Source organism: Kitasatospora sp. NPDC008115 (assembly GCF_042957205.1).
GTDB lineage: Bacteria > Actinomycetota > Actinomycetes > Streptomycetales > Streptomycetaceae > Kitasatospora.
This window is the reverse complement of the sequence record NZ_JBIBHU010000010.1, coordinates 173,015-229,865: the sequence shown is the minus strand read 5'-3', so window position 1 is coordinate 229,865 and position 56,851 is coordinate 173,015. Positions and strand designations below refer to the sequence as shown.

Below are 56,851 nucleotides of genomic sequence, written 5' to 3'. Positions count from 1 at the left end.
GCGTTGCCGGTCGAGCCGCCGATCGTACGGAAGGACGCCGTCCGCTCGCGGGTTCGACCCCTCGCCGCCGAAAACCACCCGGATCCGTTGCGGCGAAACAGGGTTGAGCCTCTCCGGATCGGTCATAAGCTCCTCCCATGGGGGCTCTTGACGCGAGCCCGGGTGGCCCCGGGCCGATCGACTTCTTCATCAGCTACTCGCCGGCCGACGAACGCTGGGCGGCCTGGATCGCCTGGATCCTGGAGGAAGCGGGCTACCGCGCCTTCCTCCAGGCCTGGGACTTCGTGCCCGGCACCAACTTCGTCGACTTCATGGACCGCGGCGTGACCGAGTCCGCCGCCGTCATCGCGCTGCTCTCGCGCAACTACGAGCGCTCGCGCTACGGCCGGATGGAGTGGCAGGCCGCGCTGCGCGCCGACCCGGACGCGCCTGAGCGGCGGCTGGTCACCGTCCGCATCGAGGACATCCCGGTGGATGGCCTGCTCGCCACCCTCACCTACATCGACCTCGTCGGCGTCACCGAGCCCGCCCGCGCCCGCGAACTGCTCCTCACCAGGGTCGCCCAGGCGATGGACGGCCGGGCCCGCCCCGACCTGGTCCCCGGCTACCCCGGCAACGGCGGCTCCGGCGGCTCCGGCGGACCGCTCCGGACCCAGGACCCCGCCCAGAGCCACGTCCCCGCCCCCCGCCAGGTCGGCGGCACCGGCCGGGCCGGCCGCCGCCGCCCCTCCGTACAGCCCGAGTACCCGCAGGCCGCCGGCCGCCCCGGCGCACGCGAGGCCGTCACCGTCCTCCACCTCGCCGGACCCGCCTTCGGCAGCGGCCACGACCCCGTCGACCTCCAGGCCGCCATCTGGGGCGACCTCGTCGAACTCGCCGACACCGGCGCCCCCACCCCCGAACTCGTCGTCGTCACCGGAGACCTCACCGCCTCCGGAAGCCCCCGCGAATGCGAACAGGCGCTCTCCTTCCTCACCGGCATCCGCGCCCTGCTCGGCCTCGAACCCCACCGCGTCGCCGTCCTGCCCGGCGGCCAGGACGTCAACCAGGCCGCCTCCCGCGCCTACTTCGCCACCTGCGAGGCCGACGAACTGCGGCCCGCCCCGCCCTACTGGCCCAAATGGCGGCACTACGCCCGCCTGTTCCAGGAGTTCTACCAGGGCCTCGACGTCGTCTTCGATAGCGCCCAGCCCTGGACCCTCTTCCCGGTCCCCGAACTCGGCACCGTCGTCGCCGGCCTCAACTCCTCCATGGCCTGGACCCACCGCCCCGAGGACCGCTACGGCTGGCTCGGCCCCGAACAGGCCGCCTGGTTCGCCCAGGCCCTGCGCCCCTACGAGAACGACGGCTGGCTGCGGATCGGCGCCCTGCGCCACCCCGTCGCCGCCACCGCCCCCGGCGCCCGCTCCGGCAACCTCGCCCCCGCCGTCCGCCCGCCCCGCGGCGCGGACGCCGAACCGCTGCGCGACGGCGACCGCTTCACCCGGCTCACCGCACCCCGCCTCCACCTGCTGCTGCACGGCCCCGGCGACGGCCGCACCGCCCCCCGCACCCTCACCACCTCCGCCGGCACCCTGCCCGTCCTCGGCGCGGCCGCCCCCGGCGCCCACCAACTGCTCCAGCTCACCCGCGAGGGCCTCAGCCGCTGGCCCGCCCCCGCCGGCGAACGCCAACGCCTCAACCAGCCCTGGCGCCGGGCCGAACGCGCCTTCCCGCCCCCAGAACCGGCCCCCGACGCCGGCCCCCCGCAACTGGAGGAGGTCCGCGAACCCGCCGACACCGACCACGAGACCCGCGCACTCGCCACCCCCGAGGAAGCACTGCTGGCCCGGGTCGCCGAAGTCTGCCGCACCCGCCACCCCGGCGCCCAGATCCGCCCCGTCGCCGGCGGCACCGGCCAACTCTTCGTCACCTGGGCCGAATCCGGGATGGTCCGCCAGCAGCGGGTCGCCGCCTGCGTCGGCACCCCCACCGAGGAAGAAGTCGAACGCTTCGCCGAATCCGTCCACGCCGACGGCACCGCCCTCGACGCCGAACTCGTCCACGACGGCCCCCCGCCCACCCGCGAACTGCGCGACCGCGCCCGCCGGCGCGGCGTGAGGCTGCGCAGCTTCCTGGAGTTCCAGGGCCTGCTCGACCTGCGCGGCTACGTCGCCGCCCAGACCGAACGGCTCGCCACCGACAGCCAGTACCACCCCGGCCTCTACCTGCCCCAGCGCTACCGCGACGCCGAACGCCCCGCCGCCGACGAACGCGACGGCCTGGTCGACGAACTGCTGCGCCTGCTCGAATCCGACCACGGCCGCTTCGTCCTGCTGCTCGGCGACTTCGGCCGCGGCAAGACCTTCGCCCTGCGCGAGCTCGCCCGCCGCCTGCCCGGCGAACTCCCGCACCTGGCACCGCTGTTCATCGAGCTCAGCGCACTCGACAAGGCCCACTCGCTGGACGGCCTGGTCGCCGCCCACCTCACCGAGCACGGCATCGACACCCTCGACCTGCGCGCCTTCCGCTACATGCTCCGCCAAGGCCGCGTCGTCCTGCTCTTCGACGGCTTCGACGAACTCGTCAACCGGGTCAGCTACGAACGCGCCGCCGACCACCTCCAGGTCCTGCTCGACGCCGCCGTCGACAACGCCAAGATCGTCGTCACCAGCCGCACCCAGCACTTCAGCTCCCACGAACAGGTCCTCACCGCACTCGGCGAACGCGTCGGCCTGCTCCCGCAACGCCGCCTCATCGCCGTCCAGGACTTCACCCCCCACCAGATCCGCGGCTACCTCGGCAACCGCTACGGCGACCAGGAGGCCGCCGCCCGCCGGATGCGCCTGCTGGAAGGCATCCCCGACCTGCTCGCCCTGTGCCGCAACCCCCGCCTGCTCAGCTTCGTCGCCGACCTCGACCACGACCGGCTGCGCGCCGTCGCCGGCGCCGGCCGCGCACTCAGCGCCGCCGGCCTCTACCAGGAGGTCTTCACCGCCTGGCTGCGGTTCGAGGAACAACGCGGCCACGGCGGCCCCGGCGCCGCCCCCGGCCTCCACCTCGACCAGCTCTGGCAGGCCGTCACCCTGCTCGCCCTGCGCCTGTGGGAGAGCGGCCGCAGTTCCATCCCCCTCGACGAGATTGTCGACATCGCCGGCGTGCTCAGCGGCCTCGCCGAGAACCGCATGCCCACCCCGCAGGTCGCCCACGCCGTCGGCTCCGGCAGCCTGCTGGTCCGCTCCGACGAGGGCATGTTCCACTTCATCCACGGCTCCGTGGTCGAATGGCTCGTCGCCCGCGCCGCCGCCGAGGCACTCCGGCGCGGCGACACCACCCTGCTCGCCCGCGGCCCGCTCAGCCGCCTCGCCGTCGAATTCCTCTGCGACCTCGCCGACCACCAGGTCTGCCAGCGCTGGGCCCGCTCCGTCCTGGACGCCGCCGACACCACCCCCGAGACCGCCCGGCTCAACGCCGTCAAGGTCCTCGACCGCCTGCGCGTGCCCGCCCACACCGACCTGCGCGGCGCCACCCTCGCCGGCGAGGACCTCTCGCACCGCGACCTCTCCGGCGTCGACCTCTTCGGCGCCGACCTGCGCGGCGCCCGGCTGCTCGGCGCCAACCTCGCCAGCGCCGACCTGCGCGGCGCCCGCCTCGCCGGCGCCCGCCTGGACTCCGCCGACCTCAGCGGCGCCGACCTGCGCTTCGCCGACCTCCACGGCGCCCGGCTCATCCGCACCGACCTGCGCGGCGCCCGGCTGCGCGGCAGCCGCTGGCAGCGGGCCGCCCTCATCTCCGCCGTCACCGACGACGAAGTGCTCGCCGCCCCCGAACTGCGCGCCGCCGCCATCGCCCCCGGACTGCCCGTCGAAGCCGGCTTCAGCCCCTCCGAGGTCGGCGTCCCCTACGGCTTCGACGTACGCTCCACCCGACTGCCCGAACCCGTCGCCTTCAGCCGCGACGGCCACCTGCTCGCCGTCGGCTCCGAGGACGGCAGCGTCCTCGTCTGCGACGCCGTCACCGGCATCGCCCTGCGCACCCTCAAGGACCACATCGGCCGCGTCTACGTCGTCAAGTTCGCCGACGACGTCCTCGCCACCGGCAGCGCCGACGGCACCGTCCGGCTCTGGGACCCCGTCTCCGGCGAATGCCGCCACGTCCTCGACGTCCACCCCGGCGGCGTCTGGCCTGTCTCCCTCTCCCGCGACGGCCGGATGGTCGCCACCGGCGACCTCAACGGCGTCGTCACCCTCTGGGACACCGCCACCGGCGAACCCCTGCACCGCCTGCCCGGCCACGCCGCCCCCGTCTACACCGCCGTCTTCAACCCCGACGGCACCGTCATCGTCACCGGCGACCAGGGCGGCGGCGCCCGCCTCTGGTCCACCGTCAACGGCCGCCGTCTCGCCGTCCTCCCCGGCCACCGCGGCACCGTCTACCGCTCCGCGTTCAGCCCCGACGGCACCCTGATCGCCACCGCCGACGGCGGCCCGGACGACGGCACCGGCGGCACCGTCCGGATCTGGGAGGTCGCCGGACGCCGACTGCGCCACAGCATGCCCGGCCACACCGGCCGGATCTACACCCTCGCCTTCCACCCCGACGGCGACCTGCTCGCCAGCGGCGACACCGAAGGCCAGATCCGGTTCTGGAACCCCCTCGACGGCACCTCCGCCGGACGGGCCGAGGACTCCACCGGCAAGATCTACCAGGTCACCTTCGACGAGGCCGGCACCCGCTTCGCCGCCAGCGACAGCGACGGCGGCGTGCGGGTCTGGCGGGTCGGCGCCGCCGAGGGCGCGGGCGTCGTCGGCGCGGCCGGCGGACGCGAAGTGGTGCCGCTGCGCCGCCAGCCCCCCGAGCACCGCGGCTCGGTCTGGGCCTGCCGCTTCCGCCCGGGGTCGGGACGCGGCGGCGCGGAGAACGACCCGCTGCTCGTCACCGGCGGCAACGACGGCCGCGTCCGGCTCTGGGACCCGGCCAGCGGCCGCAGCCGCCAACTGCTGCGCGGCCACGGCCGGCGGATCGGCTCGCTCACCTTCAGCGGCGACGGCACCCTGCTCGCGGCCGGCGGCAACGACGGCGCGATCCGGGTCTGGGACCCGTCCACCGGCTGCCGGCTGCGCGAACTCTCCGGCCGCAGCAGCCGGCTGGTCTCCGCCGTGTTCAGCCCCGAGGAGGCCGTGCTCGCCACCGCCACCAACGACGGCGACCTGTGCCTGTGGAACGCCCGCACCGGCGAGTACCTGCGCGAGATGGACGTCGAGACCGAGCACGTCTGGGCGGAGGCGTTCAGCGCCGACGGCACCCTGGTCGCCACCGCCAACGACGACGACACCGTCCGCATCTGGTACCGCCGCACCGGCGCCCACCTCATCACGCTGCGCGAGCACCGCGGCCGGGTCCGCTCCATCGCCTTCAGCCCCGACGGACGGCAGCTGCTCACCGGCTGCGACGACGCCACGGTACGGATCTCCGACATCGCCACCGGACGGGTCGAGGCCGAACTCGGCGGCCACACCGACCGGGTGTACGCCGTCGCGCCCGCCCGCGACAGCGCCTGGCTGGCCAGCGTCTCCTGGGACGGCACCGCCCTGATCTGGGTCGACCGCGCCGTGCGCCACCGCCTCACCAGCCACATCGGCCGGCTGTGGACCGCCGCCGCCCACCCGCACCGCCCGCTGCTCGCCACCGCCGGTGACGACCGGGTGGTGCGGATCTGGGACCCGCTCAGCGGTACCGAACTGGCCGGGCTGCGCGGCCACACCGGCCGGATCCTGGCCGTCACCTTCAGCCCGGACGGCTCACTGCTCGCCAGCGGCGGCGAGGACGGCACCGTCCGCCTCTGGCGGGTCCCCGCCGACGGCCGCCCCACCGCCCTCGCCACCCTCCTCGGCGCCCCCGACGGCTGGGCGGCCCTGCTGCCCTCCGGTGCCTACAAGTGCGAGGGGGACGTGGCCGGCGAGTTCTGGCACGCGGTCGGCATGTGCCGCTTCGAACCGGGCGAACTCGACTCCCACCTCCCCGGCGTCCACCGCCTCGCCCCGGAGGAGGAGCTGTAGGCGCGTGCGTCAGCCGGCGAACGGGAAGAGGGGCCAGGATTCGTGGCAGTCGTCCGGCGGCACCGACGGCGGGCGGCCCATGCCGATCACGTAGAGCGCCGTGAGCAGGACCGCCATGCCGCCGAGGAAGCACCAGCGCACACCGGCCGGCGCCCGGCGCAGCGGCACCTGGAGGAGCGCCAGCGTCACGGTCATCGTGAACCAGACCGCCGGCATGGTGATCACGGCGAGGGCGACGCGGTGCGGCGGTTCGACCCCGGACGGGCACCGCTCGTTCCACACCGAGGCGGCGAGCCCGGTGCCGACGACGGCGCCGGCCGCCGTCAGCAGCGGGCCGGTCAGGAACCACCCAGGACCGGCGCCCCTGCCCCCGCCGCGCTCCCGCCCGTCCGCCGCCGCCATGGCCCGCCCCCCCGCTCCGGTGATCATCCGTCCTGCCGGGGACGCGCCGGCCCCGCCGCGCGGTTCCGCCGGCACGGTGCAGGGCCCCGCCGTACGCACAACGGCGGGGCCCTCGTTCATGGTGCGGTTCCGGTCCGTGCTGCCCGGCGCCGGTTGTTCCGGGTGGTGCTAGGTCTAGCACTCGGTGCTAGTTGCGTTGCCCGGTGCTACTGGTACTGCGTGGTGACGGTGACGCCCGCGAAGTCCTGCTGGGCGGCGAGGCTGAAGTAGACCCACCCGGCGGGCGGGTTGGTGATGGTCAGCGTCTCGCCGTTGCCGGTGTTGGTGGACTTGGCGGAGTAGTTGGTGGTGGTGGCCCAGTTGGTTCCGTAGTAGAGGTCGGCGTTGCCGGTGCCGCCGCTGCTGGTGATGGTCAGCTTCTGGACGCCGGCCGGCAGGTTGATGAAGTGGTAGCTGAGGTTGCCGGTGGCGGCGGTCAGGTTGTCGCGGCGGCAGTTGTTGTCGAACTGGCGCGGGTCGGCGATGGTGCAGACCGGGACGGTCGGGGTGACCGGGCCGGTCGGCGCGTCCGGCAGCGGGCCGCAGTCGTTGCTCGCGCAGGCGTCCAGCCAGGCGTCGAAACCGGCGTCGTAGCGGGTGCCGATGGTCTGCTTCAGGAAGGTGCGGGCGCCGTTCCAGTCGCCGGCGCGGTACTTGGCGAGCACGGCGTCGATGTCGGCGCGGTGCTCCTGGAGCATGTAGCGCACGGCCAGCCAGCCCCAGCGGTAGACGCGGGCGGAGTTGATGTCGGCGTTGGCGGTGTGGTCGTAGACGGTGTCGAACAGCTGGCTGAGCTTGTAGGTCTTGTCGCGGGCCGCGGTGATCGCGTTCTCGTTGCGCTCGCCCCGGTAGCCGAAGGAGATGTTCTCGGCGATGCCCTCGACCCACCAGATGGTCGGGGTGAGCTGGCTGGCATCGAAGTCGCCGGCCATGTTGTAGCGGCCGTCGAGGTAGTGGGTGTACTCGTGGTTGAGGTTCCAGATGTCGAAGTCCGGCTGCATCCAGGAGGCCTCGTGCGCGATGAAGCGGGCCTGGTTGCCGGGCACGGCCGGGTTGCCCTCCTCGTACATGCCGCCGTTGTCGACGTCGATGTCGTAGAAGGCCCAGGCGTACCAGCCGTACTCGTCGCTGTTCTCGAAGGCGACGACCTCCAGGTTGGTGTTCACGTCGCCGGGGACGGCGCCCTTGTCACCGATGATCTTGTGGAAGTAGGCGTCCTGGTTGGCCAGGTTCTCGCAGGTGGCGTCCAGCTGAGCGGGGGACATGTCCTGCGCCCGGATCTTCAGGTTCGGGGAGCACACGTGCTGCGTCGGCAGGATCACCGGCATGAGGCGGGTGGCCAGGTCGCAGATGTCGTAGGTGGCGCAGTTGCCCTTGTCGAACTCGCGGGTGGCCCAGCCCAGGCCCATGGTGAGCGCGGCGGTCGGGCCGGTGTTGGGGTAGCGGTGGATCAGGTTCTTCAGGATCGGCTTGGTGCGGTCCTTGAACTCGGGCAGGCCGAGGAAGTACCCGAGGTGGCGGCCGACGTTGCTGACCGGGTCCCAGCGGTTCAGCTGGCGCTCGTTGCGGGTGATGAAGCCGTACCAGGTGTCGAGGGTGCCGGGGTCGGCCTTGACGGCGGCCTTCCAGCCGGTGGCGTCGTTCTTGTCCTCGAACGCGTCCTTGACGACCCAGTCGAGCTGGTCGACGCTGTTGGCCATCGGCTTGGGCCAGGTGCCCTTGTAGTTGTCCAGCAGCCACTTGACCCGGGGGAGGTACCGGCCGGCCGAGTTCGACTGCCCGACCACCTTGAGGACCTCGGCGAGGATCTCGCCGTTGGCGGCGGTGACGTCCTTGCTGTGGGCTTCGGCGAAGAAGACGTCCAGCGCGCCGACGGCCGCCTGGTCGACCGCCGGGCCGTAGGCGCTGACGGCGGCCGGGTACTGCTCCTGCTTGTAGTAACCGGCACGCAGGTACGCGACCAGCTGGCCGACGGCGGTGCTGTTGTCGCCGGGGTAGTTGACGGCGGTGTCGCGCAGCGCGTTGGCGACGGTCACCATCTTGGACTCGTTGAAGGCGGCCGCGGAGGTGGTGGCGTTGAGGTCGAAGAGCTTCCAGGCGCAGTCCGGCCGCGGCAGGCCCTTGAGCTCCTGGACCAGCGCGCTGCCCGTGGCGCTGATCACTGCGGAGAGGTCCGGCGGACAGGGATCCCAGGGGGAGGCCGCGGACTTGGCCGCCACGCCGGCCTCGGGAGCCGGGGCGGCCTGCGGGGCACTCTGCGGGGCACTCTGCGCGCCGGAGTCCTGGGCGGGGCTGCGGTAGGGGTCGTAGTTCCTGGAGTCGGGCGACTTCGGGAACGGGATGCCCCGCGGGGTGGTGGCGGCGGACGCGGCGTCGAGGGGGACCACGGCGGAGCCGGTCGGGGTGGTGTCGGCCGGGGCGGCCTGGCTCGGCGGGGTTAACAGGCCGAGCGCGATGAAGAAGGCGGCGCCGAGTGCGGGCACTCTGAGCGCGTTGGCCTTGGAGATCCGGATCATCTGTGGGGGCCTCCGGGGCAGTTGGGCCTCGTGTGGGGCACGAGGCGATCATTGTGTGACATGTAAAATGGCACATGTCGCATGGCGCCGGAAGGGATTGGACGGGATTGCCGTCCGCCGAAACCGAAACGTTGTCAGCCGCGGACCGATCCGGTCCCGAATGGTGCGAAAAGGGCCCCGCCGGTTACCCGGCGGGGCCCTTCGTGTGCGGATTCTGTTACTGGTACTGCACGGAGAGGGTGACGCCCGCGAAGTCCTGCTGGGCGGCGAGGCTGAAGAAGGCCCACCCGGCGGGCGGGTTGGTGATGGTCAGCGTCTCGCCGTTGCCGGCGTTGGTGGACTTGGCCAGGGCGTTGCCCGTGGTGGCCCAGTTGGAGCCGCCGTAGAGGAGGTCGGCGTTGCCGGTGCCGCCGCTGCTGGTGATGGTCAGCTTCTGGACGCCGGCCGGCAGGTTGATGAAGTGGTAGCTGTAGTTGCCGGTGGTGGCGGCCAGGTTGTCACGGCGGCAGTTGTTGTCGAACTGACGGGTGTCGGCGATGGTGCAGAGCGGGGTGGTCGGGGTGACCGGGCCGGTGGGGGCCTCCGGGAGCGGACCGCAGTCGTTGCTCGCGCACTTGGTCAGCCAGGCCTCGAAGCCGGCGTCGTAGCGGGTGCCGATGTCCTGCTTCAGGACGGTGCGGGCGCCGTTCCAGTCACCGGCGCGGTACTTGGTGAGCACGGCGTCCAGGTCGGAGCGGTGCTCCTGGAGCATGTAGCGCACGGCGAGCCAGCCCCAGCGGTAGACGCGGTTGGAGTTCTCGTCGGCGTCGGCGGTCTGGCCGTAGACGGTGTCGAACAGCTCGCTGAGCTTGTAGGTCTTCTTGCCGGCCTCGGCGATCGCGTCGGCGTTGCGCTCGCCCCGGTAGCCGTAGGAGATGTTCTCCGCGATGCCCTCGACCCACCAGATGGTCGGGGTGGTCTGGCTGGCCTCGAAGTCGCCGGCCATGTTGTAGCGGCCGTCGAGGTAGTGGGTGTACTCGTGGTTGAGGTTCCAGATCGAGAACGACGGCCGCAGCCAGGACGCCTCGTGCGCGATGAAGCGGGCCTGGTTGCCGGCCACGGCCGGGTTGCCCTCCTCGTACATGCCGCCGTTGTCGACGTCGATGTCGTAGAAGGCCCAGGCGTACAGCGAGTACTGGTCGTAGTCGTCGAAGGCGACGACCTCCAGGTTGGTGTTCACGTCGCCGGGGATGGCGCCCTTGTCACCGATGATCTTGTGGAAGTAGGCGTCCTGGTTGATCAGGCTGGTGCAGGTGGAGTCCAGCTGGCCCGGGGACATGTCCTGGGCCTTGATCTTCAGGCCGTCGTTGCAGACGCGCTGGATCGGCAGGATCACCGGCATCAGGCGGGTGTTCAGGTCACAGATGCCGTAGTCCGCGCAGTGGCCCTTGTCGAACTGACGGGTGGCCCAGCCCAGGTTCATGGTGATCGGGGCGGTGGGGCCGACATTCGGGTAGCGGTTGATCAGGTCCTTCATGATCGGCCGCAGCTGGCCCTTGAGCTCGTCGACCTTCAGGCCGTAGCCCAGGTAGCGGCCGATGTTGCTGACGACGTCCCAGCGGTTCAGCTGCGAGTCGTTGCGGGTGATGAAGCCGGACCAGGTGTTGAGGAGGGAGGGGTCGGCCTTGAGGGCGGCCTTCCAGCCCGCGGCGTCGGTCTCGGACTCGAAGGCGTCCTTGAGGACCCAGTCGAACTCCGCCACGGTGTTGGTCATCTGGGCGGGCCAGGTGCCGTTGTAGTTGCCGAGCAGCCACTTGAACACGCCGGCGTTGCGGCCGAGGGTGTCGCTCTGGCCGATCACCTTGACGAGCTCGACGAGGAGCGCGCCGTTGGCGTCGGTGGCGTCCTTGCCGTGTGCGGAGGCGAAGAAGGCGTCCAGCGCGCCGCCGGTCGCGCCCTTCAGCGTCGGGCCGTAGGCGCCGACGAGGGCCGGGTACTTCCACTGCACGTAGTAGCCGGCGCGCAGGAACAGGACCAGCTGCCCGATGTTGGTGCTGTTGTCACCCGGGTAGGTGGCGGAGGCGTCGCGCAGGGCGTTGGCGACGGTCACCATGTTGGCCTCGCGGAAGGCCTTGACGCTGTCCCCGGTGAGGTTGAACAGCGGGTAGGTGCAGTCGACCCGCGGCAGCGCCTTGAGCTGCTGGACCAACGCGCTGCCCGTGGCGTTGAGCACTCCGGAGAGGTCGGGGCACGGCTCCGCGGCGGCGGCCGAGTAGCCCTTGGCGGCCTTGGCCGGCTGGGTGGCCGGGGCGGCCGGCGGGGCCGACTCCTCGATGCTGTCCTGGGCGGACAGCTTGAAGGGGCTGGTGCTCTTGGCGTCGGGAGACTTGGGCACCGGGATGGAGCGCGGCGTCGACGAGGCGGCGCTGTTGCCCGCCGGGGCCGTGGCGCCGACGGGGGCGGCCTGGCTCTGCGGGGTGAACAGGCCGAGTGCGATGAAGAAGGCGGCGCCGAGCGCAGGGAGCCTGCGCGCGTTGGCCGTCGATATCCAGGAGGAACGCATCTGTGGGGGCCTCCGGGGCCGTTCGGGCCGCGGCATGGGGGACGCGGCTCTCGATGTGTGACATGTAAAATGGCACACGTCACAGTGGGTTGGGAAGATCGAAGATCGAGGAATTCTCCCGCCGCAACCGAAATGTTGTCAGGAGCCCGTCGATCGGGGCTTTTGTCCCGATATGGTCGGGTGGCCGCTGCGCCTCAGGCCGCCCGGACCGCCGCGTGCGGGGTGAGCGCCGCGAACTCCAGCAGCGCGGACGGGTCCACCGACAGGTCCGCCGGAGCCGGTGCCGCGCCCGCGCACACCGGCAGGTCCCCGACGGCCGCGGCCATCGCCCCGTTAGTCCGTGCGCAGCCGCAGCCGCAGCGGCGGCGGCGGCGCCGCGTTCCCGGCCGGAGGCGCGGCGCCGCTCGGTCAACGCCTGGCACCACCGGCGTGTCGGTTATGGTCAATCACCATGGTCGGTGCTTACAAAGGTCGCTGACCATTGTGCCCGACACGGCATGAGGAATATGCAGGAGCCCCTTGTGCGTTCTTGCAACTGATACGCAATAGTGTTGACCCGGCACGATCGTCATCGTTTGAACTCGCCGAAAGGGGCCGTGTCCTGATGGGCACCTACTCGCTTCCCGACCTGCCGTACGACTACTCCGCGCTGGAGCGCGCGATGTCCGCGGAAATCCTGGAGCTGCACCACTCCAAGCACCACGCCGCGTACGTCAAGGGCGCCAACGACACCCTGGAGCAGCTGGCCGAGGCGCGTGACAAGGAGCAGTTCGGCGGTCTGGTCGGCCTGCAGAAGACCTTCGCCTTCCACCTCTCCGGCCACGTGCTGCACTCGCTGTTCTGGCAGAACCTCTCCCCGGAGGGCGGCGACCGCCCCGAGGGCGAGCTCGCCGACGCCATCACCGAGCACTTCGGCAGCTTCGAGGCCTTCAAGAAGCAGCTCACCAACGCCACCACCGGCGTCCAGGGCTCGGGCTGGGGCATCCTCTCCTGGGAGCCGCTCGCCAAGCGCCTGATCGTCGAGCAGGTCTACGACCACCACGGCAACGTCGGCCAGGGCACCACCCCGCTGCTCGCCTTCGACGCCTGGGAGCACGCCTACTACCTGCAGTACCGCAACGTCCGCCCGGACTACGTCACCCGCCTGTGGGACGTCGTCAACTGGCAGGACGTCTCGACCCGCTTCGCGGCGGCCAAGAGCGCCTGACCCCTCCCCGGGGTGAAGCGCCCGCACACACCTGACCCAGGGCAGGGCAGGTAGCGGAGGGCCCCCGGCCGGTGTGCACCGGCCGGGGGCCCTCTCGTCCGTTCGGATCCTCCGGGGCCAGGCCGCCCTACGGCAGGCCGAAGGCGTCCAGGATGCGGTCCGCCGCGAGCGTCGCGGTCAGCTCGCCGTCGCGCACCCGGCGCTCCAGCTCCGGGACCAGCCGCCCCACCTCGGGGTGGGCGTGGAGGCGGGCGAGCAGCTGGTCGTGCACCATCGCCCAGGTCCACTCCACCTGCTGGTCGCGACGCTTGGCGGCCAGCGCGCCGGTCGCGTCGAGCACCTTGCGGTGCTGCTGGAGCCGCTCCCAGACGGTGTCCAGACCGCCGCCGTCGCGCCCCGAGCAGGTCAGCACCGGCGGCGTCCACGGCGCGTCCGGGGCCTGGAGCAGCCGCAGCGCGCCCGCGAGCTCCCGGGCGGCGGCCTTGGCGTCGGTCTCGTGCGGGCCGTCCGCCTTGTTGACCGCGATGACGTCGGCGAGCTCCAGCACGCCCTTCTTGATGCCCTGCAGCTGGTCGCCGGTGCGGGCCAGCGACAGCAGCAGGAAGGAGTCCACCATGCCGGCCACCGTGGTCTCCGACTGACCGACACCCACCGTCTCCACCAGCACCACGTCGTAGCCGGCGGCCTCCATCACCAGCATCGACTCCCGGGTGGCCTTGGCCACCCCGCCGAGCGTGCCGGAGGTGGGGGAGGGGCGCACGAACGCGTTCGGGTCGACCGCGAGGCGCTCCATCCGGGTCTTGTCGCCCAGGATCGAACCGCCGGTGCGGCTGGACGTCGGGTCGACGGCCAGCACCGCGACCTTGTGCCCGAGCCCGGTGAGCATGGTGCCGAAGGCGTCGATGAAAGTCGACTTGCCGACACCGGGCACCCCCGTGATGCCCACCCGCACCGCCCCGCCCGCGTGCGGCAGCAGCCGCGTCAGCAACTGCTGCGCCAGCGCGCGGTGGTCCGGCCGGATGGACTCCACGAGGGTGATGGCCCGCGCGATGTACGCGCGCGAGCCCTCCCGCACGCCCGTCGCGTAGCTGTCGAGGTCGATCGTCCGGGGCGCCATCCGCTCAGCGCCTCAGAGCTCGTGGCCGAGATCGGCGGCGAGCGACTTCAGCAGGTCGTAGGCGGCCTCCGGGATCACCGTGCCGGGCGGGAAGACCGCCGCGGCGCCCGCCTCGTACAGCGCGTCGAAGTCCTGCGGGGGGATCACCCCGCCGACCACGATGGTGATGTCCTCCCGGCCCGCCTCGGCCAGTTCGGCGCGCAGCGCGGGCACCAGGGTGAGGTGGCCGGCGGCCAGCGAGGAGACGCCGACGATGTGCACGTCCGCCTCGACGGCCTGGCGCGCCACCTCGGCCGGGGTCTGGAACAGCGGGCCGACGTCCACCGTGAAGCCCAGGTCGGCGAAGGCGGTGGCGATCACCTTCTGGCCGCGGTCGTGGCCGTCCTGGCCCATCTTGGCGACCAGGATGCGCGGACGGCGGCCCTCGGCCTGCTCGAACCGCTCGACCAGGTCCCGGGTGCGCTGGAGGGGGGCCGAGGGGCCCGCTTCGTCTCGGTACACACCCGAGATGGTACGGATCTGGCCGGAGTGGCGGCCGTACACCTTCTCCAGGGCGTCGGAGATCTCGCCGACGGTGGCCTTGGCGCGGGCCGCGTTCACCGCCAGGTGCAGCAGGTTGCCGTCCAGCGAACCGCCGCGCGAGGGCCCGGCCCCGGCGGCCCGGGTCAGCGCCTCCAGCGCCGAGCGGGTGGCGGCCTCGTCGCGCTCCTCGCGCAGCCGGCGCAGCTTCTCGATCTGGCGGGCGCGCACCGAGGAGTTGTCGACCTTGAGGACCTCGATCTGCTCGTCGCTCTCCACCCGGTACTTGTTGACGCCGATCACCGGCTGGCGGCCGGAGTCGATCCGCGCCTGGGTGCGGGCGGCGGCCTCCTCGACGCGCAGCTTGGGGATGCCCGCGTCGATGGCCTTGGCCATGCCGCCGGCCGCCTCGACCTCCTGGATGTGCTGCCAGGCGCGGTTCGCCAGGTCGTTGGTCAGCTTCTCGACGTACGCCGAGCCGCCCCACGGGTCGATGACCCGGCAGGTGCCGGACTCCTGCTGGAGCAGCAACTGGGTGTTGCGGGCGATCCGGGCGGAGAAGTCGGTCGGCAGCGCCAGCGCCTCGTCCAGCGCGTTGGTGTGCAGCGACTGGGTGTGGCCCTGGGTGGCGGCCATCGCCTCCACGCAGGTGCGGGTGACGTTGTTGAAGACGTCCTGTGCGGTGAGCGACCAGCCGGAGGTCTGGGAATGGGTGCGAAGCGACAGCGACTTGGCGTTCTTCGGGTCGAACTGCTTGACCAGCTTGGCCCACAGCAGCCGGGCCGCGCGCAGCTTGGCGACCTCCATGAAGAAGTTCATGCCGATCGCCCAGAAGAACGACAGGCGCGGCGCGAAGGCGTCCACGTCCAGCCCGACGTCCAGCCCGGCCCGCAGGTACTCCACGCCGTCGGCCAGGGTGTAGGCCAGCTCCAGGTCCGCGGTGGCCCCGGCCTCCTGGATGTGGTAGCCGGAGATGGAGATCGAGTTGTACCGGGGCATCTTCTGCGAGGTGTACGCGAAGATGTCCGAGATGATCCGCATCGACGGCTGCGGCGGGTAGATGTACGTGTTGCGGACCATGAACTCCTTGAGGATGTCGTTCTGGATGGTCCCGGCCAGCTTCTCGGGCGGCACGCCCTGCTCCTCGGCCGCCACGATGTACAGCGCGAGGACGGGCAGCACCGCGCCGTTCATCGTCATCGACACCGACATCCGGTCCAGCGGGATGCCGTCGAACAGCTGGCGCATGTCGTAGATCGAGTCGATGGCCACGCCCGCCATGCCGACGTCGCCGGTGACGCGCGGGTGGTCGCTGTCGTAGCCGCGGTGGGTCGGCAGGTCGAAGGCGACCGACAGGCCCTTCTGACCGGCCGCCAGGTTGCGGCGGTAGAAGGCGTTGGACTCCTCGGCGGTGGAGAAGCCCGCGTACTGGCGCACCGTCCACGGCTGGTTGACGTACATCGTCGGGTACGGGCCGCGCAGGTAGGGGGCGATGCCTGGGTAGGTGCCCAGGAAGTCCAGGCCGGCGAGGTCCCCGGCGGTGTACAGCGGTTTGACGCCGATGCCCTCGGGGGTGTCCCAGAGCTGCTCGTCGACGTCCTTGCCGGTGGCCTGGCGCCAGGCGGCGCGCCACTGGCCGTCGGTGACGCCCGCCGGGGCGGCCGCGCCGTCGGCGTCCAGACCGATCGTGGTGAAGTCGGGGATCATCGGGCGACTCCGGTCTGGTCGGTCTGGCCGGTCTCGTCGGGCCGGTTGGTCTCGTCGGTCTCGTCGGGCCGGACCGGCTGGTCCGGCTGGTCCAACTGGTCGAGCAGGGAGGTCAGGACGGCGACCGCGTCGCCGCCGGCGAAGACGAACCCGTCCACACCGGCCGGCGGCGTCGCGCCCGGCCGGCCGGCCAGCAGCACCCGGCGCGCGCCGGCCGCCCCGAGCGCGGCGGCGACCGCCTCGGCGTGCTCCTCGTACAGGGCGTCGCTGGAGCAGAGGCAGGCCACCTCGGCGCCGCTCGCCGCGAACGCCTCGGCGAACGCCGCCGGTTCGGTGCCCTCGTGCGCGGTGGTGGCGATCCCGCCGGCCTGGAACAGGTTGGCGGCGAAGGTGGTGCGCGCGGTGTGCGCGGCGGCGGTGCCGATCGACGCCAGGAACAGCGCCGGCCGCGCGCCGGTGGCCGCCAGGCGCGCGTCCGAGCGGTCGCGCAGCGCCTCGAAGGCCTCGGCGCGGCGCACCTTCGGCAGCCCGCCGCCGGGGCCGGCCGGGGCCGGCTCGCGGACCAGCGCCTGCTCGCCCAGGTTCGGGAACTCGCTGACGCCGGTGACCGGTTCGCGCCGCTTGGCGAGCCGCACCGAGCGCTCCGCCCAGGTGGCCGCGATCCGCTCGCCGACCAGGCCCGACTCCAGCGCGGCGGCCAGTCCGCCGGCCCCCTCGATCTCCTGGAACCACGCCCAGGCGGCGTGCGCCAGCTCGTCGGTCAGCCGCTCCACGTACCAGGAGCCGCCGGCCGGGTCGACCACCCGGGCCAGGTGGGACTCCTCCAGCAGGATCGCCTGGGTGTTGCGGGCGATCCGGCGGGCGAAGGCGTCCGGCAGGCCGAGCGCGGCGTCGAACGGCAGCACGGTCACCGCGTCGGCGCCGCCGACCCCGGCGGCCAGGCAGGCGATCGTGGTGCGGAGCATGTTCACCCACGGGTCGCGGGCGGTCATCATCACCGCGGAGGTGACGGCGTGCTGGCGCTGCGCCGAGGCGGCCGGGGAGGCGCCGCAGGCCTCGGCCACCCGGGCCCACAGGCGGCGCGCGGCACGGAACTTGGCGATCGTCAGGAACTGGTCGGCGTCCGCGGCGTAGCGGAACTCCAACTGGCCGAGCGCGGCGTCCACCGACAGCCCGGCCCCGGTCAGCGCGCGCAGGTAGGCGACGCCGGCGGCCAGCGAGGCGCCCAGCTCCTGCGCGGGCGAGCCGCCCGCTTCGTGGTACGGCAGCGCGTCGACGGCCACCGCGCGCAGGCCCGGGAAGTCCTCGGCGCAGCGGGCCGCGAGCGCGGCGGCCTCGGTGAGCAGCGCCGTGGTGCGCGCGGCGTCGCCGGTGCGGGCCTGGAGGCCCAGCGGGTCGGCGCCCAGGGTGCCGGAGGCGGAGCCGGGGGAGACCTCGCGCTCCTGGTAGAGCTTGAACAACCGGGCGGCGGCCTCGGGGAATTCGGCGCCCGCGTCGAGCACCACCCCGGCCAGGTCCAGGTAGACGCCGGTGAGCGCCTCGCCCAGGGCGGTGACCGGCAGGCCCTCGCCGCCCAGCTCCAGCCAGAGCGAGCCGCCGCCGTGCTCCAGGTCGGCCAGCACCGCCTCGTTGGTGCGGCGCGGGTCGGGGTCGCCGTGCCGCTGGCGGACGTCCCAGCCCGCGACCGAGGCGCCCTGCGGACGGGCGCCGCGGACGAACGGCGGGAAGCCGGGGAGGCCCGGGTCGGCCGGGGCGTCCTCGGCGGTGTACAGCGGGCGGGCGCGCAGCCCGTCCTGGAGTGCGGTGCTGAGCGCGCGTTCGGCCGCTGCGCCGTCCTCGGGCTGCGCCCCCGACTTGCGCAGCACACCCTCGACGAGGGTCTGCCACTGCTCGCGGTGGGCGGCCGGGAACTCGGCGGCCAGGGGAAGCCCTTCGGGCGGGACCGTCATGCCCCGCAGGGTAGCGCCAGTGAACGGGGGCGCAGGAGAGGCGGACGGTGTGACCTTGCCCTCGCTTTGCACTCTGTTGCAGCAACGGTGTGCGGTGGGCGGCGCGCGGTGGGCGGCTTGCGGAACGGCGGCCGTCATCTATTAACTTACTTAGAAGAACGCGGACGGCGGGGCGGCTCTCCCCGGAGCACCCCCTGTCCGTGTTCGCCCGCCCTCGCCCTCCCCCGCCTCCGAGGAGTCAGCCGCCATGGGAAAACGCCGCAAGCCCAGCCCGCCCGGCCGGGCCCGCCTGGCGGTCGTCACCACCGCGATGGCGGGCGGCGCCGTCCTCGCCGCAGGACCGGCGCAGGCCGAGCCCGCGCCGAGCCTGGCCTCCGTCAAGGAGCAGGTCGACCAGCTCAACGAGGAGGCCGAGCAGTCGATCGAGCGCTACAACGGCTTCCAGGAGAAGCAGCAGACCCTCCAGGGCGAGGCCAACCGCATCCAGGAGAAGGTGGCCCGCGGCCAGGAGGCGATGAACGAACTTCGCACCCGGCTCGGCGGCATCGCGGCCGAGCAGTACCGCAACGGCGGCATCGACCCGTCCGTCCAGCTGATGCTCGACTCCGACCCGGGCAGTTACCTGGCCCGGGCCGGTGCGCAGAACCAGGTCGTCGACGCCCAGGCGGCGCTGCTGCGCCGGGCCCTCGACGAGCAGCGCCGCCTCGACCAGGACCGCGCCGAGGCCACCGCCACCCTCGCCCGGCTCGACGAGGCCGGCGCCGCGCTGGCGGCGGAGAAGAAGGCGGTCCAGGACAAGCTGGCCAAGGCGCAGGCGCTGCTCAACAAGCTGAGCGCCGCCGACCGCGCCAAGGTCAACGCCCAGGAGGCCGCCGCCACCCGCGCCTCCCGCTCCGCCGCCGAGCGCCCCGCCTTCACCGGCCCCGCCACCGGCCGGGCTGCCACCATCGTCCAGTTCGCCTACGCCCAGCTCGGCAAGCCCTACGTCTGGGGCGCCACCGGCCCCTCCGGCTACGACTGCTCCGGCCTCACCGGCGCCGCCTACCGGGCCGCCGGAGTGAAGCTCCCGCGCGTCTCCCAGGACCAGTGGAAGGCCGGCGCCCGCATCGCCCGTACCGACCTCCAGCCCGGCGACCTGGTCTTCTTCTACGCCGACCTGCACCACGTCGGTCTCTACATCGGCGACGGAAAGATGATCCACGCCCCGCGCACCGGCAAGAACGTCGAGATCCTCCCGATCGACGCCATGCCCTACGTGGGCGCCGTCCGCCCCTGACCCGCGGGGCCGTCCCGAAGGCGCTCGGGGTCAGCGGCCCGAGGGGTCCCCGGTCAGGGTCCAGGGTTCAGGAGAGGACCGCGAGGGCGGCGGTGCCGCGCAGGGCGTCGACCTCGTCGGACTGGCGGGTCGCGCGCTCGGTGAGGTGGTGGAGGTGGTCGGGGTCGAGGGGGGTGGGGTGGTGGTCGGTGATTCGCAGCAGGGTGCGCCAGAGCATGGTTTTGCCCTGGATTCCCAGGCCGAGGGCCTCCAGCTCCAGGACGTCGCTCAGTGGCGAGCGGCGCAGGAGACGGCCGTTGAGCTTGAGGCGGCCGGCCTTCTCGCCCAGCCAGGCCATGGTGGCCTTGTGCCGCTGCACCGGCAGGCCGAGGCGGCGGATCAGGGCGAGCAGAGAACGGCGGTCCTCGGCGATCTCCAGGGACAGCCGGTGCAGGACCGGGCCGAGCGGGTCCCCCCGGTGGGCCCGGGCGGCCCGGCGGCACAGGGCCAGCCCCGCCGTCGCGCCCGCCAGGTGGTCGTTGAGGTAGATCCCGAGCCACCGGCGGTCCGGCGCCCCGCCCCCGGGTGTACGGGTGGGTTCTCCGGCGCGTGGCCGGGTCAGGTGCGTCACGTCCATGCCGCGCGGCTACCCACGCGGGCGGGCGCTACTCGGCGGGACCGGGGGCCGGGTAGTCGAGGCGGGCGACCGCCGGGGCGGAGACCACCTGGACGGTGGCCGCGCCCGGGACGGCGACGTGCACGAAGCCGCCCTCGATCGCCAGCCGGACGCCCGTGAGGTGCGTACGGGCCGTGCCCTCGCCGTCCAGCAGGGCGTAGCCGGGCCGCAGCTCGACGGCGGCGTCCTCGCGCCAGTCCAGTCCCCGGTTCACCGGTTCACCGCCAGGTCCGCCGCGGGGAAGTCCGGGTCGGCGCCGGTGCCGGTGACCGCGGCCGGGCGGGCCGCGTCCAGCGACTCCTCGGTCGGGTGGCCGCGGCCCCGCACCGGCTCGGCCCGCTCCCCGGCGGTGTCCGGGATCGGTCGGGGGATGCGGGGCATGAAGGTCCTCCGTGGGGTCGGCCTGCTCGCGCTAACCATTAAACACGTCAAAGATGGTTAGGTAAACGGATGGAAGACCCTGCTGGGCCAGTCGTCGGCCGGTGTCGTCGCGTCCAGCGCCTCGCCGAGCACCCGTTCCTCGTAGCGGAAGTGGGAGTCCATGATCGCCGCGAGGCCGTCCAGCTCCCGTCGGACGAGTTCTTGCCGGACGGGATCGTGCTCGGCACCGGGTGATCCGTCGGCTCCGAGGGCGAGTTCGCGCACCCGGGCCAGGATCGAGGAGATCAGCCCGTGGTCCTCGACGAGCTTGGCGACCGTCGGCGCGAGCGCGGGGCGTTCGCGCACCAGTTGGGCGAACAGCCCCTCGTCCTCGCCCTGGTGGTGGTCGGTCAGGGCCTGGCAGAAGGCCAGGCAGTGGACGGCGAGCGTCTCGTCGTCCGGCCGGTGGGGGCCGGGAGCGGACCGCAGTCCGTCGATCCGGCGGCGCAGGTCCCGGTGGACCCGGGAGAGTTGGATGCTGAGGGCGACCGCGCGGTCGCCGTCGTGGGAAGCCATGACCGGCCGTCCCTTTCGGGTTCCGCACCTCCATGCCTGGCGCGGTCCGCCACCGGCACGCGATGCCCTGCGATCCGATCACGCCGGGCGGCGATCCGGCAAGCCCGGCCGGGCGGATACGCGGACGGGCGGATGCGCGGCGCCGGTCAGGAGCGGGGCGGCAGCCGGTGGAGGTGGACGTCGGCGAGGCGGCCGTCGTCCACCCGGGCGGTCAGGTAGGTGGCGAAGGGCCGGCGGCGGCGGTCCGTGGGCGAGCCGGGGTTGAGCAGGCGCAGGCCGCCGGGCGCGGTGCTGTCCCAGGGGATGTGGCTGTGGCCGAAGACCAGCACGTCGGTGTCGGGGAAGCGTGCCTCGCAGCGCTGTTCGCGGCCCCGCGCCGGGCCGGTCTCGTGCACCACGGCGAAGCGCAGGCCCTGGAGTTCCGCCCGCGCGACCTCGGGGAGGCGCTCGCGCAGCCCGGGCCCGTCGTTGTTGCCGTGGACGGCGACCAGCCGCGCGGACCGCGCCAGCAGCAGGTCGAGGGTGGCGGTGTCGACCCAGTCGCCGGCGTGGAACACCACGTCGGCCTCGTCCACGGCGGCGAGCAGTGGTGCGGGCAACCGCCGGGCGCGCGGCGGCACATGGGTGTCCGAGGTGATCAGCAGGCGCATCCGGGCTCCGGCAGGTGGCGGACGGGGGAGTGGGCGGCGGGGCGGGGTGCTACGGGTGCGGGGCGCAGGCGAGGAGGTAGGGGAGGAGCGGGGTGGCGACGGCGGCCAGGCGGTAGGCGCGGGCCGGCGGCGCGGGGGTGCGGGCGAGGCGCTGGACGCGGGCGAGCACGCCGGTGGACGCGGCGGCGAGCGTGCCCGGCCCGGCGCCGGGCGCGGCGGTGGCCAGCGCGTACAGGGCGCCCGCCAGATCGGCGCGGGTCACCCGGGCGAGCGCGGCGTCGTCGGCCGCCATCTCCAGCAGCAGCGCCACCTCCGCCCGCCCGAGGCCGGCCAGCGGCAGCCGGCGGCCGACGAGCAGCGCGAAGGTGTCCACCGCGAGCAGCACCAGGTGGTGGCGCCCCCTCAGATGACCGTGCTCGTGGGCGACGGCCGCGGCGAGCCGGGGCTCGTCCAGCAGGTCCAGGGCGCCGCGGGTGACCACCACCCGGGCCCGGCGGCCGGGCAGGCAGTAGACGGCGGGCCGCGCGTCGTCCAGGACCAGCAGCCGGCGCCGACGATCCGGGGCGGCCACCAGGTCCAGCGCCGCCCGGTGGCGCCGCCGCGTCCGGGCGGCCCGGGCGGCCAGCACCGCCGCCACCGCCACGACGGCCCCGCCCGCGGCGGCCGGGACCCACCAGCCGGAGGCGTGCGGTGCGGCGGAAGCGGGCGGGCCGAGGTGCGGCTCGATGTGCGGCAGCAGCCCGGCCAGCCCGGCCGGCTCGTGCCCGAGCGGGACGAGCAGGTGGTGCGCGGCGAGCAGCACCCCGGTGCCGAAGGAGGCCATCAGCGCGAGCCAGACGGCGGTGCCGAGCACCGGGCGGGCCTGGAGCCGCCGCGAGCCCGCCAGCCGCCGGGGGAGCAGGACGCCGACCAGGAGCAGGTGGAGGGTGAGCAGGGCCAGGGTCACCGGGCGTCGTCCCGGGCCTTGACCTGCTCCAGGGCGGCGAGCAGCGCCGTCGCCTCGTCGCCGCTGATCCGGTCGACGAAGTGCAGCAGCGCCCCGGCCCGGTCGGAGGTGGTCTCCAGCGCCTGGTGCATCAGCTGCGCGGTGTAGGACTCGCGGGTGCAGGTCGGCCGGTACACCCAGGCGCGGCCGACCTTCTCGCGCCGCAGCCAGCCCTTGGTGTGCAGGATGTCGGCGACCGTGTTGACGGTGGTGTACGCGACGGGGCGCTGCTCGCGCAGGTCGTCGACGACCTCGCGGACCGTGGCCGGGCGGCCCCAGGACCAGAGCCGGTCCATGATCTCGGCCTCCAGATCGCCGAATCCGCGCAGCACCCGTTCCGCTCCTCTGCCGTCCCGCCGCCCCGGCCGTCGCCGGACCGCCGCCCATCGTACGGCGGCGCGCGCCGGGTGGCGGCCGGGTGGCGTGCGCGCCGCCGGCCGGGTCCGGCGACGCCCGGCGGGCCGTCGCAGGAGAGGTGTACGAATCGGTGGAACCGCCGCCCCCGCCCGTCCGACTGATCCGATCGTCCGTTCGTCAATTCGTCCGCTCGTCCAAGGAGTGTCCGCGCATGTGCGGTATCACCGGCTGGGTGTCCTTCCACCAGGACGTCCGACAAAGCGCCCCCGTCATCGAGGCGATGACCGCCACCATGGCCCTGCGCGGCCCCGACGCCGGCGGCGTCTGGCTCGGCCGCCACGCAGCCCTCGGCCACCGGCGCCTGGCCGTCATCGACATCGAGGGCGGCGCCCAGCCCATGCCCGACCGCCGCGAGGAGCCGGGCGCCGTCCTCACCTACAGCGGCGAGGTCTACAACCACCACCAACTGCGCGCCGAGCTGCGCGCCAGGGGCCACCGGTTCGAGACCCGCAGCGACACCGAGGTGGTGCTGCGCGCCTACCAGGAGTGGGGCGACGCCCTGGTCGACCGGCTGGAGGGCATGTACGCCTTCGCCGTCTGGGACGAGCGCGAGCAGCGCCTGCTGCTGGTGCGCGACCGGCTCGGCGTCAAGCCGCTCCACTGGGCCGAGACCGACGGCGGCCTGGTCTTCGGCTCCGAGCCCAAGGCGCTGTTCGCCCACCCCGGCGTCGCCCCCGTCGTCGACGCCGACGGCCTGCGAGAGGCCTACAGCCTGCTCTTCAACACCGGCCCCACGGTCTGGTCCGGCGTCCGCGAGGTCCACCCCGGTGGCCTGCTGGTCCTCGACCGCTCGGGCGTCCGCGAGCGCCGCTACTGGGAACTCACCGCCCGCCCGCACACCGAGGACCTGGACGCCACCAAGGAGCGGGTCTCCGAGCTGGTCAACCGCGCCGCCAGGGCCCAGCTGGAGGCGGACGTCCCGCTCTGCAGCCTGCTCTCCGGCGGCCTCGACTCCACCATCGTCACCGCCCTGGTCGCCGACGAACTGCGCCTCCAGGATGGCCCGCAGGCCAAGCTGCGCTCCTACGCCGTCGACTACAGCGACCAGGCCGAGCAGTTCACCGGCGACGTGCTGCGCACCGGCCACGACACCCCGTACGCCGCCGAGGCCGGCGCCTTCATCGGCAGCGACCACTCCACCGTGGTGCTCGACCCGCGCACCCTGCTGGACATGGAGAACCGCCGCGCCGTCGTCGTCTCCCGGGACTCGCCGATCGGCGTCGGCGACATGGACACCTCGCTCTACCTGCTGTTCGGCGAGATCCGCAAGCACTCCACGGTCGCGCTCTCCGGCGAGGCTGCCGACGAGGTGTTCGGCGGCTACCCGTGGTTCCACAACCCCAAGGCCCTCGCCGCGCAGACCTTCCCCTGGCTGCTCGTCACCGGGGACGACGCGGCCATGCCGATCAACCCGGAGCTCGCCGCCCACCTGCGGATCCCCGAGTTCCGCGCCGACACCTACCGCGGCTCGCTGGCCGCCGTCCCGCACACCGACGGCGAGAGCCCGGCCGAGCACCGCCAGCGCGAGATGCAGCACCTGTCGCTGACCCGCTGGCTGCGCCAGCTGCTGCACCGCAAGGACCGGCTCTCGATGGCCCAGGGCCTGGAGGTGCGGGTGCCGTACTGCGACCACCGGCTGGTCGAGTACGCGTTCAACGCGCCGTGGGCGATGAAGAACCACGACGGCCGGGAGAAGAGCCTGCTGCGCGTGGCCGGTCAGGGCATCGCCCCGGAGTCGGTGCTGTGGCGGCCGAAGAACCACTACCCCGCGACCCACCACGCCGACTACAACAGCGGCCTGCAGCGGCTCGCCCGCGAGGCGCTGGACGCTCCGCACGTGCGCGACATCGCCGACGAGGCGGCGATCAAGGTCGGCCTGGACACGCCGGCCGACCAGCTGCAGTGGGGGCACCGGCTGCGGCTGGAGCGGGTCGTGGACCTGGCGCTCTGGCTGGACCACCATCGCCCGGCGCTCGCCCTCTGACCGTCCGTCGGTCCGGCGGGCCGAGAGGTCGGCGGGCCGGTTGGGCTGTCGGGCCGGTTAGGCTGGCGGCGATGCTGACCCGGATGCACGGCGACCCCCGGCACGGCGACCCCCGGCACGGCCCGCTGGTGCCGATGCTGCTGGTGCTCACCGTGGTCACCGGACTGGTCGACGCGGTGAGCTACCTCGCGCTCGGGCACGTCTTCGTCGCCAACATGACCGGCAACGTGGTCTTCCTCGGGTTCGCGCTGGCCGGGGCGCCGGGGCTGTCCGCGACGGCCTCGCTCGCGGCCCTCGCCGCCTTCCTGGCGGGGGCGCTGGCGGGCGGCCGCCTCGCCGAGCGCGGCCCCGGCCACCGGGGGCGGCTGCTGGTCGCCACGGTCGCCGCGCAGTCGGTGCTGCTCGCGGCGTGCACCGCCTTCGCGGCGGCCTTCGGCCATACGGCGGACCCGGTGCGCTACACGCTGATCGGCGTGCTGGGGGCGGCGATGGGACTGCAGAACGCGGTGGTCCGCGCGCTCAAGGTGCCGGACCTGACGACGACCGTGCTGACCATGACGATCACCGCCCTCGCCGCCGACCGCACCGGCGCCCGCCGGTTCGCCTCCGCCGCCTGGATGTTCGCGGGTGCCCTGGTCGGCGCCGTCCTCGTGCTGCACGCCACCGTCCCGGTCGCCCTGGCCGCCGCCCTCGTCCTCCTCCTCACCGTCGCCGCCCTCACCCACCACGCCTCCCGCCACCCCACTACCCCCTGGGCCGACCCCACTCCCTGACGGCCCGGCAGCAGAATGTGCAGACCGGTCTACTGATTCCCGCAGCTCCCGCCCCGCGCGGGAGTGGGAAGTCGGCTGGGCCGACTTCCCACTCCGGGTGCCGCCTCGGCGGCGGTAAATCGGTGGACCGGTCTACATATTCTGTTCGGCCCGGGAGCTGGGTGGAGCAGGAAGTCGGCTGAGCCGACTTTCCACTCCGGTGGGGGAGATGGAATGTAGACCGGTCTACATATTCGGGCTCCCGGTGGGGCGGGTGATGCGGAAGGTGTCGAGTTCGACGCCGTACCAGCGGGTGCTGCGGCCCTGGGGGGTCATGCCGAGGCGGCGGCAGACGGCGGCGGAGCGGTCGTTGCCGGGGCGGACGACGGCGTGGATCTCGGTGAGGCCGTCGGCGAAGCCCTTGGCGAGGGCGGCGCGGGCGGCCTCGGTGGCGTAGCCGTGGCCCCAGGAGTCGGGGTGGAGGTGCCAGCCGACCTCGATCTCGCCGCCGCCGTTGCCGCTACCGCCGTTCCCGCCGCTACCGCCGTTCCCGCTGCCGTCCTCGTCCGGCAGTGGCAGCGGCAGCAGCATCACCGAGCCGGCCACCACCCCGGTGTCCCGCCGCTCCAGCGCCCAGATCCCGTACCGGGGGTCGGCCGAGCGCCGCCGCCAGCGGTCGATCACGGCCGGCGCCTCGGCGGGCGACTCCAGCGCCCGGGGCGTGGCGCCCAGCCACCGCGCGACCTCCCAACGCGAGTACATGTCGTACGCGCGCTCGGCGTCGGTGTGCTCCCAGAGGCGGGCGGTCAGCCGGGCGGTGGTGAACCGGGTGGTGGTGGACAACGGTGCTCCCTGTCAGTGCGTCGTGATGTGCGGTCAGTCGTCCTGCGGCTGGCTGGTGCGCCCGGACCAGCGGGGCTCCCAGCGGGCCCAGGACCGTTCCCAGGCCCGCTCCGCCCGCCGGTCCAGCACGCGCAGCCGCAGCGCGAGCACGCCGCCGAGCAGCGCGGTCAGCGTGGCCGTGCCCGCCAGCCCCGTGCAGACGGCCCCCACGGCCAGCCCGACCGGGGTGGCCGGGGCGGTGGCGGGCAGGCCGTTCTCGTCGAGCCACAGCACGACGGTGGCGCCGGTGACCGTGCTGCGCGGGGCCTCGACGGTGCCGGTGCGGGCCAGGCCGTCGGGGCTCGTCCAGGCGACCGAGGTGTCGGTCCGCTTCTGGTGGCCGCCGCTCCAGCGGCCGACGCCGGGTTCCTCGACGGGGGCCTTGTCGAGGACCAGCGCCTCGGTGCGGTGCAGCCGGCCCCGTTCGGCCTCGGCGGTGCGCCCGGCGGCGCGGTAGCCGAGCACGGCGGCGGCCACGACGCCCGCCAGGCCGACCACCAGGGCGAGCCCGGCGATCAGCCAGGCCCGGCTGCGGGCCCGGTCGACGGGACGGGAGAGCGGTTCGTCGCGCTGGACGCTGCGGCGGCGGCGGAGGGCACGGCGCAGGTGGCGGCCGGCCCGTTCGGACAGGGGCGCGATTCGGGCCGAGCGGGGTGAACTGGACACGATGCGTGCTCCTCACGGCTGTTGGCGTGGTTCGGCCCCGACGGATCCAAATCTCTCCCGGCACCGGCCCCTCGCACAAGAGCCGGGAAGGCTCGCCGGACCCGGGCCCTACGGGCTCGCCGGACCCGGGCCCTACGGCCCTGACCGGAGCGCGGGACCGGGACGTTCGGCCCTCGGCCACGGCGGGGCGGAGGGGGCAGGCTTGGCCCTGGCCGCGTTCTCGTGCCGGGGACGCGGAGGCCCGGCCCGCTGTGGGGGCTCGCCGGGCCGCCGTGCAGAGCGGGGGACGGAGTTGGGGCCGTCCCCCGCTCGCGGCGTTCCCGATCGCGACCGGATTCACGTTTCTCCAGGTCAAGGCCGTATTCTCGCCAGCTATACACTCGATGTATACCTCTGGTGTATGGTCCTCCCATGAGTGTTCCCCTGACCCTTCTCGGGCTGCTGGAGCGCGAGCCGAGCCACGGCTACGACCTCAAGCGCGACTACGACACCCTCTTCGGACGCGGCAAACCCCTGCCGTACGGTCAGGTCTACGCCACCCTCGGCCGCCTGGCGCGCGACGGAAAGGTCGTCGCCGGCGAGGCCGAGCCCGGCGACGGACCCGAGCGCAAGCGCTACGTCATCACCGAGGCCGGCGTGACCGAGTTCGAGCACTGGCTCGCCGAGCCCGTCGCGCCCGAACCCACCCTCCAGTCCGTGCTCTTCACCAAGGTCGTGCTGGCCCTGCTGCTCGGCCGCGACGCCGAGGCCTACCTCGACACCCAGCGCGCCGCCCACCTGCGCCGGATGCGCGAACTCACCGAACTGCGCCGCACCGGCCCGCTGGTCGACGCCCTGCTCGCCGACCACGGCCTCTTCCACCTGGAGGCGGACCTGCGCTGGATCGACCTCACCAGCGCCCGCCTCGACGCCCTCGCCGCGGAGGTACGCGCATGACCCCCCTGATCGAGGCCCGCGACATCCAACTCTCCTTCGGCGAGACCCCCGCCCTGCGCGGCGCCTCCCTGGCCGCCGACGCCGGCGAGGTGCTCGCCGTGATGGGCCCCAGCGGCTCCGGCAAGTCCACCCTGCTGCACTGCCTGGCCGGCATCCTGGTCCCCGACAAGGGCGAGGTGCTCTTCGACGGGCAGCGGATCGACACCCTCGACGAGAACCGGCGCAGCGCCTTACGGCGGGACCGCTTCGGCTTCGTGTTCCAGTTCGGCCAGCTGGTCCCGGAACTGACCGCCGAGGAGAACATCGCCCTGCCGCTGCTGCTCGGCGGCGTCCGCCGCGCCGCCGCCCTCGCCGACGCCCGCCCCTGGTTCGCCCGGCTCGGCCTCGACGGCCTGGAGCGCCGCCGCTCCGGCGAGCTGTCGGGCGGCCAGGCCCAGCGGGTCGCCCTCGCCCGCGGCCTGGTGACCCGCCCCCGGGTCCTGTTCGCCGACGAGCCGACCGGCGCCCTGGACTCGCTCACCGGCGAACAGGTGATGGAACTCATGGTCGCCGCCGCCCGCGACCAGGGCACCACCGTCGTCCTGGTCACCCACGAGCCCCGGGTCGCCGCCTACGCCGACCGCGAGGCCGTCGTGCGCGACGGCCGCGCCCGCACGCTCTCCACCGGCCACCCGGCCGGCGGCGCTCCGGCGCAGCGGATCGCCTCATGATCGCCTTCGCCCTGCGCCTCGCCGTCAGCGGCGGCCGGCCGGCCGTCGCCCGGCTGCTCACCATCGCCGCCGCCGCGGCCGTCGGCGTCGGCCTGCTGCTCTCCACGCTCGCCGCCGTCAACGCCGTCGGCGCCACCAACGAACGGATGCTCTGGGCCAACAGCGGCGCCGCGAGCCGCACCGAGACCGCCGACGCCGACCCGCTCCGGTGGCGCGACCACGGCCCCGAGTACTACGACGGCCGACGACTCCTCCTGATCGACGTCGCCGCCACCGGGCCCACCTCGCCCGTCCCGCCCGGACTGACCCGGCTGCCCGCGGCCGGCGAGTACTACGCCTCGCCCGCCCTCGCCGAACTGATCCGCGAACGCCCCGCCGACCAGCTGGCCGACCGCTTCCCGGGCCGCCTCGCCGGCGAGATCGGCGACGCGGCGCTCGCCTCCCCGGACTCCCTCGTCCTGGTCGCCGGCCACGACCCGGAGGCCCTCGCCGCCCGGCCGGGCGTCCGCGAGGTCACCACCATCGCCACCGCCCTCCCGCCGGCCTGCGCCGCCGACTGCCCGGCCGTCGGCACCCGCGGCGACGCCATGACGCTGATCCTCTCGGTGGTCGCCGGGGCGCTGCTCTTCCCCGTGGTGGTCTTCATCGGCACCGCCACCCGGCTCTCCGCCGCCGCCCGCGAACAGCGCTACGCCGCGATGCGCCTGGTCGGCGCGACACCCCGGCAGATCACGCTGATCGCGGCCGCCGAGTCCACCCTGGCCGCCGTCGCCGGAACCGCCCTCGGCTTCGCGGTGTTCCTGCTGCTGCGCCCGCTGGTGGCGACCGTCCCGTTCACCGGGGACCGCTTCTTCGCCGAGGACCTCACCCTCACCGCGCCGCAGGCCCTCGCCGTGCTGCTCGGCGTCCCGCTCGCGGCCGCGGTCGCCGCCGGGCTCGCGCTGCGCCGGGTGACCGTCTCCCCGCTCGGCGTCAGCCGCCGGAGCACCCCCGGGCCGCCGTCCGCCTGGCGGGTGGCGCCGCTGCTGGCCGGCCTCGCCGAACTCGCCTGGTTCGTCGGACACCGCCCCGCCACCACCAACGGGCAGACCGCCGCCTACCTCACCGGCTTCCTGGTGATCATGTTCGGCCTGGTGCTGGCCGGCCCCTGGCTGACCATGGCGGCGGCCCGCGCGGTCGCCGCCCGGACCAGCCGCCCGGCCACCCTGATCGCGGTGCGCCGGCTCGCCGACGACCCCAAGGCCGGGTTCCGCTCGGTGGCCGGACTGGTCCTGGCTCTGTTCGTCACCACCGCGACGGTCGCCGTCATCGGCACCATCGACGCCAACCGGGGCACGCTCAGCGGTGACCCGCAGACCCGGGCGGCCGTCGAGCACGGCGCGCCGGTCGGCGGTCCGCCGATGGCCGGCGCCGTCCCGGAACAGGTCCTGGCCGAACTGCGGGCCGTCCCCGGCTTCCGCGGCCTCGCGATCGCCCACGCCAACCCGGACGGCCTGGCGCGCGACCGGTCCGAGCCCCACGACCGGGTGGCGCCCAACCTGACGGTCTGCTCGGAACTCGCGCAGGTCCCGGTGGTCGGCCACTGCGCCCCGGGAACCGCCGTGGCGGCCGTCCGGCCGTTCGGCTTCCTGAGCCTGAAGTCCCAGGAGACCACCCGGTGGCCGAGCGCGCCGATCACCGCCGAGGAGGCCGCCCGGCTGCCGGTGCAGTCGGTCTACGTGACGACGGACGGGTCGACGGCCGCCAAGGAGCGGGTCCGCACCATCCTCGGCCGGGCCTTCCCCGACCAGAACGGCCGGACGGTCCAGGACTGGGGCTCCGCGCAGCAGCAGGAACTCGCGGGCTGGCGGCAACTGGCCGACGTCGTCCTGCTCACCACCCTGCCGATCGCCGGGTGCAGCCTCGCGGTCAGCGTGGTCGCCGGCCTCTCCGACCGCCGCCGGGCGTTCGCGATGCTCCGGCTCACCGGGGCGCCGCTGGGCCTGCTGCGCCGGGTGATCGCCCTGGAGAGCGCGCTGCCGCTGCTGGTGGTGGCGGCGATCGCGACCGGGACCGGCTTCGCCGCGGCGGCGATGTTCCTCAAGTCGCAGATGGACTACGACCTGGTCCCGCCGGGCGCGGTGTACTTCGCGCTGGTGCTGCTCGGGCTCGCGGTGTCGCTGGGGATCATCGCCTCCACGCTTCCGCTGCTGAAGCGGATCACCGGTCCGGAGGCGGCCCGCAACGGCTGACCGCCCGCAGGCCCGGCAACGGGCGCGCCGAACGAACCCCGCCCCGGAGTCCGGAGGCGGGGTTCGCGCACGTTCGGGTCAGGACCCGCCGAATTCATTGTCCGTGCACGGTTCCTGACTGATCGTCACAATCCCCCTCGGTCGTTCTGGAGTGGAGGGGGGAGCAATGCAAAGGTCTTTCGCAAGTTGTGTGACATGTGCAATGGTACATGTCACCTCCTCACCGTATGGCGGGAGGGCAAGTGCCCCCCCGCCGCTATCGGTCCTCACCCCCCCACTGGCCGTACCCCAATGCGGCCGAACCAGGCCCGGAGGCCCCCACGTGAGAACCGCACGCCTGTTGCGACTCCCGCAACTGGCAAGACTTCTGATGCTCGTCCTGACCTTTGCCCTGACGATCGGCCTGTTCGCCCCGCGCAGCCAGGCCGCCCCCGTCGCCCCGTCCCCCTCGGCGGGCGACACGGCCACCGCCCCCGCCGATCGCGGCGAACTCCCCCCGCCCGGCGCCGACAGCGACCTCGCGTCGCCCTCGGCGCACGGCCACGACGCGGCGTCGAGGCCGCAGAACAGCGCTCCCGAGCGGCGCGCCCACCAGGACTCCGACCCCGGCTCCGGACCGGCCGAGGCCCCCGCGCCCTCCGCCAAGACGTTCGGCCTGGACGCGGAGGCCGAGGAGGCCGCGGCCTGCGACCCGGCGTCCTTCTCCCGGACCGGTGCGGCCCTGGTCCGCCTCGTCAAGGCGGCGAGCTTCAACTGCGTCGACGGGCTGTTCCGGATCCCGACCGCGTACGCGGCCGGGGCCTTCAACGAGTCCCAGATGCTCACCGTCATCGAGGCACTGCGCGAGAGTGCCCGCACGTACCAGGGCAACGACAGCGACCACATCTCGCAGCTGATGTACTACGTGCAGGCCGGCTACTCGGTGCAGTGGACCAAGGCGGACGTCGTCGGCTCGTACGACAGGCTCCCGGCCAAGATCAGCGAGGCCGTCCACACCTTCTTCGCCAACCCCCGCTCGCTCGACCCCACCACCGCCAACGCCGTCCCGCTGGAGCGCGCCGCCGTGCTGGCCGACGTGCCCCGCAGGCCCGGTGACTACGTCGACGTCGTCAAGCAGATCCTGAACGCCTACCAGCCGGCGACCTGGGACAAGGCCAACCTGCTGCGGGCGGTCAACCCGGTCACCCTGGTGCTGTACCGGGGCGTCGAGTCCAAGGACGAGGACTTCCGCAAGGCCGTCGTGGCCGATCCGGGTGTCGTCGACGCGCTGAACGGCTTCATCCTCCGCGCCAAGGGCCACCTCCTGGACCGCGACCGCAACAACTCCCTCACCCTCAACAACGCGATCGACGAGTTGACCCGGCTGAAGGCCATCGAGGAGATCGCCCCGCGGTCCCGCGCGATGGTGAAGAACCTGGTCGACACCTCCGGCGGCGTCACCGGGCCGAACTGGCCCCAGCGCGCCTCCGCCGTGGCCTCCGTCCAGAAGCTCGACCAGGCCAACTGCGGCTACTACGGCACCTGCGACGACCCGCAGCGGTTCAAGGACGCCTACCTGCCGGTCCGGCACACCTGCAGCCCGACCCTGCGCATCCTCGGCCAGGACCTGACCGCGGCCCAGCTGGCCACGGCCTGCGCCAGCCTGAACGGCCAGGACGTCTTCTTCCACGGCGTGTCCCGGGACAGGGGCCCGGTCGCCGACGACGGCAACGCGGCCCTGGAGGTCGTCGCCTTCGACTCCGACGTCCAGTACGTGGTGCTCGGCCGGGCGATCTTCAACACCGACACCAACAACGGCGGCATCTACCTGGAGGGCGAGCCCTCCAGGGCCGGCAACCAGGCCCGCTTCCTCGCCTACGAGGAGCCGTCGCGGTCCGGGGGCTACGAGATCCGCAACCTCAACCACGAGTACACCCACTACCTCGACGCCCGCTTCAACCTCTGGGGCAGCTTCCAGCAGGGCTGGGACGGCAAGCTGGTCTGGTGGACCGAGGGCCTCGCCGAGGTCGTCGCCACCTCCTACCAGAAGCAGGTCAACCAGGCCGCCATCGACGCGGCGGCCCGGCACAGCTACCGGCTGAGCGAGCTCTTCGACACCGACTACGGCGACCAGGACCGCGTCTACCGGTGGGGCTACCTGGCCGTGCGCTACATGCTGGAGCAGCACCGCTCCGACGTCGACGCGCTCCTCGCCAAGTGGCGCGCCGGTGACTGGGCGGGCTCCCGCGCCCTGCTCAAGACCACCATCGGCACCCGCTACGACGCCGATTTCGACCGCTGGCTGAGCGCCTGCGCCGCCGGTGCCTGCGCGACCGTCCCGGAGTTCCCGCAGTTCAAGGCGTGCGAGAGCGGTGACACCCGCCAGCTCGACAAGAACTGCGTGCGCACCGGTGTCTCGGCGACCGCCGGCAACTACGCGCACTTCTACATCAACGTGCCGGCCGGTACCCAGCAGATCAAGGTGACCAGCAGCGGCGGCACCGGCAACGCCGACCTCTACTACCACTGGGGCGGCTGGGCGTACACCAACTCGTACGTCACGCGGTCGGCCGGGGCGGACAACTCCGAGACCCTGACCATCACCAACCCGCCCGCCGGTTACGTCTTCTTCAGCCTCTACGCCCAGCAGGGCTTCAGCGGAGTGACCGTCACCAGCGAGTTCTGATGACGGGTTCCGACCAGGAGAGGTGAGACCCGCCCCGGCGGAGCGCTTCGGCGCCCCGCCGGGGCTTCGTCAGCGGCCGACCGGGTAGGCGTGCGTTCCGGCCCGGGGCGCGCCGGCGCCCAGTTCCGGGCGCCAGCTGGCGAGCACCAGGCCGGACGGGTAGAACATCGGCTGCGGCAGCGCGTCCAGCGGCAGGCGCTCCCAGCCGCCGCACGCGTGCGGCTCGGTGACCACGGCGGGCGCCAGGCTCGGCGGGGCGAGCACCGCCGCGGTCAGCCGGGGGCGGCCCAGCTCGTGGTCGAGCAGCACCGCCAGGACCCGCATCTCCTCGGCGGGCAGCACGATCCCGGTCTCCTCGGCCAGCTCGCGCGCCGCCGTCCGCTCGAAGGACTCGCCCGGGTCGACCTTGCCGCCGGGCAGGCTCCAGGTCGGCGGCTCGCCCGCGGTGGTGCGGCGGCCGATCAGCACCCGGCCGTCCCCGGTGGGCACGATCACGCCGGCGCCGAGCAGCGGTGCGGTGGTGGTCATGGCGGTTCCTCCGTCGCAAAGGGGGCCGGGGCCGAAGGGGGTTGGGGCCGAACGGGGCCGGGGCCGAGGGCTACCAGGCGGCGCGGTCGAAGTCCTTCAGGAAGCAGCCGTAGAGGTCCTCGCCCTGCTCGCCGCGGACGATCGGGTCGTAGACCCGGGCCGCGCCGTCGACCAGGTCGAGCGGGGCGTGGAAGCCCTCGTCGGCCAGCCGCATCTTGTCCGGGTGCGGGCGCTCGTCGGTGATCCAGCCGGTGTCGACGGCGGTCATCAGGATGCCGTCGGTCTGGAACATCTCCTGCGCGCTGGTGCGGGTGAGCATGTTGAGCGCGGCCTTGGCCATGTTGGTGTGCGGGTGGCCGGCGCCCTTGTAGCCGCGCTGGAAGACGCCCTCCATCGCGGAGACGTTGACCACGTACTTGCGCCGGGACGCCGAGGCGGCCATCGCCGGGCGCAGCCGGCTGATCAGGATGAACGGCGCGGTGGAGTTGCAGAGCTGGACCTCCAGCAGCTCCACCGGGCCGACCTCGCTGACGGTCTGCACCCAGCTGTTGGTGTCCGCGAGGTCGGGCACCAGGCCGCCGGCGTCGATCGCGGTGCCGGCCTGGATCCGCTCGGGCGTCGCCGAGCCGGTGACCAGCGCGAGCGAGGTGACGTCCTCGGCGGAGATCCGCTCGCCGCCGGTGGCCTGCTGCGGCAGGGCGGGCAGGTCGACGCTGCCGCTGTTGAACCGGCCGATGGTGGTGGACTGCGGCAGCTCGCCGGCCGGCAGCGGCGCGGACTCGGCGGCGACCAGCTCGCGGTAGGACTCCGGCGGGCGGCGCACGGTCTGCGCGGCGTTGTTGATCAGGATGTCCAGCGGGCCGTCCGCGGCGACCTCGTCGGCCAGCGCCATCACCTGGGCCGGGTCGCGCAGGTCGATGCCGACGATCTTCAGCCGGTGCAGCCACTCGGCGCTGTCCGGCATCGCGGTGAAGCGGCGGATCGCGTCGTTGGGGAAGCGGGTGGTGATGGTGGTGTGGGCGCCGTCGCGCAGCAGCATCAGCGCGATGTACATGCCGATCTTGGCCCGGCCGCCGGTCAGCAGCGCGCGCTTGCCGGTGAGGTCCGCGCGGGCGTCCCGGCGGGCCCGGTTCTTGACCGCGCAGTCCTGGCAGAGGTTGTGGTAGAACGCGTCGACCTCGACGTAGCGCTGCTTGCAGATGTAGCAGGAGCGGGGGCGCTCCAGGATCCCGGCGATCTCGGTGGTGGTGACGGTGGTCAGGCCGAACGCGCCGGCCGTCTCGTCGTCGATCCGGGTCGGCGCGCCGGTCGCGGTGCGCGCGGTGACCTCGCGGTCGTTGGCGGTCTTGCGGGCCCGGGTCTCCTGGCGGCGGCGCTGCTTCAGGGTGCGGAATATGCCGCCGACGGCCTGGCGGACGGTGATCGCGTCCGGGTGGTCGACGTGCAGTTCGTCCAGCTCGGCCAGCACCTCCAGGCAGAGCCGCAGGCGCTCCGGGTCGAGGCCGGGGCCGTAGTCGATCTCCTCGGCGGCCTCGGTGCCGTTGTCCTGCTCGATGTCCACGCCCGCCGCCGTCATGCGCTCTGCCGTTTCCCGCTCGCCTCGCCGATCACGGCGTTCGCCGCGTTTACCGCGTGAATGCTACGGGAGGGGCCCCGGCCGGGGCGAAAAGCCGAGTATTTGGAGGATCCTCCAGGTCTACGCGCGGAGCTTCGATCATGGCTTGTGTGCAGCGCCAGCAAACGTGCTCGAACTGGCTTTTGGCGAACGGCTCCCGGAGAATCGAACGCCGGGTGCATGGGGCGCCCGAGTGCGCCCTGCGGCCGAGCCGCACCCGCACCCGAGGTGTATTTTCTCCCAGCCAGAGAGCCCCCTTCATGCGCTTCCTGAACGACCTCATGCCCTCGTACGACCTCACGTACGACGACGTCTTCATGGTCCCCAGTCGATCCGCCGTGGGCTCCCGCCAGGGTGTCGACCTCTCCTCCAACGACGGCACCGGCACCACGATCCCGCTGGTCGTCGCCAATATGACCGCCATCGCCGGCCGCCGGATGGCCGAGACCGTCGCCCGCCGCGGCGGCCTGGTCGCCATCCCCCAGGACATCCCGACCGAGGTCATCGCCGAGGTCGTCGGCTGGGTCAAGCGCCGTCACCTGGTGCACGACACGGCCATCACCCTCGACCCCGGCGCCACCGTCGCCGAGGCCCTCTCGCTGCTGCCCAAGCGCGCCCACGGCGCGCTGGTGGTGGTCGAGGACGGCCGGCCGGTCGGCGTCGTCACCGACTCCGACTGCCAGGGCGTCGACCGCTTCACCTCGCTCGCCGAGGTGATGTCCCGCGAACTGCTGCTGCTGGAGGAGGACGTCGACCCGCGCGACGCCTTCGACAAGCTCAGCGAGGGACACCGCAGGCTCGCCCCCGTGGTGGACGGCGAGGGCCGCCTGGTCGGCATCCTGACCCGCAAGAACGCGCTGCGCGCCACCCTCTACACCCCCGCCGTGGACGCCGCCGGCCGCCTGCGGGTCGCCGCCACCGTCGGCATCAACGGGGACGTCGCGGGCAAGGCCAAGGCCCTGCTGGAGGCGGGCGCGGACGCCCTGGTCGTGGACACCGCGCACGGCCACCAGGAGTCGATGATCACCGCGCTGCGGGCCGTGCGCGGCCTGGACCCGCAGGTCCCGGTGGTCGCGGGCAACGTCGTCTCGGCGGCGGGCGTGCGCGACCTCGTCGAGGCGGGCGCCGACATCCTGAAGGTCGGCGTCGGCCCGGGCGCGATGTGCACCACCCGGATGATGACCGGCGTCGGGCGACCGCAGTTCTCGGCCGTTCTCGAGTGTGCCGCCGAGGCCCGCCGGCTGGGCCGGCACGTCTGGGCGGACGGCGGCGTGCGGCACCCGCGTGACGTCGCCATGGCGCTGGCCGCCGGTGCGTCCAATGTGATGATCGGCTCCTGGTTCGCCGGCACCTACGAGTCGCCCGGCGACCTCCAGGCCACCGCCGACGGCCGGCAGTACAAGGAGTCCTTCGGCATGGCCTCCAAGCGGGCCGTGAGCAACCGCACCGCGCAGGACTCCTCGTACGACCGGGCCCGCAAGGCGCTGTTCGAGGAGGGCATCTCGCACTCCCGGATGTTCCTGGACCCGGCCCGCCCGGGCGTCGAGGACCTGATCGACTCGATCGTCGCGGGCGTGCGCAGCTCCTGCACCTACGCGGGCGCGGCCACCCTGGAGGAGTTCCACGAGAAGGCCGTGGTCGGCATCCAGAGCGCGGCCGGCTACGCCGAGGGCAAGCCGCTGCACTCCAGCTGGGCCTGATCCTCCCCGCGCGCCGCTGCCGCCGCCGGGCCGAGGCCCAGCGGCAGCAGCAGCGCGCGGCCGAGCACTCCGACCGCGCCGTCCAGCGCCGTGCCGTACGCGGCGGCCGCCGAGGGGCGCCCGCGCAGCTCCCAGAGCACCCGCACCGAGGCCCAGGCGGCGTCCCGGGCGGTGTCGACCGACCACGAGCCGAGCCGGTGGGTCAGCGGCTCGAACCGCTCCAGCACGTCCGGCCCCGGCATCAGCTGCTCGCGGACGGCCGCCTCCACCGCCGCCAGCAGGTCGTTGATCCGGTGGTAGTCGCCCGCGAGCTGTTCCGGCTCCCGGCCCAGGCGCCGGCAGGTGTCGACGACGGCGAGCGGCAGGTCGTGCTGGATGTGGGCGCCCATCCCGGCCAGCGCGAACTGGACCGGGTGCACGTCGGGGTGCGCGCGCAGCTCGAACAGCGGCCGCCAGCAGGCCGGCGGGCGCCGCCGCGCCGCGACCGCGTCCACGGCCAGCAGGTAGCGCCCGGCGAACACGGTGTCCAGCACCGCCATCGCGGCCGGGTCCTCGAAGGCCCCCAGCCGGGCCCGGACGGTCTCGGTGACGGTCAGGTACATCCGGTTGAACACCGCCACCCCGTCGGCGGGCGGCAGCGCGGCCGCGATCGCCCGCAGCCGGCGGACCACCGCGTCGATCCCGTGCGCCGCCGCCGTGGGCCGCCCGGACACCCTGGACACCCCGGACACCCTGGTCATCCGTCACCCTCCGGCGCCGTTTCGTGCACTGATCGCATCATCGTGGCACGCCGGGCCGGTGAATCCCCGGCCCAGGAGGCGCGGCGCACCGCCACGGCCCGGCTCATTGCTCCCAGCGGACGGCCAGGGCGGCGGCGTCGTCGGCGAGGCCGCTGGGGGAGACCCAGGCGGCGAGGTCGGTGAGGAGGGCGTCCAGCAGGTCGTCCGGGGCGGTGGCGGGCAAGTGGGGGAGGCGGGTGGCGAGGGGGTAGAAGACGTCCGCGGTGTCGCGGGCCTCGGAGACGCCGTCGGTGTACAGGAGCAGCAGGTCGCCGGGGTGCGGGTCGAGGGGTTCGGCGCGGTAGCCGCCGTCGCCGACCAGGCCGAGCAGGCCGAGCGGTGGGGCGTGCCGGGTGGGGGCGAGCTCGGTGACGCCCCCGGCGCGGCGCAGCAGGGGGTGCGGGTGCCCGCAGTTCACCAGCCGGGTGGCGCCGTCCGGGTCCACGCCGAGCAGCAGCGCGGTGACGAACCGCCCGCCGCCGGGGCGGTCGGCGAGGACGGCGTCGAGCCGTTCGGCGAGCCGGGCGAGGTCCGGTTCGGTGCGGGCGGCGGTGCGGAAGGCGCCGAGCACGTCCGCGGCCGTCTCGACGGCGGGCAGGCCGTGGCCCTGGACGTCGCCGAGCAGGATCCGGACCCCGTACGGCGTGTCGGCCACCTCGTACAGGTCGCCGCCGATCCGCGCCTCGGCGGCGGCCGCGACGTAGCGGACGGCGATCCGCAGTGGTCCGGCCCGCTCGGGCGGCGGGCGCAGCAGGGCCCGCTGGGCGGCCTCGGCGACGGTCCGGACGTGGAAGAGCTCGCGTTCGCGGGCCGCGATCAGCACGACGTTGGCGGTGCTGGCGAGGGTCGCGGCGGTGATGGTGATCAGCGAGGCGAGGTGGACGGAGCCGGGCAGGTGGGTGTTGCTGCCGCCCTCCAGCAGCCCGGCCACGGCGATGGCGGCGGCGCCGGTGACCAGCGGTACCCGGGCGCGCCGGGTGGTCGCCCCGACCAGGACGGGTGCCACGGCGAGGACGGGGGAGAGGGTGGTCCCCGGCCCGGTGAGGACGTCCGTCAGCACGGCCCCGACGAGCAGCAGGAACGCGCCGTACAGCAGCAGCCGGGTCCGCCGGGGCAGCGGCGGCAGCGGCACCCCGCCGTCCTCGGACCCCTTGCCGGCCACGGCCACGGCCTCACCTCCAACCCGCCTCCCGTCCACTCTCCACCGCGCCCCGCCCCACCGGCATCCCGGCGGCGCCCGGGTCAGGGTGCGGCCGGCTCCCGGTCGGGCTCCCAACCGACCTGACGGTCGGCGTCGACGAAGGCGACGCACGGCCGCTGCGGCCCGCCGCGCGCGGCGTGGCCGAGCAGGGCGGGGGTGCCGCTCTCCAGCGCGCGGGCGGTGTCGCGCAGCATCGCCGTCACCGACTCCCACCAGGGCGGGTCCGACCGCCAGGTCTCGTGGTCCCAGAGCAGGACGTGGCCGTGGCCCGTGCCGGGCCGCAGGTCGACGACCAGCCCGTCGCCGCCGCCGTTGTCGGCGATCGGCAGGAGCGCGGGGTGGAAGCGCGCCTCGCCCTCGGCCGGGGGGCCTTCCTGCTCGGCGACGAGCAGCCAGGCGGCGTGCGTCTCCAGGGCGGCCGGGAGGGGGACGGGGGCGAACCCGCCGGGCAGCCACGGGTTCGCGGGCACGGCGTCCAGGCGCCACCAGGCGCGCAGGTCGGCGGGCAGGGTCAACCCGTGCCGGGTCTCGAACGCGTCGAGCGCGGCGTCGTCGGCGGCCGGACGGGCGGGCCACCAGGCCGTGCGGGCGGTGAGCCAGGCGGCGATGCCGGCCGTCAGGGCGGGGACGCCGTTCGCGGGCGCGTCGTGGTCCGTGGCTGTCATGGGCCGCAGTCTGCCGGTCGGCTCCGACACCCGGGGCGCGGGTGAGGACGTAGGGTGGCGGGCGAGATGAGACGTAGGAGTACGGTGCCGGCCTCGCCGCTTCCGCAGCGGTCCGGGGTGGATCCGGTGCACCTGCGCCTGCCCGTGGCGGGCGGGCCGTGGGAGACGGTGCGGGCGTATCTGCTGGAGCGGCTGCCGGCGGTCGCGGCGCAGCGGGTGGAGGCGCTGCTGCTGGCCGGCGGGGTGGTCGGCGAGGACGGGCGGGCCGTCGGGGCGGCGGAGCCGTTCCGGCCGGGGGCGCACCTGTGGTTCTACCGGGAGCTGCCACCGGAGGTGCCGGTCCCCTTCGAGCTGGAGGTGCTGCACCGGGACGAGCACCTGGTGGTCGTCGACAAGCCGCACTTCCTGGCCACCACCCCGCGCGGGCGGCACGTCGTGGAGACGGCGCTCTCCCGGCTGCGGCACACGCTGGAGCTGCCCGCGCTGAGCCCGGCGCACCGCTTGGACCGGCTGACGGCGGGGCTGGCGATGTTCGTGGTCCGGCCGCAGGACCGGGGCGCCTACCAGACGCTGTTCCGCGACCGGCTGGTCGGCAAGGAGTACCAGGCGGTGGCGGCCGTCGACCCGGCGGTGGAGCTGCCGCGCACGGTGCGCAGCCACATCGTGAAGGAGCGCGGGCGGATCGACGCGTACGAGCTGGACGAGGCGCCGAACAGCGAGAGCCGGATCGAGCTGCTGGAGCGGCGCGACGGGCTGGGCCGCTACCTGCTGCGGCCCTCGACGGGCCGCACGCACCAGTTGCGGCTGCACATGAGCGGACTGGGACTGCCGATCCTGGGCGACCCGGTGTACCCGGTGGTGCTGCCGGAGACGGCCCCGGACGACTTCCGCCGCCCGCTCCAACTGCTCTCCTCGGCGGTGGAGTTCACCGACCCGCTGACCGGCCGCCCGCGCCGCTTCGAGAGCCGCCGGACGCTGGCCGCCTGGACGGACCCGGAGGCCTGGCGGGCGGAGGCCTGAGGAATCGGACCTACCGGGCCGCCGCCAGCCCGTCGAGCAGCACGAGCGCGTCGTCGACCGCGCCGGCCGGGTCGGTGACGGGGTAGCGCACGCCCCTTATGGTCCGGGTGGCGTCGACGACCAGGGTGAGCCGCTTGAGGTGCTCGACGCCGCCGGCCCGGAAGGTGGGCAGACGGAGGGCGGCGGCCAGGTCGAGGCCGATGTCGGACAGCAGCGGGAACGGGATCCGCGCGTGCTCGGCGAAGGCCACCAGCTGGTCCGGGCGCTGGGTGCTGACGCCGTGGACGGCGGCGCCGCGCGCGGCGAACTCGTCCATCCGGTCGCGGTAGGTGCGGGACTCCAGCGTGCGGTCGCCGGTGCCCGGGATGTCGTTCCAGCCCGGGGGGTGGTCCGGCCCGCCGGGCCGGTAGGCGCCGGGGAAGCAGTAGAGCACCGTCCAGGCGCGGTCCGGACAGACCGGGTCGGTCCGCTCGCCCGAGGCGGCGGTGAGCTCCAGCGGGGGCAGCCGGCGGCCGGTCAGCGCGAGCACCCGGCGGGTCTCGGCGGAGTCGGCGGTGCTGGTGCCGGAGAGCGAGCCGTCGCCGAGGACGTACCGCCCGCCCCAGCCCTGGAGGGCGACCAGCACCGGGAGCAGGCCGCGTCCGGCCTCCGTCAGGTGGTACTCGTAGCGCGGCGGGTGCGGGTGGTAGAGACGCTTCTCCAGGACATCGTCGGCGACCAGGGCCTTGAGGCGCTGGGTGAGCACCTTCCGGCTGATGCCGAGCCCGTGCTGAAGGGCGTCGAACTGGTGCGTGCCGCCTGCGACGTCCCTGATCAGGAGCATGGCCCAGCTGTCCCCGACCACGGTCAGGGCCTGGGAGATCGCGCAGTCGGCGTCCGCCGCTTCCGTGTGCCGCATGACTGCCGATTATAGTGAGTTCCCAAAAGAGACTCACTAATAAAGGGGCGGGTGTGTCGATCGAGACGGCGGACACGAAGACGACCGGCGCGCAAACGACGACGGGCGCCCCGGCGTACGCGGGGCGGCCCGGCCCGGACCACGCCGGCAGACCGGCCGCAGTGTTCTGGCGCTACTGGACCGCCTCGACCGTCAGCCGGATCGGCGACCAGGTGAACGCGGTCGCCCTGCCCCTGATCGCCGTCGTCACCCTGCACGCCTCGGCCATCGACGTCGGCCTCATCACCGGCGCCGGCTACGCCGCCTGGCTGCTGATCGGACTGCCGGCCGGCGTCCTGGTCCAGCGACTGCCACTGCGCGGCACCCAGGTGGCGATGGACCTGGTGCGCGGCGTCGCCGTCGCCTCGGTACCGCTGGCGGCCGCCCTCGGCACCCTCGGCCTGCCCCAACTCATGGTGGTGGCACTGGTGGTCGGCCTCGCCGGCGTGGTCTTCGACGTGGGCATCTCCACCGTACTGCCCTCGATCGTCGCCAAGGAGGAACTGACCGCCCGCAACAGCCTGCTCTCCGGCAGCTCCGCGGCGACCGAACTGGCCGGACCCTCGCTCGGCGGCGTGCTGGTGCAACTCGTCGGCGGCGCGACGGCGATACTGCTGGACGCCGTCAGCTACCTCCTCTCGGCGGCCCTGCTGTTCAGCGTACGGCCCGTCAAACCGCCGGCCACCGCCCCGCGCCAGGCCGGCGCCGGAATGCGCGAGCAGATCCGCGAAGGCTGGCGCCACGTCACCCGGCACCGGGTACTGCGGCCGGCCGCCACCTACGCCGCCGCGGTGAACTTCGTCTCCGGCGGACTCATGACACTCACCCCGCTGTTCCTGGTCCGCACCCTCGACGCACCCGCCGCCGCCGTCGGCGCCCTGGTGGCCACCGGCGGCCTCGGCAGCCTGATCGGCGCCGCCCTCACACCCCGGGTGGTCTCCCGGCTCGGCAGCGGACGCGCCCTGTGCTGGGCGGCGACGACCGCGGCCGCCTTCTCCCTGCTGCTCCCCGCGGCCGGCCCGGGCTGGGGGACGCTGGTCTTCGCCGTCGGCAACGCCGGCTTCTCCGCCGGGGTCGTGGTCACCAGCATCGTGGCCCGCACCCACCGCCAGACCAGGACCCCGCCGGAGCTGCTGCCCCGGGTGATGGCCACCGTCCGCTTCGTCTCCTGGGGCGCGATACCCGTCGGCGCGCTCGCCGCCGGCGCCGCCGCCTCGGCCTGGGGACCGCGCACCGCACTGCTCCTCCTGGCACTCAGCAGCGCCGCCGGCCCCGCGATCCTGCTCGCCGGCCCGATCCGCCGGATGCGCGAGCTGCTCTGACACGGCGCTACCGCCCCGCAGCCCCCGGCGGCAGCTCCAGCTCGAACCAGACCACCTTGCCCTCCGGCGTACGCCGGGTGCCCCAGCGGTGGGCCAGCTCGTTCACCAGGTGGATACCGCGCCCGCCCTCGTCCTCCTCCCGGGCACGCCGGATCCGCGGCGAGGCGGCGTCCCGGTCGGCCACCTCCACGGTGAGCGTGCGGTCGCAGAACAACCGCAACCGGGTGGGCGACCCGGCGTGCACCAGGGCATTGGTGATCAGCTCACTGGTCAGCAGCTCCGCCCAGTCCGCCAGCGCGCCCAGCCCCCACTCGACGAGCGTCTCCCGGGTGAAGCGGCGCGAATGGGCGACCATCGCGTGGTCGTCGCCGAGCGGAAGGGTCGCGATCCGGTCCGAACCGGCCGGCCGCGCCTGCGCCATGATGACGGCGATGTCGTCCTCGCTGGTGCGGCCGGTCAGTTCGGCGAGCACCGCGTCACAGGTCTGCTCCAACGAGCCGTGCCGCTCGGCGACGGTACGGCAGAGCAGCCGCAGCCCCTCGTCGAGATCGCGGCCCCGCCGCTCGACCAGGCCGTCCGTGTACACCGTCAGGATGCCCTCCTCGGGGAGGGTGAACCCGACGCTCTCGAACGGCACCCCGCCCACCCCCAGCGGCGCGCCCGGAGGCAGCTCGACCAGCCGGGCATTGCCCTGCGTGTCGGACACCACCGGCGGCAGATGGCCCGCGCAGGCCGCCGTGCAGCTCCGGCCGACCGGGTCGTACACCACGCAGACACAGGTGGCGAACTGGCCCTCGCCCAGCGCCGTCGTCGCCTCGTCCAGCCGCTGCAGCACCCGGTCGGGCGCGATCTCCAGGGTGATCAGCGTCCGCGCCACCGTCCGCAGCTGGCCCATCGTCGCCGCGGCCCGGATACCGTGGCCCATCACATCGCCGACCACCAGCGCCACCCGCCCCGACGAGAGCGGCACCACGTCGAACCAGTCGCCGCCCACCTCGCTGACCACACTGCTCGGCAGATACCGGTAGGCCAGCTCCAGCCCCGGCGTGCGATGGATCTCCTGCGGCAGCAGACTGCGCTGCAACGTGAGCGCCGTCTCCCGCTCCCGCCGGTAGAGCCGGCCGTTGTCGATCGCCAACGCGGTACGGGCCACCAGCTCCTCGGCCAGCGACCGGTCCGCCGGGCCGAACGGCAGCGGATTGCGGCTGCGGATGAACTCCGCGCCGCCCAGCACCAGTCCGCGCGCCAGCAACGGCACCATCAGATACGAGTGCACCCCGGCGTCCAGACTCGGCCGCACCCGGTCCGGCGAGGCCACGATCCTGCGCAGCGCCGCCTCGTCCACCTCCGACACCAGGATCGACCGGCCGGTGCGCAGGCTCTGCGCGTACACCGGCGCCGACTGCGAGGTCTCCCCGATCGCGTCGGCCGCCCCCGCCATCACCCCCTCGTCGTCCAACTCGCCCACCGCCACCGCCCGCATCAGCACCGACCCGTCCGGCGGCACCGGCGCCGGGTCCTCACCGTCCAGCACCGTGGCACGCAGGTCGACCGTGACGAAGTCGGCGAACCGCGGGATCACCACCTCGACCAACTCCCGGGCGGTGCGGTACAGGTCGAGCGTGGTGCCGATCCGCCCGGAGGCCTCGTTGAGCAGCGACAGCCGCTGCTGCGCCGCCCGCGCCTCGTCCAGCGCCCGCTGCCGGGCGGCCGCCGCGTCCCGCTCCCGGGTGAACAGCAGCGCGTTGTCGATCGACACCGCCGCCCGCACCGCCAACTCCCCGGCCAGCGCCAGGTCGTCCTCCTCGTACGGATGGTCCGGCTCGGTCCGGTAGAACGCGGCCAGCCCGACCGGCGAACCGCGCGCGATCAACGGCACCACCATGAACGACCGGAGCTGCTGCTCCACCACCGCCGCCGCCCGCACCGGATCGTCCCGGAACCAGGACAGCCCGGCCTCGTCCATCCGCGGCACCAGCACCGGGGTGCGGTGGGCGAGCGCCCAGGCGTACGGCGAGGAGGGGACGAAGCGGTGCACACCGCCCGTGCGGTCGATCGGGCGCAGCGTCGAATGCGGCGCCGACTGGAAGGCCATCCGCCGCAGCACCGCCGAACCGTCCGGCGACGGGCGGGCCTCGCGCTCGCCGCGCACCAGGTCGTCCAGCACCTCGACCACCACCGTGTCGGCCAGCCGGGGCGTCGCCACCTCCGCCAGCTCCTGGGCGGTCTGGGCGAGGTCGAGCGTGGTGCCGATCCGGGCGGAGGCCGTGTTCACCAGCGCCAGCCGCTCCTGCGCGGCCTTCGCCTCGCGCAGCGCCTGCTGGCGGGCCAGCACCGTCTGGTGCTGGCGCAGGTACAGCCGGGCGTTGTCGATCGCCACCGCGGCCCGCGAGGCCAGCTCGTCGCCGAGCGTGATGTCCGCCTCGGCGAAGGACTCCCGCTCGCCGCGCCGGGAGTAGACGATCATGCCGAGCGTGGTGCCGCGCGCCACCAGCGGCGTGATCCGCACCGAGCGCGGACGGTCGCCGATGTACGCCTGCCGGCCGCTCTCGCTGATCGCCTCGCTCAGCGGCGGCAGCTCCCAGGACGGCACCACCACCGTGCGCCCGGTGGCCAGCGCCCGCGCGTACGGGGAGTCCGGCGCCAGCGCGTAGACCGTGTCCACCGGCAGCGCGTCCGCCGGGTAGAGCGGGTCGGCGGTGGCCAGCGCCAGCCGGCGCACCTGCTGCGGGGCGGCGGGGTCCGGCGGCTCGATGTCGCGGCCCACGGCCAGCGCCTCCAGGGCGAAGACGCCGCTGATGTCGGCCACCTTGGGCACCATCGCGTCGGCCAGCTCCCGGGCGGTCTGCCGCAGGTCCAGGGTGGTGCCGATGGAGGCGGTGGCCTCCGCCAGCAGGGCGAGCCGCTCCTGCGCGCGGGCGGCCCTGGTCTCGGCCTGGAAGCGCTCGGTGACGTCGACGACCGTCGAACTCACCCCGAGTATCCGGCCGCCCTTGTCCTCCAGCCGGAAGTAGGAGGCCGACCAGGCGTGGTCGTGCGTCGGGTCGCCCGGCGTGCGGCCGTGCGAGCGGACGTCCACCACCGGCTCGCCGGTCTCCAGCACCCGGCGCATCACGCCCTCGCTCTCCGCGCCGTTGATACCGGGCAGCAGCTCGATCAGCCGGTGCCCGAGGTGCTGCTCCACCGACAGGCCGTTGATCCTGGCCAGCGCCTCGTTGAGCCGCACGAAGGCGAGCCGGGTGTCGTACACGCTCATCCCGACCGGGGCCTGGGTGAAGAAGCCGTCCAGCACGGCCAGGTCCGCCTGGATCCGGCGCAGCGTCGTGACGTCGGAGGCCACCGCCAGCACCAGCGGGCGGCCGCCGGGGCCGGCGATCGGATGGGTGCGGAACTCCAGGTTGACGTGGTGCCCGTCGCGGTGGCGCACCGGGAAGACGCCGGACCAGCCGCGGCCGTCCAGGATCTCCTGGAACAGCTCCAGCACCTCGGGCCGCCGCTCGTCCGAGGCCAGCAGCTGCGCGGCCCGCGCGCCGATCGCCTCCTCCGGGGAGTAGCCGAGCAGGGCCTCGGCGTCACTGCTCCAGTGCAGGATCCGGCCGTCGGCCTCGATCAGGGCGGTGGCGATCGGCACCATCAGCAGGGCCTCCGGACCGTCGGCTCGTCCGGGCCCGGCGGCCTCGCGCCGCTCATGCCGCTTGTTCACCATGCTCGGTCACCAGGAACCGCCCGGAGATCGTCGCCACCAGCCCTGCCATCTTCCCACGCACCCCACCACCCCCGCGCGGCACGGGGCGGTGGCCGCCGGGCTACCCCTGGGCGGTCTGCAGGGTGCGCAGAAGCTGGACGCCGGGGGTGTCGACGGAGCGGCGGGTGTTGGCCAGCACGACCACCCCGACCCGCTTCTCCGGGTCGAAGGCCGCGATGGAGCGGTAGCCGCCGGTGCCGCCGTTGTGCCAGATCTGCAGGTGGCCCCCCTGGCGGGCGTGCAGGCGGCGGCCCAGCCAGCCGAGGTGCATCCAGGCGAACGGGTTGACCCGGTGCCGCACCTCGCGGGTCAGCGCGATGGCCGGGCCCAGCGGTGAGTCGTCGTCGGTGCCGGCCGCCAGCTGGGCCTCCAGGAAGACGGCCAGGTCGGCGGCGGTGGACTTGAGCGCGCCCGCCCCCGCGAGACCGGCGAGCTCCCAGCACGCCACCGGGCGCCCGCCCGTGGTGTGGCCCGGGGCGATCCGGGCCGCCTGTCCGGCGTCGGGCGTGACCACGGTGTCGGCGAGCCCGAGCGGCTCGCAGATCTCCCGCCGGACCAGCTCCTCGTACGACCCGCCGGCCCGGTGCGCCAGCGCGAGGCCGAGCAGGCCGGCACCGAGGTTGGAGTAGCGGAAGCCGCGCCCGGGCGCGGTGCGCACCTTGGTCCGGCCGAGGCTCGCGAGCAGCCACTCGGGGGTGCAGTGCGCGTACGGGTCGGGCTTGTACGGGGTGAACAGGGCGGGCAGCAGCATCCCGGCGGGCAGCCGCGGCAGGCCGGAGGTGTGGGTCGCCAGGTGCCGCAGCGCGATCGGCTGCCCGCCCTTGGCGGGGACGGTGACGCCGGCCGGGAGCGCGTCGGCGATGAGGTCCGCGAGCGGCTCGTCCAGGGTGACGGTGCCGGCCAGGCTCAGCCGGGCGAGCGCGAGCGAGGTGAACACCTTGGTCACCGACCCGATCTCGAACAGCGTGTCGGGCCCGGGCGGCCCGCCGGCGGGGCCGGGGCCGGTGCGGCCGGCGCCGCGGATCTCCACCGTGCCGCCGGCGAGGCCGGCGACCACGGCGCCGACCCCCTGGCCGGCGACGCGGTCGGCGGTCTGCTGGACGAGGCTGCCAAGATCGTTCATGGCTCCGAGCCTAGGAGCGGCACCGGGGCGGCGGCGTCCACCGTGGCGACGATTTCGCCGCCGCCCCGCTCGTCCCCCGGAGGTACGGGGGGACGAGCGGGAAGGAGTCTGTCGCCCGCTCGCGAGTTTCTCGCACGCGCTAGAAGTGATTCCGGCCGCTAGCGCTGCTGCCGTCCGCTCGCGGGCGGGCGTGCTCCCGGAGTTCCGTCAGCAGCTCAGGTTGTTGCCCGGCACGGTGCCGAGCAGCTGGGTGAAGCGCTGGTAGGCGTTGATCCGGCTCTGGACCTGCGCGGGGTTGCCGCCGTTGCACTCCAGCGAGCCGTTGATGCTGCGGATGGTCTCACCGAAGCCGTAGCCGTTGACGATCGCGTTGTGCGGGGTCATGGTGCCCGGCCCGTTCTGGGTGTTCCAGTACCAGAGCGCGGTCTTCCAGGCGACGGCCGGGTCGGTCTGCACCAGGTTGGGGTTGCGCAGCAGGTCGATGCCGAGGGCATCGCCGGCCGCCTTGTAGTTGAAGTTCCAGCTCAGCTGGATCGGCCCGCGGCCGTAGTACGCGGCCTGGCCGGCCGGGCAGCCGTAGGACTTGGTGGTGTCGCAGTAGTGGGGGTAGTTGGCGGTGTTCTGCTCGACGACGTAGACCAGCGCGCCGGTCTCGTGGTTGACGTTGGCGAGGAAGGCCGCGGCCTCCTGCTTGCGGACCGTGTCGGTGCCGGTGCCCGCGAAGGCCGGGTAGGCGCTGAGCGCGTCGATCAGGCCCTGGTAGGTGTAGAACGGGTTCCGGTTCGGGAACATCTGGTCGAACTGGGCCTGGCTGACCGGGAATCCGCCGGGGTTCGGCGAGGTGGTCGGCGTGGGCGTGACGGTCGGCGTGACGGTCGGGGTCGGCGTCGGGCCGGTGCCGCCGCAGGTGCCCTGGTCGGACCAGACGCCGGAGCCGCCGGTGCTCGGCGGCTCGTTCTGGGTCCACCACTTGGCGAGCCAGTTGTGGCCGTTGTACGAGACGGCGGCGCCGCCGGTGTAGACGGCCGAGGAGTTCCAGGGCGTGGCGCAGACGGCGGCGCTGGCGTTGGCCGCGGGCAGCAGCAGGACCACCGCCAGCGCCGTGGCGACGGCGGAGAGCAGTGCGAGCAGGCGTTTCGTGGACACTTGATCACCCCTTGTGCGGTGTGGGGCCGCACGGTCGTGGAGGTAGGGACGTCGGGGCAGGGGAGCCGGGGCCCCGCGGCGTGGGGGCACGTCGTGGGGGACGGGCCGACCGGGGTGCGGGCCGGGTGCGGGGCTGACCCAGACTCAAGCGGAGTGGTCTATACCTGTCAAGGGGTCTCGGGCAAAAGAGGCGCAGTGCAGAACGTCTTCGGCGGGCGTGCCGGAGGCGCTGTCATGGCCAGGTCCCTCCATCTGGAAGGATGGCGGGGTGGACGAGACCATCGACCCCGCCGCCCGGTCAGGGCCGGGCGCACCGATCCGCTCCGGCATCCCGGAGCACGGCCGGGTGCCCAAGTACTACGCCGTCAAGGGCGAGTTGGAAGCGCTGCTCGACGAACTCGGCGAGGGCGGCGTGCTGCCGACCGAGCGCGAGCTCGCGGCCCGCTTCGCGGTGGCCCGCGAGACGCTCCGCCAGGCCCTGCGCGAACTGCTGATCCAGGGCCGGATCCGCCGGCGCGGACGCAGCACCGTGGTGGCCGGCCCCAAGCTGGAGCAGCCGCTCTCGCTCGCCAGCTACACCGAGGGCGTGCGGCGTCAGGGCCGGGTCCCCGGGCGCACCCTGATCGGGTTGGAACGGCTGGGCGCCGACCCCCAGTTGGCCGGTCAGCTGCGGATCGTGCCGGGCGAGCCGGTCTGGCACCTGGAACGGGTGCTGCTCGCGGACGGCGAGCGGGTGGGCCTGGAGAGCACCTACCTCGCCGTCCGCCGGGTCCCGGCGCTGGACGTGGAGTTCGACCCCGGCTCCTCGCTCTACGCCTACCTCGCCGAGAAGGCGGGCATCGGCTTCGGCGCCGCCGACGAGCGGATCGAGACCGTGCTGGCCACCCCGCGCGAGGCCCTGCTGATCGGCACCCCGCCGGCCCTGCCGATGCTGCTGCTGCACCGGCTGACCAGGGACACCGAGGGCCGCCCGGTGGAACGGGTGCGCTCGCTCTACCGGGGTGACCGGTTCAGCTTCACCACCCGCCTCGAAGCGGACTGACCCCACCCGCCCTCACCCCACCCGCCCGCACCCTTCCCGGGGTGCGATGATCACGGGAGCATAACGGGTCTGGACCGAATTCGGGCGTTGTTCACACCCGGGTCGGGAGCCGGGCCACCCCCGTCCATCCGTCGCTCCGACCGTAGTCACCGCCCCCTTCGGCGCCATGACGCAGCATCAGGAGGACGACGTGACCCCGCAGAACCCCGCCGCCGCCCCCGGCCTCTCCCGCCGCGGCCTGCTCCTCGGCACCGCCGCCGCACTCGCCGCCGGCCCGCTCACCGCCGCCGCCACCCCCGCCCGCGCGGCCGTCGCCGCAGCCGCCACCGCCGCCACCGCCGGCCGGACCCCCAAGGTCCTGCTGATCGGCCTCGACGGCGCCATGCTCAACCGCATCAAGGACGCCGGCGCCCCGAACCTCACCGCCCTGATCACCGGCGGCCTCAGCGCCGCCAGCAGCCTCTACACCAACCCGATGGCCGGCACCCTCTCCGGCCCCGGCTGGTCCACCATCGCCACCGGCGTGTGGCCGGACAAGCACAACGTCAAGGACAACAACTTCACCGCGCCCAACCTCACCGCCTACCCCGACTTCCTGACCCGGGTGGAGACCGCCGACCCCGCGCTCTCCACCTACGTGGTCGCCTCCTGGGCGCCGATCGCCGACATCATCTGCTCCGGCAAGGTCGACACCCGCGTCGCCACCCCGTCCGCCGAGTACGACAACGGCACCACCGCCCGCGCGGTCGCCAGGCTGCGCGACGGCAACCCCGACGTGGTCTTCGTCCACCTCGACAACGTCGACCACGCCGGCCACAGCAGCGGCTCCGCCAGCCAGGCCTACCTGACCGCGATCCGCGGCGTGGACGCCCAGGTCGGCCAGATCGTCGCCGCCGTCCGGGGCCGCGCGGGCTACGCCCAGGAGGACTGGCTGATCATGGTCACCGCCGACCACGGCCACACTCCCACCGGCGGCCACGGCGGCTCCAGCTGGGAGGAGCGGCAGACCTTCGTGATCGCCAACGGCTCGGCCTTCCCGGCCGGTTCGGTCCGCCACGACGTGCGCATGGTGGACATCGCGCCCACCGCCCTGGCCCACCTCGGCATCACCGCCGACCCCGCCTGGAACCTCGACGGCACCCCGATCCCGGCCCTGGTCCCCGACGAGTTCGACGCGCTGCGCCCGCAGCTCACCGGCCGGGTCGACGAGACCGGCATCGCGGCCGGCGTCCTCGGCTTCACCCACACCCCGCCGGCCGGCTGGTCGGTCGACAACTCCGCGATGGGCACCGGCGGCGTCAGCGAGTGGCGCGGCTGGTCGTTCACCACCGACGAGTTCTGGACGAAGACCCAGCGCGACCAGAACCGCGAGCTGAACGTCCGCTCCCGCAACGTCTTCGCGGTCGCCGACTCCGACGAGTGGTCCGACAAGTCCTTCTCCGGCACCTACGACTCCACCCTGGTCAGCCCCGAGTACCCGGTGGCCGGGCGCACCACCGTGCCGGTCGCCTTCACCACCTTCTACCGGCCCGAGGGCGCGCAGAGCGCCCGGGTGCTCGCCGTCTGGGACGGCGGCGCACCGGTCGAGGTGAAGAGCTTCACCACCGACACCAACGGCCGCCAGCGCCTCGACCTGGCCGTCCCGGCGGGCGCGGGCCGGCTGCGGCTGCGGTTCCGCTACACCGGCAGCAACAACTGGTACTGGGTGCTGGACAACGTGCGCGTCGGCTGACCGCGGTCAGCGCTCCGGCGGGGCGAGCGCGGCCCGCAGCCGCTCGGCGACCAGCGCCGCGCCCGCCTCGTCGGGGTACGTCCGGCGCGGCCAGAAGAAGCCGCGCAGCCCGTCCTTGGGATTGCGCGGCACCACGTGGACGTGCAGGTGCGGCACCGACTGGCTGATCCGGTTGTTCGCCGCCACGAAACTGCCCGCCGCCCCCAGCCCGTGCTCCACCGCCGCCGCCACCCGCTGCACCCGCAGGAAGAACGGGCCCACCTGCGCCGCCGGCAGGTCCTCCAGGGTGCGGTGGTGGGTGCGCGGCACCACCAGGACGTGGCCCGGGAACAGCGGCCGGCGGTCCAGGAAGGCCACCGCCGCCTCGTCGTCCAGCACCCGGTGCGCGGGCTCCGTGCCCGCCACCACCGCACAGAAGACGCAGTCCATCCGTCCATTCAACCGGCCCGCCGCGGTTGCGGCATCCGCTCGCGGCGGGGCCTTCGGGAGGTCACCCGGGCGGACCCCGAGCGGGTGCGGTCCCGGCCCGCCGGGGCGCACCGTGCTGGTGGGGCGTGCGGCGCGTCCCGTCGACGAGGAGGTGGCCCGGATGGCGGGCAGGTTCGAGGTGTACGAGGACGCCGGGGGCAAGTACCGGTTCCGGCTCAAGGCGGGCAACGGCGAGATCGTCGCGACCGGCCAGGGGTACGCGAGCAAGGATGCCGCCCACAAGGGCGTCGAGGCCGTCCAGCGGGCGGCGGACGGCGCGAGCGTGGTGGACCTGAAGCCCAGGGCTGCGGCCTGAGCGCCGCGCGGCGGCGGGGCCGTCCCCCGCCGCCGTCCGCGCCGCCCGCGTGACGCCCCCGTCCCCGCGCTACTCGTAGCGGTAGAGCAGGGCCTCACGCTCGTTCCGCTCGATCGCCTCGATGGTCAGCGAGGGGTCGCCCAGGTGCGAGAGGGTGACCTCGGCCGAAGTCGGCTGCTCGTCCTTGCCGAGCCAGTTCTCCGGCTTCCACGCGGAGGCGCGCAGGAAGGCCTTCGGACAGTGCGCGTAGACCTCCTCGACCGCCACCACGATCGCGCTGCGCGGCGGCTTGCCGACCGCCGTCAGCTGCTCCAGCAGCCGCGGGTCGGTGGAGACGCAGGCCCGCCCGTTGACCCGCAGCGTGGTGTCCCGGCCCGGGACGACGAAGATCAGCCCGACCCGGCCGGTCTCGATGATGTTGTGCAGGGTGTCCAGCCGCTTGTTCCCGGTCGCGTCCGGTATCGCCAGGGTGAACTCGTCGAGCACCGAGACCAGTCCGGGCGGTCCGCCGCGCGGCGACACGTCACAGCGCCCGGCGGCGTCCGCGCTGGCCACCAGCACCAGCGAGGAGCAGGCGATCAACTGCCGGGCCACGTCGTGGACGCGGTCCACCTGCTTGCGTCGCGCGGCGTCGCCGGGCTGCTCGTAGACGTCCCGCAGCCGCGCGACATCGCTCAGGGCGGTCGCGGCGAGGGCGGCGAACAGGCCGGAAGGGCCCTGCGGGCCGGGGGTTGACGGAACAACGGTCTCCGGTGTGCTGGTCATACCGGCAAACGTAATCGAGACCCCGGGGGCCGAATAGATCGGACCGCCGGCTCACACGGAGAGCGGAACCGGGTGCACCTCGTCCGCCGGATGCCCGGCACGCTCGTGGACCCGCTGCACGGCCTCCTTCGAGGGCGCCTCGGAGAGGCAGTAGACGACGCCCGCCTCCGGATCGGCCCACGCCTGCTCGAACCGCACGCCCTCGGCGCCCTGGGCGTCCAGATCGGCCTGGTGCGCCATGCGCAGCTGTTCCTCGGTGATGCCGGCCATCCCGTGGTGGACGTCCATGAACTTGGCCATCGCGCTCGCACCTCCTGGGGCCGGAGCCCGCGTCCGGCCCGAAACCCGCCCCTCCCACCAGCTTGCGCCCCCGCACCCCCGCACGCATTCCCGCCGCCGTCGTGAAACAGCCCACAGTGCAGCCCTCTCCCTTCACCCGTGGCGGCCGTGGCACAATGACCGCAGAAGTAGCAGTGACGTTCAGCGCACTCCGGGGTCGGTGAAAATCCGAACCGGCGGTTACAGTCCGCGACCCGTCCGCAGCCAGCGGCCGGTTGACCAGGTGAAATTCCTGGACCGACGGTTAAAGTCCGGATGGGAGGCGTGCGCGGCGGACGAGTGAGCAGGACCCGTGGTCCCCCGGTGGACCGCGGGAGGTGTGTACGGCGGCGGTCGAGGGTTTCCTCGGCATCCGGTGCGACGAAGGCCCCGCGACGGGTCCCTCGACGGTCCGGCGACGCGTGCACCCGACCCGCCCGTCCGTGTCATCTCCCATGCCGCACCCCGGAGTCCGCGCCCCAAGCGCGAGGAGAACCCGGGTGTTCACCGGCATCATCGAAGAGCTCGGCGAGGTCGTGTCGATCGAGGAGATCGGCGACTCCTCGCGCATCCGTCTGCGCGGCCCGGTGGTCTGTGAGGGTGCGCGGCACGGCGATTCCATCGCGGTCAACGGCGTCTGCCTGACCGTCGTCGACACCCCCGAGGAACTGGCCTCCGGCACCGGCGAGTTCAGCGCCGACGTGATGGCCGAGACCCTCCACCGTTCCAGCCTGGGCGAGTTGAGCCCCGGCTCGGCGGTCAACCTGGAGCGCGCCATGGCGCTCGGCGCCCGGCTCGGCGGTCACCTGGTGCAGGGTCATGTCGACGCCACCGGGCGGCTGTTGAGCCGCGAGCCGGGGGAGCGGGACGCCGCCGGGAACCTCCGCTGGGAGGTGCTGCGCTTCTCGCTGCCGGAGTCCGTCACCCGCTACCTGGTGGAGAAGGGCTCGATCACCGTCGACGGCGTCAGCCTCACCGTGGTCGAGGCCGCCCGCGACAGCTTCACCGTCAGCCTCATCCCGGCGACCCTCGCGCTGACCACCCTTGGCGCCAAGGCCGTCGGCGAGAGCGTCAACCTGGAGGTCGACGTCCTCGCCAAGTACGTGGAGCGGCTGCTGGAGTCCCGCACCCTGCCCACCCTCCCCACGCTGCCCCCGACCGCCCCGACCGCCCCGACCGCCCCGACCGCCCCGACCGCCCCGACGGCCACCGGGGAGGAGCGGTGAACTGGCTCAACTCGGACGCCTTCACGGTGTTCGGCCAGCACGTGAGGTGGTCGGACATGATCGGCAACCTCTTCGGCATCGCCGCCCTCGCCCTCGGCTGGCGCCGCTCGGTCTGGAGCTGGCCGGTCCAGCTGCTCTCCGGCCTGGTCCTGATCACCGCCTACCTGGCCGGCAACGTGCCCGGCATGGTCGGCAAGCAGCTGATCGTCGTCGCCACCGCCGCCTGGGGCTGGAACCAGTGGCGGCGCGGCCGGCAGGGCGGCGGGGAGATCGCCGTCCGGTTCGCCACCTGGCCCGAGCGGGCCGCGCTCGCCGCCGGCACCGCGGCCGGCACCGCCCTGCTCGCCTGGGCCTTCCTGACGATCCCCGCGCTCGGCTCCTGGAGCCCGTGGGCGGACGCCTACATCTTCGTCGGCACCCTGGCGGCCATGGTCGCCCAGGCCCGCGGCTGGGTGGAGTTCTGGTTCGCCTGGATCGCCGTCGACGTGGTCGGCGTGCCGCTCGCCTTCAACACCGGCTACACCTTCTCCGGCCTCACCTACTCCGTGTACTTCGTCCTGGTCCTGCTCGGGCTGCGCTCGTGGTGGCTGAACACCCGCGCGCCGCGCCTCACGTCCACCACCGTCCCGCAGGGAGCAACGGCATGACCGAGAACCAGCAGCCCGACGAGTTCGTCCTCGACCCGGTCGAGCGGGCCGTCGCCGACATCGCGCTCGGCCGCGCGGTGATCGTCGTCGACGACGAGGACCGCGAGAACGAGGGCGACATCGTCTTCGCGGCCAGTGCCGCCACCCCCGAACTGATGGCCTTCACCATCCGCTACAGCTCCGGCGTGATCTGCGCCCCGATGACCGGCGCCGAGCTGGACCGGCTCAGACTCCCCCCGATGACCCAGGTCAACGAGGACCGCAAGGGCACCGCCTACACCGTCTCGGTGGACGCCCGCGAAGGAGTCGACACCGGAATCTCGGCCGCCGACCGGGCCCGCACCGTGCGCCTGCTCGCCTCGCCCGGCACCGGGCCCGGCGACCTCGCCCGCCCCGGGCACGTCTTCCCGCTGCGCGCCGTCGAGGGCGGCGTGCTGGTCCGCCCCGGCCACACCGAGGCCGCCGTCGACCTGGCCCGGCTCGCCGGACTCGCGCCGGCCGGCGCGATCGCCGAGGTGGTCAACGACGACGGCACCATGGCGCGGCTGCCCGAACTGGTCGCCTTCGCCCGTGAGCACAACCTGGCGATCATCTCCATCGAGGACCTCATCGCCTACCGCCGCCGCACCGAACTGCACGTCGACCGGGCCGCCGTCACCGCCCTGCCCACCGCCTACGGCGAGTTCACCGCGGTCGGCTACCGGGGCACCCTCGACGGCGTCGAGCACATCGCCCTGGTCGCCGGCGGACTGGACGCCGAGGGCCGGTTGCCGGA

46 protein-coding genes and 1 riboswitch (1 of these 47 only partly in view) are annotated in these 56,851 nt (G+C 73.8%); of the genes, 18 read left to right on the top strand and 28 right to left on the bottom strand.

What is annotated here, in order from left to right:
- Window positions 1-137 precede the first annotated feature (137 nt).
- Window positions 138-6,038 carry a TIR domain-containing protein gene (locus tag ACFZBX_RS15595; RefSeq protein ID WP_391534287.1) on the top strand — a complete coding sequence of 1,967 codons (5,901 nt, stop codon included), beginning with the start codon at window positions 138-140 and terminating at the stop codon, window positions 6,036-6,038.
- A 9-nt stretch (window positions 6,039-6,047) separates the two neighbouring features.
- Here ACFZBX_RS15595 and ACFZBX_RS15590 read toward each other — a convergent pair whose 3' ends face one another.
- The 4 genes from ACFZBX_RS15590 to ACFZBX_RS15575 all read right to left on the bottom strand — a co-directional run bounded on the left by ACFZBX_RS15590 (window position 6,048) and on the right by ACFZBX_RS15575 (window position 11,863).
- A complete protein-coding gene (locus ACFZBX_RS15590; protein WP_391534286.1) occupies window positions 6,048-6,467 on the bottom strand; it encodes a hypothetical protein in 420 nt (139 codons plus the stop codon).
- Between the two features lie 179 nt (window positions 6,468-6,646).
- A complete protein-coding gene (locus ACFZBX_RS15585) occupies window positions 6,647-8,995 on the bottom strand; it encodes a collagenase (protein WP_391534285.1) in 2,349 nt (782 codons plus the stop codon).
- A 217-nt stretch (window positions 8,996-9,212) separates the two neighbouring features.
- Window positions 9,213-11,537 carry a collagenase gene (locus ACFZBX_RS15580; RefSeq protein WP_391534284.1) on the bottom strand — a complete coding sequence of 775 codons (2,325 nt, stop codon included), beginning with the start codon at window positions 11,535-11,537 and terminating at the stop codon, window positions 9,213-9,215.
- A gap of 194 nt (window positions 11,538-11,731) precedes the next feature.
- Window positions 11,732-11,863, bottom strand: coding sequence for a hypothetical protein (locus ACFZBX_RS15575; protein WP_391534283.1), 132 nt, complete (start codon window positions 11,861-11,863; stop codon window positions 11,732-11,734).
- A 278-nt stretch (window positions 11,864-12,141) separates the two neighbouring features.
- On the opposite strand from ACFZBX_RS15575, the gene ACFZBX_RS15570 reads away from it, so the two are divergent.
- The gene (locus tag ACFZBX_RS15570; protein ID WP_391534282.1) at window positions 12,142-12,744 is read left to right on the top strand and encodes a superoxide dismutase; all 603 of its coding nucleotides are present in this window, start codon (window positions 12,142-12,144) and stop codon (window positions 12,742-12,744) included.
- 127 nt (window positions 12,745-12,871) lie between these two features.
- Here ACFZBX_RS15570 and meaB read toward each other — a convergent pair whose 3' ends face one another.
- From meaB to ACFZBX_RS15555, 3 genes are read right to left on the bottom strand one after another with little or no spacing between them, the layout of a single operon-like run.
- Complete coding sequence (gene meaB / locus ACFZBX_RS15565; RefSeq protein WP_391534281.1) at window positions 12,872-13,861, bottom strand: methylmalonyl Co-A mutase-associated GTPase MeaB; 990 nt, start codon at window positions 13,859-13,861, stop codon at window positions 12,872-12,874.
- 12 nt (window positions 13,862-13,873) lie between these two features.
- On the bottom strand, window positions 13,874-16,087 hold the full coding sequence (gene scpA, locus ACFZBX_RS15560) for a methylmalonyl-CoA mutase (RefSeq protein ID WP_391534280.1): 2,214 nt from the start codon (window positions 16,085-16,087) through the stop codon (window positions 13,874-13,876).
- Window positions 16,084-18,036: a methylmalonyl-CoA mutase subunit beta gene (locus ACFZBX_RS15555; protein ID WP_391534279.1), complete on the bottom strand. Its 1,953-nt coding sequence runs from the start codon at window positions 18,034-18,036 to the stop codon at window positions 16,084-16,086. The genes scpA and ACFZBX_RS15555 overlap by 4 nt, the downstream gene beginning before the upstream one ends.
- Window positions 18,037-18,283: 247 nt before the next feature.
- Here ACFZBX_RS15555 and ACFZBX_RS15550 point away from each other — a divergent pair, with 247 nt between their 5' ends.
- Window positions 18,284-19,312, top strand: coding sequence for an NlpC/P60 family protein (locus ACFZBX_RS15550; protein ID WP_391534278.1), 1,029 nt, complete (start codon window positions 18,284-18,286; stop codon window positions 19,310-19,312).
- A 67-nt stretch (window positions 19,313-19,379) separates the two neighbouring features.
- Here the strand turns inward: ACFZBX_RS15550 and ACFZBX_RS15545 are convergent, their stop codons facing one another.
- The 7 genes from ACFZBX_RS15545 to ACFZBX_RS15515 form a co-directional block, all read right to left on the bottom strand.
- A complete protein-coding gene (locus tag ACFZBX_RS15545) occupies window positions 19,380-19,928 on the bottom strand; it encodes a hypothetical protein (RefSeq protein WP_391534277.1) in 549 nt (182 codons plus the stop codon).
- Window positions 19,929-19,956: 28 nt separating this feature from the next.
- Window positions 19,957-20,181: a hypothetical protein gene (locus ACFZBX_RS15540; protein ID WP_391534276.1), complete on the bottom strand. Its 225-nt coding sequence runs from the start codon at window positions 20,179-20,181 to the stop codon at window positions 19,957-19,959.
- On the bottom strand, window positions 20,178-20,348 hold the full coding sequence (locus ACFZBX_RS15535) for a hypothetical protein (protein ID WP_391534275.1): 171 nt from the start codon (window positions 20,346-20,348) through the stop codon (window positions 20,178-20,180). Before ACFZBX_RS15535 ends, ACFZBX_RS15540 begins: the two co-directional genes overlap by 4 nt.
- 57 nt (window positions 20,349-20,405) lie before the next feature.
- Entirely contained in the window at window positions 20,406-20,903 is a 498-nt protein-coding gene (locus ACFZBX_RS15530) for a hemerythrin domain-containing protein (protein ID WP_391534274.1), read from the bottom strand.
- A gap of 146 nt (window positions 20,904-21,049) precedes the next feature.
- A complete protein-coding gene (locus tag ACFZBX_RS15525; RefSeq protein ID WP_391534273.1) occupies window positions 21,050-21,553 on the bottom strand; it encodes a metallophosphoesterase family protein in 504 nt (167 codons plus the stop codon).
- Window positions 21,554-21,602: 49 nt separating this feature from the next.
- On the bottom strand, window positions 21,603-22,499 hold the full coding sequence (locus tag ACFZBX_RS15520; protein ID WP_391534272.1) for a M56 family metallopeptidase: 897 nt from the start codon (window positions 22,497-22,499) through the stop codon (window positions 21,603-21,605).
- Window positions 22,496-22,867 carry a BlaI/MecI/CopY family transcriptional regulator gene (locus tag ACFZBX_RS15515; RefSeq protein WP_380760234.1) on the bottom strand — a complete coding sequence of 124 codons (372 nt, stop codon included), beginning with the start codon at window positions 22,865-22,867 and terminating at the stop codon, window positions 22,496-22,498. Before ACFZBX_RS15515 ends, ACFZBX_RS15520 begins: the two co-directional genes overlap by 4 nt.
- Window positions 22,868-23,106: 239 nt before the next feature.
- Here ACFZBX_RS15515 and asnB point away from each other — a divergent pair, with 239 nt between their 5' ends.
- Window positions 23,107-24,939, top strand: coding sequence for an asparagine synthase (glutamine-hydrolyzing) (gene asnB, locus ACFZBX_RS15510; RefSeq protein ID WP_391534271.1), 1,833 nt, complete (start codon window positions 23,107-23,109; stop codon window positions 24,937-24,939).
- Between the two features lie 71 nt (window positions 24,940-25,010).
- Window positions 25,011-25,712, top strand: a complete 702-nt coding sequence (locus ACFZBX_RS15505) for a YoaK family protein (protein ID WP_391534270.1) — start codon at window positions 25,011-25,013, stop codon at window positions 25,710-25,712.
- 225 nt (window positions 25,713-25,937) lie between these two features.
- Here the strand turns inward: ACFZBX_RS15505 and ACFZBX_RS15500 are convergent, their stop codons facing one another.
- Both ACFZBX_RS15500 and ACFZBX_RS15495 read right to left on the bottom strand, forming a co-directional pair.
- Window positions 25,938-26,534 (bottom strand): GNAT family N-acetyltransferase, encoded by a 597-nt coding sequence (locus tag ACFZBX_RS15500; RefSeq protein WP_391534269.1) that lies wholly within the window; start codon window positions 26,532-26,534, stop codon window positions 25,938-25,940.
- A gap of 33 nt (window positions 26,535-26,567) precedes the next feature.
- A complete protein-coding gene (locus tag ACFZBX_RS15495) occupies window positions 26,568-27,239 on the bottom strand; it encodes a hypothetical protein (RefSeq protein WP_391534268.1) in 672 nt (223 codons plus the stop codon).
- 411 nt (window positions 27,240-27,650) lie between these two features.
- Between ACFZBX_RS15495 and ACFZBX_RS15490 the strand changes: the two genes are divergently transcribed.
- The 4 genes from ACFZBX_RS15490 (at window position 27,651) to ACFZBX_RS15475 (ending at window position 33,781) form a co-directional block, all read left to right on the top strand.
- The gene (locus ACFZBX_RS15490) at window positions 27,651-28,175 is read left to right on the top strand and encodes a PadR family transcriptional regulator (RefSeq protein WP_391534267.1); all 525 of its coding nucleotides are present in this window, start codon (window positions 27,651-27,653) and stop codon (window positions 28,173-28,175) included.
- Window positions 28,172-28,885: an ABC transporter ATP-binding protein gene (locus ACFZBX_RS15485; protein ID WP_391534266.1), complete on the top strand. Its 714-nt coding sequence runs from the start codon at window positions 28,172-28,174 to the stop codon at window positions 28,883-28,885. The genes ACFZBX_RS15490 and ACFZBX_RS15485 overlap by 4 nt, the downstream gene beginning before the upstream one ends.
- On the top strand, window positions 28,882-31,116 hold the full coding sequence (locus ACFZBX_RS15480) for an FtsX-like permease family protein (protein WP_391534265.1): 2,235 nt from the start codon (window positions 28,882-28,884) through the stop codon (window positions 31,114-31,116). Before ACFZBX_RS15485 ends, ACFZBX_RS15480 begins: the two co-directional genes overlap by 4 nt.
- 322 nt (window positions 31,117-31,438) lie before the next feature.
- Complete coding sequence (locus tag ACFZBX_RS15475; protein WP_391534264.1) at window positions 31,439-33,781, top strand: collagenase; 2,343 nt, start codon at window positions 31,439-31,441, stop codon at window positions 33,779-33,781.
- A gap of 69 nt (window positions 33,782-33,850) precedes the next feature.
- Here the strand turns inward: ACFZBX_RS15475 and ACFZBX_RS15470 are convergent, their stop codons facing one another.
- Window positions 33,851-34,309, bottom strand: coding sequence for an NUDIX hydrolase (locus ACFZBX_RS15470; protein WP_391534263.1), 459 nt, complete (start codon window positions 34,307-34,309; stop codon window positions 33,851-33,853).
- Between the two features lie 70 nt (window positions 34,310-34,379).
- Window positions 34,380-35,885, bottom strand: a complete 1,506-nt coding sequence (locus ACFZBX_RS15465) for an SDR family NAD(P)-dependent oxidoreductase (RefSeq protein ID WP_391534262.1) — start codon at window positions 35,883-35,885, stop codon at window positions 34,380-34,382.
- Window positions 35,886-36,184: 299 nt separating this feature from the next.
- Here ACFZBX_RS15465 and ACFZBX_RS15460 point away from each other — a divergent pair, with 299 nt between their 5' ends.
- Entirely contained in the window at window positions 36,185-37,624 is a 1,440-nt protein-coding gene (locus ACFZBX_RS15460; protein WP_391534261.1) for a GuaB1 family IMP dehydrogenase-related protein, read from the top strand.
- On the opposite strand, the gene ACFZBX_RS15455 is transcribed toward ACFZBX_RS15460, so the two are convergent.
- From ACFZBX_RS15455 to ACFZBX_RS15445, 3 genes are all read right to left on the bottom strand, one after another.
- Window positions 37,585-38,364 (bottom strand): DUF5995 family protein, encoded by a 780-nt coding sequence (locus tag ACFZBX_RS15455; protein ID WP_391534260.1) that lies wholly within the window; start codon window positions 38,362-38,364, stop codon window positions 37,585-37,587. The two genes, ACFZBX_RS15460 and ACFZBX_RS15455, sit on opposite strands and share 40 nt — an antisense overlap.
- Window positions 38,365-38,467: 103 nt before the next feature.
- On the bottom strand, window positions 38,468-39,565 hold the full coding sequence (locus ACFZBX_RS15450; protein WP_391534259.1) for a PP2C family protein-serine/threonine phosphatase: 1,098 nt from the start codon (window positions 39,563-39,565) through the stop codon (window positions 38,468-38,470).
- A gap of 80 nt (window positions 39,566-39,645) precedes the next feature.
- Window positions 39,646-40,269, bottom strand: coding sequence for an SMI1/KNR4 family protein (locus ACFZBX_RS15445; RefSeq protein WP_391534258.1), 624 nt, complete (start codon window positions 40,267-40,269; stop codon window positions 39,646-39,648).
- 66 nt (window positions 40,270-40,335) lie between these two features.
- On the opposite strand from ACFZBX_RS15445, the gene ACFZBX_RS15440 reads away from it, so the two are divergent.
- A complete protein-coding gene (locus ACFZBX_RS15440) occupies window positions 40,336-41,289 on the top strand; it encodes a pseudouridine synthase (RefSeq protein WP_391534257.1) in 954 nt (317 codons plus the stop codon).
- Window positions 41,290-41,299: 10 nt separating this feature from the next.
- On the opposite strand, the gene ACFZBX_RS15435 is transcribed toward ACFZBX_RS15440, so the two are convergent.
- On the bottom strand, window positions 41,300-42,187 hold the full coding sequence (locus ACFZBX_RS15435; RefSeq protein ID WP_391534256.1) for a winged helix-turn-helix transcriptional regulator: 888 nt from the start codon (window positions 42,185-42,187) through the stop codon (window positions 41,300-41,302).
- A gap of 53 nt (window positions 42,188-42,240) precedes the next feature.
- On the opposite strand from ACFZBX_RS15435, the gene ACFZBX_RS15430 reads away from it, so the two are divergent.
- Window positions 42,241-43,548: an MFS transporter gene (locus ACFZBX_RS15430; protein ID WP_391534255.1), complete on the top strand. Its 1,308-nt coding sequence runs from the start codon at window positions 42,241-42,243 to the stop codon at window positions 43,546-43,548.
- Between the two features lie 7 nt (window positions 43,549-43,555).
- Here ACFZBX_RS15430 and ACFZBX_RS15425 read toward each other — a convergent pair whose 3' ends face one another.
- The 3 genes from ACFZBX_RS15425 to ACFZBX_RS15415 all read right to left on the bottom strand — a co-directional run bounded on the left by ACFZBX_RS15425 (window position 43,556) and on the right by ACFZBX_RS15415 (window position 49,562).
- Window positions 43,556-47,254 carry a SpoIIE family protein phosphatase gene (locus tag ACFZBX_RS15425; protein WP_391534254.1) on the bottom strand — a complete coding sequence of 1,233 codons (3,699 nt, stop codon included), beginning with the start codon at window positions 47,252-47,254 and terminating at the stop codon, window positions 43,556-43,558.
- 100 nt (window positions 47,255-47,354) lie between these two features.
- Window positions 47,355-48,416: a serine hydrolase domain-containing protein gene (locus ACFZBX_RS15420; protein WP_391534253.1), complete on the bottom strand. Its 1,062-nt coding sequence runs from the start codon at window positions 48,414-48,416 to the stop codon at window positions 47,355-47,357.
- Between the two features lie 207 nt (window positions 48,417-48,623).
- The gene (locus tag ACFZBX_RS15415) at window positions 48,624-49,562 is read right to left on the bottom strand and encodes a glycoside hydrolase family 19 protein (RefSeq protein WP_391534252.1); all 939 of its coding nucleotides are present in this window, start codon (window positions 49,560-49,562) and stop codon (window positions 48,624-48,626) included.
- Between the two features lie 268 nt (window positions 49,563-49,830).
- Here ACFZBX_RS15415 and ACFZBX_RS15410 point away from each other — a divergent pair, with 268 nt between their 5' ends.
- Both ACFZBX_RS15410 and ACFZBX_RS15405 read left to right on the top strand, forming a co-directional pair.
- A complete protein-coding gene (locus ACFZBX_RS15410) occupies window positions 49,831-50,604 on the top strand; it encodes a GntR family transcriptional regulator (protein ID WP_391534251.1) in 774 nt (257 codons plus the stop codon).
- A gap of 166 nt (window positions 50,605-50,770) precedes the next feature.
- Entirely contained in the window at window positions 50,771-52,336 is a 1,566-nt protein-coding gene (locus ACFZBX_RS15405; RefSeq protein WP_391534250.1) for an alkaline phosphatase family protein, read from the top strand.
- A gap of 6 nt (window positions 52,337-52,342) precedes the next feature.
- Here ACFZBX_RS15405 and ACFZBX_RS15400 read toward each other — a convergent pair whose 3' ends face one another.
- Entirely contained in the window at window positions 52,343-52,765 is a 423-nt protein-coding gene (locus ACFZBX_RS15400) for an HIT family protein (RefSeq protein WP_391534249.1), read from the bottom strand.
- Between the two features lie 160 nt (window positions 52,766-52,925).
- On the opposite strand from ACFZBX_RS15400, the gene ACFZBX_RS15395 reads away from it, so the two are divergent.
- Window positions 52,926-53,120 carry a YegP family protein gene (locus tag ACFZBX_RS15395; protein ID WP_391534248.1) on the top strand — a complete coding sequence of 65 codons (195 nt, stop codon included), beginning with the start codon at window positions 52,926-52,928 and terminating at the stop codon, window positions 53,118-53,120.
- A gap of 69 nt (window positions 53,121-53,189) precedes the next feature.
- On the opposite strand, the gene ACFZBX_RS15390 is transcribed toward ACFZBX_RS15395, so the two are convergent.
- The gene (locus tag ACFZBX_RS15390) at window positions 53,190-53,885 is read right to left on the bottom strand and encodes an MSMEG_1061 family FMN-dependent PPOX-type flavoprotein (protein ID WP_391534247.1); all 696 of its coding nucleotides are present in this window, start codon (window positions 53,883-53,885) and stop codon (window positions 53,190-53,192) included.
- A 51-nt stretch (window positions 53,886-53,936) separates the two neighbouring features.
- On the bottom strand, window positions 53,937-54,185 hold the full coding sequence (locus ACFZBX_RS15385) for an SCO4226 family nickel-binding protein (protein ID WP_391534246.1): 249 nt from the start codon (window positions 54,183-54,185) through the stop codon (window positions 53,937-53,939).
- Window positions 54,186-54,367: 182 nt separating this feature from the next.
- Window positions 54,368-54,495: riboswitch (FMN riboswitch) on the top strand.
- Window positions 54,496-54,703: 208 nt separating this feature from the next.
- On the opposite strand from ACFZBX_RS15385, the gene ACFZBX_RS15380 reads away from it, so the two are divergent.
- The 3 genes in view from ACFZBX_RS15380 to ACFZBX_RS15370 are tightly spaced (each overlapping or abutting the next) and all read left to right on the top strand, a layout consistent with a single transcriptional unit that may run on beyond the window.
- The gene (locus ACFZBX_RS15380; protein WP_391534245.1) at window positions 54,704-55,429 is read left to right on the top strand and encodes a riboflavin synthase; all 726 of its coding nucleotides are present in this window, start codon (window positions 54,704-54,706) and stop codon (window positions 55,427-55,429) included.
- A complete protein-coding gene (locus ACFZBX_RS15375; protein ID WP_391534244.1) occupies window positions 55,426-56,076 on the top strand; it encodes a nicotinamide riboside transporter PnuC in 651 nt (216 codons plus the stop codon). Before ACFZBX_RS15380 ends, ACFZBX_RS15375 begins: the two co-directional genes overlap by 4 nt.
- Window positions 56,073-56,851: the 5' portion of a bifunctional 3,4-dihydroxy-2-butanone-4-phosphate synthase/GTP cyclohydrolase II gene (locus tag ACFZBX_RS15370; RefSeq protein ID WP_391534243.1), read on the top strand. 478 nt of this gene lie beyond the right edge of the window; 779 of the gene's 1,257 nt are visible here — the first part of the coding sequence; its start codon is at window positions 56,073-56,075; its stop codon lies beyond the right edge, outside the window. The genes ACFZBX_RS15375 and ACFZBX_RS15370 overlap by 4 nt, the downstream gene beginning before the upstream one ends.

Coding starts and splice junctions, on each gene's coding strand:
- ACFZBX_RS15595 (WP_391534287.1), top strand. CDS start 138: ATGGGGGCTCTTGACGCGAGCCCGGGTGGCCCCGGGCCGATCGACTTC.
- ACFZBX_RS15590 (WP_391534286.1), bottom strand. CDS start 6,467: ATGATCACCGGAGCGGGGGGGCGGGCCATGGCGGCGGCGGACGGGCGG.
- ACFZBX_RS15585 (WP_391534285.1), bottom strand. CDS start 8,995: ATGATCCGGATCTCCAAGGCCAACGCGCTCAGAGTGCCCGCACTCGGC.
- ACFZBX_RS15580 (WP_391534284.1), bottom strand. CDS start 11,537: ATGCGTTCCTCCTGGATATCGACGGCCAACGCGCGCAGGCTCCCTGCG.
- ACFZBX_RS15575 (WP_391534283.1), bottom strand. CDS start 11,863: ATGGCCGCGGCCGTCGGGGACCTGCCGGTGTGCGCGGGCGCGGCACCG.
- ACFZBX_RS15570 (WP_391534282.1), top strand. CDS start 12,142: ATGGGCACCTACTCGCTTCCCGACCTGCCGTACGACTACTCCGCGCTG.
- meaB (WP_391534281.1), bottom strand. CDS start 13,861: ATGGCGCCCCGGACGATCGACCTCGACAGCTACGCGACGGGCGTGCGG.
- scpA (WP_391534280.1), bottom strand. CDS start 16,087: ATGATCCCCGACTTCACCACGATCGGTCTGGACGCCGACGGCGCGGCC.
- ACFZBX_RS15555 (WP_391534279.1), bottom strand. CDS start 18,036: ATGACGGTCCCGCCCGAAGGGCTTCCCCTGGCCGCCGAGTTCCCGGCC.
- ACFZBX_RS15550 (WP_391534278.1), top strand. CDS start 18,284: ATGGGAAAACGCCGCAAGCCCAGCCCGCCCGGCCGGGCCCGCCTGGCG.
- ACFZBX_RS15545 (WP_391534277.1), bottom strand. CDS start 19,928: ATGGACGTGACGCACCTGACCCGGCCACGCGCCGGAGAACCCACCCGT.
- ACFZBX_RS15535 (WP_391534275.1), bottom strand. CDS start 20,348: ATGCCCCGCATCCCCCGACCGATCCCGGACACCGCCGGGGAGCGGGCC.
- ACFZBX_RS15530 (WP_391534274.1), bottom strand. CDS start 20,903: ATGGCTTCCCACGACGGCGACCGCGCGGTCGCCCTCAGCATCCAACTC.
- ACFZBX_RS15525 (WP_391534273.1), bottom strand. CDS start 21,553: ATGCGCCTGCTGATCACCTCGGACACCCATGTGCCGCCGCGCGCCCGG.
- asnB (WP_391534271.1), top strand. CDS start 23,107: ATGTGCGGTATCACCGGCTGGGTGTCCTTCCACCAGGACGTCCGACAA.
- ACFZBX_RS15505 (WP_391534270.1), top strand. CDS start 25,011: ATGCTGACCCGGATGCACGGCGACCCCCGGCACGGCGACCCCCGGCAC.
- ACFZBX_RS15490 (WP_391534267.1), top strand. CDS start 27,651: ATGAGTGTTCCCCTGACCCTTCTCGGGCTGCTGGAGCGCGAGCCGAGC.
- ACFZBX_RS15485 (WP_391534266.1), top strand. CDS start 28,172: ATGACCCCCCTGATCGAGGCCCGCGACATCCAACTCTCCTTCGGCGAG.
- ACFZBX_RS15480 (WP_391534265.1), top strand. CDS start 28,882: ATGATCGCCTTCGCCCTGCGCCTCGCCGTCAGCGGCGGCCGGCCGGCC.
- ACFZBX_RS15470 (WP_391534263.1), bottom strand. CDS start 34,309: ATGACCACCACCGCACCGCTGCTCGGCGCCGGCGTGATCGTGCCCACC.
- ACFZBX_RS15465 (WP_391534262.1), bottom strand. CDS start 35,885: ATGACGGCGGCGGGCGTGGACATCGAGCAGGACAACGGCACCGAGGCC.
- ACFZBX_RS15460 (WP_391534261.1), top strand. CDS start 36,185: ATGCGCTTCCTGAACGACCTCATGCCCTCGTACGACCTCACGTACGAC.
- ACFZBX_RS15455 (WP_391534260.1), bottom strand. CDS start 38,364: ATGACCAGGGTGTCCGGGGTGTCCAGGGTGTCCGGGCGGCCCACGGCG.
- ACFZBX_RS15445 (WP_391534258.1), bottom strand. CDS start 40,269: ATGACAGCCACGGACCACGACGCGCCCGCGAACGGCGTCCCCGCCCTG.
- ACFZBX_RS15440 (WP_391534257.1), top strand. CDS start 40,336: ATGAGACGTAGGAGTACGGTGCCGGCCTCGCCGCTTCCGCAGCGGTCC.
- ACFZBX_RS15435 (WP_391534256.1), bottom strand. CDS start 42,187: ATGCGGCACACGGAAGCGGCGGACGCCGACTGCGCGATCTCCCAGGCC.
- ACFZBX_RS15425 (WP_391534254.1), bottom strand. CDS start 47,254: ATGGTGAACAAGCGGCATGAGCGGCGCGAGGCCGCCGGGCCCGGACGA.
- ACFZBX_RS15420 (WP_391534253.1), bottom strand. CDS start 48,416: ATGAACGATCTTGGCAGCCTCGTCCAGCAGACCGCCGACCGCGTCGCC.
- ACFZBX_RS15405 (WP_391534250.1), top strand. CDS start 50,771: ATGACGCAGCATCAGGAGGACGACGTGACCCCGCAGAACCCCGCCGCC.
- ACFZBX_RS15400 (WP_391534249.1), bottom strand. CDS start 52,765: ATGGACTGCGTCTTCTGTGCGGTGGTGGCGGGCACGGAGCCCGCGCAC.
- ACFZBX_RS15395 (WP_391534248.1), top strand. CDS start 52,926: ATGGCGGGCAGGTTCGAGGTGTACGAGGACGCCGGGGGCAAGTACCGG.
- ACFZBX_RS15390 (WP_391534247.1), bottom strand. CDS start 53,885: ATGACCAGCACACCGGAGACCGTTGTTCCGTCAACCCCCGGCCCGCAG.
- ACFZBX_RS15385 (WP_391534246.1), bottom strand. CDS start 54,185: ATGGCCAAGTTCATGGACGTCCACCACGGGATGGCCGGCATCACCGAG.